Genomic DNA, 55690 nt, shown 5'->3' on the forward strand with positions numbered 1-55690 from the left:
CGCCGCGGTCCGCGCCGCGGTCGAGAACGACCTGGCGGCCCGCGCAGCGGATGCGTCGCTCGCCTCCCGCGGCACCGCCCGCATCGGCGACGACCTCGTCGCCGCGATCACCGGGCGCTGAGAGCCCGCACCTGACACACTGACCCTGCCGAACCCCGCCGAGGAGATCCCCGTGAGCGCACTCGCCTTCCCCCAGACCAGCACCACCCGTCGCGTGGGCGACGACGAGCGCGCCAGCATCCTCGCCGCCCCCGGCTTCGGCCAGCACTACACCGACTTCATGGCCCGCGCCCGCTGGACGGCCGAGGGCGGCTGGGGCCAGGACGAGGTCGTGCCCTACGGCCCGCTCGAGCTCTCGCCCGCCTCCGCCGTCCTGCACTACGGCCAGGAGATCTTCGAGGGTCTCAAGGCGTTCCGCCACGCCGACGGCTCGGTGTGGACCTTCCGCCCCGAGGCGAACGCCGAGCGCATGCAGCGCTCCGCCCGGCGCCTCGCCCTGCCCGAGCTGCCGGTGGAGGACTTCCTGACCTCGCTGAAGGCCGTCGTCGCGGCCGACGAGCCGTGGGTGCCCGAGGCGACCAGCGAGGAGTCCCTCTACCTGCGACCCTTCATGTTCGCCAGCGAGGAGTTCCTCGGGGTGCGGGCCGCGCACGAGGTGGACTACTACGTCATCGCCTCCCCGGCCGGTCCCTACTTCCCCCGCGGCGTCCAGCCGCTGGTCGTGTGGATCACCGACGAGTACGCCCGCGCCGGCGCCGGCGGCACCGGCGCTGCGAAGTGCGGCGGCAACTACGCCTCCTCGCTGCTGGGCAAGCGGGAGGCCGCGGAGAACGGCGCCGACGAGGTGCTCTTTCTCGATTCCGAGACCCACACCTCGATCGACGAGCTCTCCGGCATGAACGTCGTCGCTATCACGAAGGACGGCCGCCTGCTCACCCCGTCGCTGACCGGCTCGATCCTCGAGGGCGTCACCCGGTTGTCGATCCTGCGCCTCGCGGAGGACCGAGGCCTCGAGGTCCACGAGCAGAAGCTCGTGATCGAGCGAGGTCGAGCAGCAGCTCGAGTCCGGCGAGATCACCGAGATGTTCGCCTGCGGCACCGCCGCCGTCATCAACCCCATCGGCGAGTTCCGCTCGAGGAAGGGTTCCTGGACCGTCGGCGACGGCGGCTCGGGCGAGGTCACCCTGGCGCTGCGCAAGGAGCTCACCGACATCCAGTACGGCCGGATCCCGGACCGTCACGGCTGGCTGACCCGGCTGGTGTGAGCGGGACATGACCACTCCCACGATCGAGGCCTTCCACCTCTACGACACCACCCTGCGCGACGGCTCCCAGCAGGAGGGGCTCACCCTCTCGGTGACCGACAAGCTCGCCGTCGCCCGCCATCTCGACGACCTCGGCGTGACCTACATCGAGGGCGGCTGGCCGGGCGCCGTCCCGCGGGACACGGAGTTCTTCGCCCGCGCGGCGACCGAGCTCGAGCTGTCCACGGCGCGTCTGGCCGCCTTCGGCGCGACCCGCAAGGCGGGCGTCGACGTCACCGAGGACCAGCAGGTGCGTGCGCTCGTCGACTCCGGTGCGCCGACGATCACCCTGGTCGCGAAGTCCGATCTCCGCCACGTCACCGGTGCGCTGCGCACCACCGCCGAGGAGAACCTCGCGATGGTCCGCGACACGGTCGCGCACCTCGTCGGCCTCGGCCGCGAGGTGTTCGTCGACGCGGAGCACTTCTTCGACGGCTTCCTCCACGACCCCGACTACACGACCTCCGTGCTGGTGGCCGCGCACGAGGCCGGCGCCGCGGTGCTGGTGCTGTGCGACACCAACGGCGGCATGCTCCCGCACCAGGTCACCGAGATCATCGAGGACCTGCGCTCCCGTCTCGAGTCTGCCGGTGCGGGCGAGGCCCGGCTCGGCGCCCACACCCACAACGACACCGGCTGCGCGGTCGCGAACGCGATCAGCGCCGTCCGGGCTGGGATCACCCACGTCCAGGGCTGCGTGAACGGCTACGGGGAGCGCACCGGCAACGCCGACCTGATCACGCTCCTCGCCGACCTCCAGCTGAAGATGGGCATGGACCTGGTGCCCGAGGAGACCCTCGCCGAGGCCACCCGGATCTCCCACGCGATCGGCGAGATCGTGAACATGCCCGTCAGCCCCCGCGCCCCCTACGTCGGGGCGAGCGCCTTCGCGCACAAGGCCGGGCTGCACGCGAGCGCGATCCGGGTGGACCCGGACCTGTACCAGCACACCGATCCGCGTGCCGTCGGCAATGACATGCGCATGATCATCTCCGACATGGCCGGCCGCGCCTCGATCGAGCTCAAGGGCCGCGAGCTCGGCTTCGAGCTCGCCGGCGAGCCGGAGCTCCTCTCGCGACTCGCCCGGACCGTGAAGCAGCGCGAGGCGGAGGGCTACTCCTACGAGGCGGCCGACGCCTCCTTCGAGCTGCTCCTGCTGGACGAGCTAGGCCGCGTGCCGAGCTACTCCTCGGTCGAGTCCTGGCGGGCCACCTCCCAGCTGGGCCGCGACGGAACCCTCGAGACCGAGGCGACCGTGAAGCTGCGGGCCGACGGCGGGGGAGAGCGGGAGCGGAAGGTCACGATCGCCGAGGGCAACGGCCCCGTCAACGCCCTGGACCTCGCCCTGCGCGAGGCGCTGCGGGAGCGGCACCCGGAGGTCGACGAGTTCGAGCTGCGGGACTTCAAGGTCCGGATCCTCGACTCCCAGCACGGCACCGACGCGACCACGCGGGTGCTCGTGCGCACCTCGGGCCGGGGCCTGGAGTTCCAGACCGTGGGCGTGGGTCCGAACGTCATCGAGGCCTCCTGGGAGGCGGTCTTCGACGCGTACACCTACGGGCTCTACAAGTCCGGTGTTCCGGGGGCCTTCCAGGCCGGGGAGCGCTAGTGTGACCCCATGACGACCTACGTGCTCACCGCCATCGGGGACGACCGACCGGGCCTCGTCGCCGCCCTCGCCGCCGCCGTCGACGAGCACGGCGGCAGCTGGGTGGACAGCCAGCTCGCGCTGCTGGCCGGGAAGTTCGCCGGCATCGTGCAGGTGGATCTTCCCGACGAGGCGGTCCAGGACTTCCTCTCCGCGCTCGAGGGCCTCGAGGCCGAGGTCGGGCTCGAGGTGGAGGCCGCCGTCGCCGAGCAGACCGCTCCGCCCGGTCCCGCCCGCGCCCTCCGCCTGCACCTGCTGGGCCAGGACCGCACCGGCATGGTCCGCGAGGTCACCACGGCGCTGCGCTCGCAGGGCGCGACCATCGACGGACTGCGCTCCTGGACCCGTGAGGCGCCCGAGGGCGGCGGCATGCTCTTCGAGGCCGAGGCCGAGCTGCGCCTCCCGACCGAGTCCGACGAAGCCGACGTGCGCGAGGCGCTCGAGACGATCGCCGCGGAGCTGATGGTGGACCTGGAGCTCGACGCCCCGGAATGAGCCCGTGAGGGCCCGATGCTGGCGAATTCCGTGACCTTCGGGTCGCTACCTGACCCGTCCCTGCATCGTCTACCGGAGCAAGGACCCGCGCCGCGAGTCCGAGCGCCGCGGCTGGGAGAAGGTGGACTTCTGATGGCGGCGAGAGAATCGGTGACGCTGCAGAGCGACTGGGAGACGACGCTGCTGCCGTGGATGCGGGAGATCGCCGCGCACCTCGAGGTGGGCGGCGTGGACCTCGACGTGGACCGGGTCCACGTGATGACGGGAGTGGTCGCCGACGGGGTGCAGCGCTCGATGGCGCCGATCTCCGCGTTCCTCGTCGGCGCCGCGGTCGCGCGCGGCGCCGGGCTCGAGGAGTCCTGCGCGGCGGTCGAGTCGCTCACCCGGGAGAGGGCGCGGCGGCGCCGGCCCGGATGACACGGATGTCACCCCTTGTGATTGCGTTCACAGACGGTAGTCTGGTATCTGCGGTCTCCCCCATCCAGCCGCCCCCGTCGCCACCGAGAGGACCTGTCCGGTGATCAGCTTCCGTCCTTCGTCGTCCAAGAACACCCTTCACGCCGGTCGTGCGGCGAGGTTCGCCGCCGGCCTCATGCTCGCCGGCGCGCTCGGCGTCGCCGGTGCCGGCGCCGCCGGCGCCATTGAGGCCAATCCGCAGAAGATCGAGGCCAACCCCCAGGCCGCGGTCTCCGTGCAGAAGATCGAGACCAACCCGCAGAAGCGGATCGAGACCAACCCGCTCAAGCGGATCGAGACCAATCCGCAGAAGATCGAGACGAACCCTCTGATCGAGACCAACCCGCAGATCGAGACCAACCCGCAGAAGCGGATCGAGACGAACCCGCAGTACTGATCGACCCCGCTGCAGGTCGCTGCTGACGACGACGGCCGATGCCCCGCACGGGGCATCGGCCGTCGTCGTTTCGCGTCGTCGTCCTCGGGCGGCGCGCCCGGGCGGGGGCCCTCATCGGTCCGCGATGTCGCCGACGTGGGTGATCGTGAGCACCGGCTCGCCGGCCTCGTCGGTCGCCTCCAGGTCGAGCTCCGCCTCGATCGCCCAGTCGTGGTTCCCCTCCGGGTCGTCGAGCACCTGCCGGATCCGCCACAGCCGGGACTCCTCGGTGATCTGCAGCAGCTGCGGGGAGCGGGCGGGGCCGTCGATGCCGACCTCGTCATAGGTGTCGTAGTAGGCGTCCATCGCCTCCGCCCAGCGCTTCCGGTCCCAGCCGGAGGCGCCGTCGAGCTCGGCGAGCCGCTCCTCGCGCTCGAAGGCGAAGTGCTCCACGCGCTGCCACATGGCGGCCCGCACCATCGTGCGCAGCACCTTCGTCTGGGCGGAGAGGCCGCGGGGGCTCGTCGGCCGGATCTCCGAGACCCCGTCCTCGAGATCCTCAGGATGGGTCAGCGCCTCCCACTCGTCCAGCAGCGAGGAGTCGATCCCGCGCACCAGCACCCCGAGCCACTCGATCATGTCCTCGAGCTCTTCGGTGCGCAGGTCCTGCGGAACCGTGCGCCGCATCGCCTGGTAGGCGTCGGAGAGATAGCGCAGCACGATCCCCTCGGAGCGCTGCAGTCCGTAGCGCTGGACGAACTCGCTGAAGGTCTGCCCGGTCTCGTAGATCTCGCGCACCACGGACTTGGGGGAGAGGTCCTCGGCCCGCACCCAGGGCCGGCTGCGGGCGTAGATCTCGAGCGCGGCCTCGAGGTCCTCCTCGAGCGGCTTCGGCCAGGTCACCTCGTCCAGGCGGGCCATCCGCTCGGTGTACTCGACCCCGTCGGCCTTGAGCTCGGCGAGCAGCTCGCTCCGGGCGGCGTTCTGCTGGGCGAGCAGGATCTGGCGTGGGTCCTCGAGGATCGCCTCGAGGATCGAGACGGTGTCCAGGGTGAGGGTCTCGGAGTCCTCGTCCAGCGAGTCGATCATCGCGATCGCGAAGGGGGCCAGCGGCTGGTTCATCGTGAAGTCGAGCTGGAGGTCCTCGACCAGGGAGAAGCGACGCCCCAGATGGTCCACCTCCTGGAGCACCTCGATGATCTCCGCGTCCCGCAGGCCGCGGAAGATCTCCACCGCCTCGCGCACCAGCTTCAGCTTCTGGGCGCGGGTCTGATGGCTGGTCATGATCAGGTGGCGCCCGGCGGCGACCGCATCGCCCGGCCGCGCGATCAGCGCGAGCACCATCGAGGCGGTGATCCGCAGGTGCGGGCGCAGCGCCTCGGGCGGGTTCTCGACGAGCTTGGTGAGGTTCTCCTCGGACCAGCTCACCGCACCCTCGGGGATGCGGGGCTTCGGCTCCTTCTTGCGCTTCTTCGCGCTGTTTGGGGCCTTGCCGGCCTCCTCCCGGGCGCGCTGCTTGGCGCGCTCGCGCTCGAATTCGATGGTCCACGTCGGCGCCTGCACCACGACGTGACCGACGGTGTCGTAGCCGGCGCGTCCCGCCCGCCCGGCGATCTGGTGGAACTCGCGGGCGTTCAGCAGTCGCATCCGCTTGCCGTCGAACTTCGCCAGCCCCGTCAGCAGCACGGTGCGGATCGGCACGTTGATGCCCACGCCGAGGGTGTCGGTGCCGCAGATGATCTTCAGCAGACCGGACTGGGCGAGCTTCTCCACCAGGCGCCGGTACTTCGGGAGCATGCCGGCGTGGTGCACGCCGATGCCCTCGCGCACCAGACGGGAGAGGATCTGCCCGAAGCCCTTGGAGAAGCGGAAGTCACCGATCAGCTCGCGGACCCGCTCCTTCTCCTCGGCGCTGAGGATCTTCCCGCCCTGCAGCGCCTGCGCCTGCTCGAGGGCCTCCTTCTGGGTGAAGTGAACGATGTACACCGGGGCGTCGCGGTCCTCGAGGATCGTCGTGATCGTCTCCGGCAGCGGTGTGAGCGACCAGCGGAAGTCCAGCGGCACGGGCCGCGGCGCATCGGCCACCACCGTCACGGCGCGCTCGGTGCGCTCCTCGAGGTCCTCCACGAAGAAGGAGACGTCCCCGAGGGTCGCGCTCATCAGCACGAACTGGCAGCGGGGCAGCTCCACGAGCGGCACCTGCCAGGCCCAACCGCGCTGCGAGTCGCCGTAGAAGTGGAACTCGTCCATCACCGCGAGCCCCACCTCTGAGCCGGGGCCGTCGCGAAGCGCGTGGTTGGCGAAGATCTCGGCGGTGCACACGATGATCGGCGCATCGTGGTTCACCGCGGAGTCGCCGGTCATCATGCCCACGTTCTCGGCGCCGAACTGCGCGACGAGGTCGAAGAACTTCTCGCTCACCAGCGCCTTGATGGGGGCGGTGTAGTACGAGCGCTCACCGCGGGCCATCGCGGCGAAGATCGCGGCGTAGGCGATCGTGGTCTTGCCCGAGCCGGTGGGTGTCGCGGCGATCACGTGGTCCCCGGCCGCGATCGCGAGCAGCGCCTCCTCCTGGTGGGGGTAGAGGGTGCGACCGACCGATTCCTGCGCGGAGACGAACCCGTCGACGATGGCGTCCTGAGCGTTCTCAGCGGTGCGCGGGGAGGAAGGGCGTCAGGCTCGGCATGGCCCCAGTCTGCCAGGGCGCCCCGCAGGCGGACGGCGCTACGCTCGACGCGCCCGCCCCGCCGACGGAAGGACGACGATGCCTGCACGACGCTCCGATGACCCCTCCCTCACCGATGCCGAGAAGCGCGGCGAGGGCGCGCGGGAGCACTGGGACGAGACCGCCCGCGCCGCTGCCCGCCCCACCCCGCTCCAGCGATCGTTACCGGATCGTGACAATGCGGGGGAGGGTGATCCTGACGCCCCGTCGGCCGGCGCCCCTGGATCGGCCGCGGCCTGCGAGGACGGCGACGAGCCTCGGGGAGCTTCCAGTGGTCAGGAAACTACCGATCAGTAGTAAGCGCCTCGGACGTCGAACCGGACAGAAGCGGACGACCGGGAACTCTCGGACGGAGTGACCTCGCTCACGTCACGTAGCGTGCCGTCACGGCCCTGCGGGGTCGTCATCCCACCCCCGTTCCCGCTGTCGAAAGGCACTCCCGTGACGCACTCCACCCTTCGTAGTCGCTGCACCCGACTTCTGGGCGGTGCCGCCCTCGTCGCGGGCCTCGCCGCCGGCGGCGCCGGCGCCGCCACCGCGGACGGCTCCGACGTCGAGCGCACCGAGCTCTCCGGCACCGCGCAGACCGAGGCCCACGGCTACTGGACCTCCGAGCGCATGGAGGCCGCGATCCCGGCCGACGACCTCGCCCCCGAGGACGCGCCCTCCCACGACGCCGTGGAGAAGGGCGAGCCCACCACCGTCCAGGGCCGCAGCGCCGAGGCGCCGGGCACGAGCAAGAAGGCCGCCGAGTCGAAGGACACCGTCGGCAAGGTCTTCTTCACCCAGGGCGGCCAGGACTACGTCTGCTCCGGCAACGCCGTCGCCTCCTCGAACGGCTCCACCGTCTCGACCGCCGGGCACTGCGTCAACGACGCCGGCACCTGGGCCACCAACTGGGTCTTCGTGCCCGGCTACGACCACGGCGACGCCCCCTACGGCACCTGGGCCGCGACCGATCTCGTCTCCACCGACGAGTGGGTCTCCAGCGAGGACATCAGCTACGACGTCGCCTTCGCGACCGTCGAGCCCGAGAGCGGCAGCGGCACCCTCGAGGACGCCGTCGGCTCCACCTCGATCGCGTTCAACCGCGAGCGCGGCGCCGACTACGACGCCTACGGCTACCCGGCCGCCGCGCCCTTCGACGGGGAGTTCCTCGAGAGCTGCTCCGGCTCCGCGAGCGACGACACCATCGGCGGCACCCTCTCCCAGGGCATCTCCTGCGACATGACCGGAGGCTCCTCCGGCGGTCCCTGGTTCCTCGGCGACGGGGCGCAGAACTCCGTGAACAGCTTCGGCTACAACGGCCAGGCGAACGTGATGTACGGCCCGTACTTCGGCGCCGAGGCGCAGGCCGCCTATGACGAGGCGGCCGCCTGAGCGCAGCCCCCACTCCGGAGAAGGGCCGGCACCCCGCGAGGGTGCCGGCCCTTCCGGCGTCACAGCGCGCAGTGCTCAGCGGCCAGCGGGCGTGCTCGCCTCGAGCCCCTCGAGCTCGGCGAGGATCCGTTCACGCAGCGCGTCGGCCCCGGCGGCCAGCTCCCGCTGGCGCCGCACGTACTCCGCCTTGCCGCGCGGGGTCTCGATCGGCACCACCCCGTAGCCCAGCGGCCGCACGTCGTACGGGCTCGCCTCCATGTCCAGCACTCGCGTGGCGCGGGCGTGCTCGAAGCAGTCCAGCACCAGGTCCGAGGGCAGCAGCGGCGTGAGCTTCATGGCCCACTTGTACAGGTCCATCCCCACGTGCAGGCAGGCCGGGTTGTCGTTGTCGACCTGCGTCGCACGGGTCGGCTCCATGGAGTTGCGCGGCGCGGCCGACGGGGTGAAGAAGCGGAACGCGTCCAGGTGCGAGCAGATCAGGTTCTCCCGCTCCACGACAGCATCGGTCTCGGCCGGGGTCAGGCGCAGCGGCAGGTCCTCGTGACGCTGTCCGCCCGCGGGGACCCGGTGCACCATCGCCCACTCGTGCAGGCCGAAGCACCCGAACTCCGGCCGGCGCCGCGTGAGGGTCGAGGCCCGCAGCAGCCGTGTCATGAACGAGAAGGCAGAGGCCCGCTCGGCCAGATAGCGCTCGACATCCGCTCGCCGCACCGCGGGGGTTCCCTCCGGTCCCGCCTCGTCGACGTACCAGGACCGCCGCCCCGCCTCGTCCACATCGGCGATGACCGGGCGCCCGTCCGCATCCATATCGGCCGACGCCTCGTACCCCACCCGCCATCCGGGATGCCAGCGCCGCAGCCGGGCGGGAGAGAAGGGGTAGTAGGTGAACAGGAAGTCCTCCACCGCATGCTTCTCGCCGCGCTGCTTCCGCTCCCGATGCGCGGCGGTCAGCGCATCGGCCCGCTCCTCGTGCGCCGCGCGCGCAGCAGCGGCCTCGATGGCCGTCAGCACCGTCACCGCCCGAACTCCCCGGCCAGATAGCGCCGATGCGCGTCGATGGCTGCATGGACAGGCCGCCCGCCGGACCGCAGATCCTCCCCGTGGTCCCAGTAGCTCTCGCCGCGCCACATCGCATAGTTCGCGGTGGTGACCAGCGCCGTGAGAGAGCGACCATCGCGAGTGTGCACGATCGTCGCCCCTCGGGGAAGAAGTCCGGGGAGGTTCTGATGACCTGCACCTCGTGCCAGGCCAGTCGATGGGTGACGAAGAAGTTAACGATCGTCAGCCCTGAGGTGCTCACGGTGAACCGCAGGCGGGTGACAACCACGGCAGCTGCGATGGCGAGGAGGGACAGTGGGGTTGTGACCAGCAGAAGCGCTGCGTTCCTGGAGTGGCCGACCAGTAGAAGAAGACTGACGCCGAGGACGAGGAGGATGGGAATGCCCAGGAGGACCAGCACCACGATCCGTGCCACGTTCACAGTCGGTGCGTGGTACAGGACGGAGCCGAACGGGGAGGGCATCGATTCTTCCTCGGTGGATTGGGGCGAGTGGGGCCATGGGGAGCGCTCCCCATGGTCGTCTTCGGTTCCCGATATTACGGTGGGCCGGGACGGTTCGGGGGACGGCCCCGTCGGCTGAGCGATGTGATTCCGTAGCTCACGCGGAGGGTGGGAGCTGGGGATGGGGTTCTACGGAGCGGATACCGAGCAGCTGCGCGAACACGCCGAGGCAATGCGCCGGGGGAGCAGAGCCTCGCGGAGCTGTTGGAGTCGCTGGACTCCGTCGTTCACACCGCCTCCTGGAGCGGGCCGGACGCTGAACATTTCCGCTCGCAATGGCGATCACTGATCTCGGGTGAAGCGCGGAGTGTCTGCAACAGCCTCCGTCGTCGGTCCGAAGAGGCTGATCGCGAAGCTGATGAACAGGACGACGCAAGCGAGGGTGAGGGCAGCGGCAGCGGGTTGCCCTGGGGGCCCTTGCCGATGCCGTGGGACGGGGTGCTGAGGAGTTTCAAGGAGGACACATCGCAGGAGAGCGACGGCTTCTTCGGCGACCTTCTCGGGGGTCCGGAGTCCGGTTACTGGGGATCCCTCTTGTGGAACGTCCGGAGCATGCGGGGCGACCTGCTCGGATTTGTACCCGACCCGACGGGGTTGACCAATATCGCGCAGCTCCCCGACGATCTTGCAGACATGGCCATGGGATGCTACGACGCGTCGCAGAGCTTCCAAGACGGTGACTTCTTCGGGACAATGGATGGTGTTATCACAGCCGGAATTAACGGCTTGGATGCCACATTCAACGTCATCGGCGCCCTCCCCACGCCACCCACAAAGGTCGTGGGCGAAATAGGTGGAATGATCACCGGAGGAATGGATATGGCTGGTCGGGACTCACGGCTTGGGCTCAGGGGTCCGCGATCGCGGGAGGTCCGGGCGAAGGGTCCCCAACCAGATTCCTGGTCGAAGCTCCTTTCGCGCTCGTCGATCAGGTGACAGGGACGACGTGGGGAAGTGGCCTCGCGACGACGGTCACCAAGACTGCAGACGCCAATTACGCTCGATTGACCGAATCAGTGCGTGAGAACGTCCCGTTCATCGATCCGGTGCTCGATGCGCAGCAGGAGGCGATTCAGGCCGGAGCCGATCACCTCTGGGGGGATGCTGTCGAAGGAACCGCGAAGCGGGTCAACGACGGGATCCGGGACGTGGTCGACCTCTTCACGTGACGCGGGAGATCCCCGCTCCCACGATCGACGCCAGGACAGAGGAGACCTCTTGGGCCGATAGTGCAATCGCGTCAGCGTGCGGGGGGTCGTCCTCCGACTCCTGGACATGGGCCAGGGCACGGGATCCGGCAAGGATCCATAACGTTCCGACGTTCTCGCCTGTGCTCTCGATGCGCACACATGCCGTGTACTCGCCTACCGATTTCTGCAAGTCCTCATCGCCGAGGAAGTTGCCTGCAGGTCCTTCCCAGAGAACCCGCTCGGCGTCGTCCTCGGGGGCGGTGTACCGCTCGCTCGCGTCCGGCACGGGCACGCAGAAGGCGCCGAGAACTCCGAGTGCGCTCTCCTGCTCGGTCATGACGAAGTGGTGGATGCCCTCAGAGGAGACCTGCTGCTGCAGGATCGATCCGTCACGGTCGATGAAGAGTTGAAGTGCCCCCGAGGGAAGAGCTCGTCCACTGCATCCACGACGACCACCGCATGTCGCCTTCGAACGATGATCCCGGTCACCAAGGCATTCGGAGTCGGCCTCCCCGTGTCCGCGAGAGGGGCGCGACCCTCGATCTGGGCGACCGCGAACTCGGGCGCCAGGACGCCTCGAGCAAAGAGCGAACGGGCAGAAGAGAGCCGTGCCTGCAAGCGGGAGAACCCCTGATCGGAGTCCTCTTGAGTGGAGATCCAGGGCAGATGGACCGCCTCCTGCTCGGGATCGTCCACCAGAGTGAGGACCTCTTCGTCAGTCAGGCTCAGTAGAGAAGTCGGCCCCTCGAGACCGTGTCGTGCGAGCGCACCAGCACTCATCACTTCGCGCTCGCCGGGCGCGGGAGCTGGTTTTGTCACGTGCGCCCTCCTCCGCATCGAGCACCGGGAATTGTCTTCGGTGCCGGGACTTCTCGGGAGGGCCGACATCGTATCGAGGGAGCTCTGTATCGCGTGCCGACAAGTCTCCGTTGATTCACTGCCCCGTCAGCTGCTGCCCGTGCGGCATGGGCCGCTCGCGTGCTTCGGGTCGAAGCGCTCGATGTCGAATGACATGGTCGTCTGCGCGACCATGGCATCATCCCCGCCCGCGTAGTTACCAGGAATCGCAAGGCCGGCGCTTCGGCGGGAAGCCCCTCCGTGACCTGTCCTCCCCACCGCCCCGTGGTCCACAACCGGGGCAGTGCCGTCGAAGGGTGAGCGAGAGGACCCCTAGCGTGCCGGGCATCCCCTCGACCGAACCCACCCAAGGAGCCCCCGATGACCGGCATCGACTTCGACTGCCACGCCTGCGCGGCGACCCACCTCGGCACCGACGGCACGAGGGACCGTCCCTGGCCGGTGCTGTCCTTCGCGGTCCCGGACCCCGTGCTCCGGCTCGCCCCGCACGAGCTCCGTGACGCCGAGATCACCGAGGACCTGTGCTGGATCGAGCGCCCCGAGGGGGCCGAGCAGTACGTGCGGGTGTCGATGCACGTGCCGATCCGCGACGACCCCGAGCGCCGCATGGAGTACGCGCCATGGGTGTCCCTGGCCGAGGACGACGTCCTCGACATCCTCGATCACCTCGGGGACGACGGCTATCGCACGGTCTACCCCGGGCGCCTCGCGAGCGCGCTGCCGGGCTACGAGACGGCGGGCCCCGCGCCGGTCCTCGTGCACTCCCGCGGGGACCTCCGCCCGCTGATCGGCCCGGACCCCACGAACGAGAGCCCGCTCGGACGCGACCTCCTGGGCGGCATCGCCCGGGAGGAGGCCGAGCTGCGCATCCGTGCCTTCCTGCTCCGGTGAGCCGCGGCGAAGGGCAATGGCGCTCAGACCTCGTCGAAGGCCGATCCCTCGGAAGCCTGCGCCTCGGCCAGCAGCTCCCGCACCCGCGGGATCACCTCGGTGCCGTAGAGGCGGATCGACTCCATCAGCTGCTCGTGGGGCATCGGACCGTTCGAGTACTTCAGGTCGAAGCGGTCGATGCCGAGCGAGGTGATCGTCCGCGCGATCTTCTGCGCGACGGTCTCCGGGGAGCCGACGTACAGTGCGCCGTGGTCCGCCTCCGCCTGGAACTCCCCGATCCCCGACGGGCCCCATCCGCGCTCGCGCCCGATCTGGTTGCGGTTGTGGATCCAGTGCGGGGCGAGCTGCTCGCGCGCGGCGGCGTCGGTCGCGGCGATGTGGCCGGGGGAGTGGACGCCGACGGGGCGGGGCTGCCCGCCGAGCTTCGTCGTCGCCTCGTGGAAGAGGTCGACGTAGGGCGCGAAGCGCTGCGCGGGCCCGCCGATGATCGCGAGCATCAGCGGCAGGCCGTGGCGGGCGGTGCGGATCACCGAGTTCGGGCTCCCGCCGACGGCGACCCAAGTGGGCAGCTCCCGCTCGAGCGCGGGGTGCAGCGACTGCTCCTTCAGCGGCGCGCGGGTGGTGCCGGACCAGGTGATCGGCTCGCCGGAAAGCGCCGTCACGAGCAGGTCCAGCTTCTCCTCGAAGAGGGTCTCGTAGTCCTGCATCGCGAAGCCGAACAGCGGGAAGGACTCGGTGAAGGAGCCGCGGCCCACGGTGAGCTCGGCCCGACCCTGAGAGAGGGCGTCGAGCGTGGAGAAGCGCTCGACCACACGCAGCGGGTCGTCGGAGCTGAGCACGATCACGGCGGTCCCCAGCGTGATCCGCTCGGTGCGCTGTGCGAGCGAGGCGAGCACCATGTCCGGCGCGCTGACCGCGTAGTCGGGCCGGTGGTGCTCGCCGATCGAGAAGTGGTCGATGCCGACCTGGTCGGCGAGCTCGCCCTGGGCGACGATGTCGCGGATCACCTGCGCCGGCGCGACGGGATCTCCCGCGCTGTCCACGGTGACGTCCCCGAAGGTGTCCAGGCCGAAGGTGATGGATCCAGGATCGATGCTCATCTGACTGCGCTCCCCGCTTGAATGCTTGAGGATTCAAGCATAGGGGAGTGCGGCGGCGGGGTCCAGCCCGCGATGCAGCGCCCTGCCGTGCAGGGGACTCACCGCCCCTCCCATCGCGGCTCCCGCTTCTCGGTGAAGGCCGCCGCGCCCTCGGCGGCGTCCTCGCTCGAGAACACTCGCTGCTGGGCCTCCCGGATCCGCCGCCAGGCCGGCCGCCCCCAGCTGTCCTCGTGCACCGTCGAGTGCACGAGATCCTTCGTGGCCCGCACCGCGAGCGGCGCGTTCGCGGCGATCCGCTCCGCCAGCGCGAGCGCCTCCTCGTGCACCGCACCGGGCGCGCTCACGGAGTTGACCAGCCCCCACTCCAGGGCCTCCTCCGGCGAGATCCGGTCCCCGGTCAGCAGCTTCTCGAGCGCGAGCTTGGGCGGCACCTGCTGCGGGAGGCGCATCGCCCCGCCCGCCACCGCGATCAGCCCGCGACGCACCTCGGGCAGCGCCAGATGCGCCGCCGGGTCGATCAGCGCCAGGTCGCTCGCGAGCACCAGCTCCGCCCCGAGCCCGACTGCCGGACCGTTCACCGCCGCGATCACGGGCACGGCGACCAGATGCCCCACGATCCCCGCGAAGCCCTGCTCGGGTCGGGTGCGGGAGTGGGCGCTCTCGCCGCGGGCGAACGCCTTGAGGTCCATCCCGGCGCAGAACGCCCGACCCGCCCCGGTCAGCACGATCACCCGCGTCGCCGGATCCGCCTCGGCTTCCGCGACCGCGTCGCCGAGCGCGGTGGCGAGCTCGTCGTCGACTGCGTTCAGCGCCTCCGGCCGGTGCAGCGTCAGCACCCGGACATGCTCGTGCTGTGCGGTCAGCACCAGCTCCCCGCCGCTCATCGCGGACCCATCCTGATCGCCCCGTCGAGACGGATCACCTCGCCGTTGAGCATCGGGTTCTCCACGATGTGCCGCACCAGCGCCGCGTACTCCGCGGGGCGGCCCAGCCGGCTCGGATGCGGGACCTGCGCTGCGAGGGAGTCGCGCACCTCCTCGGACAGCCCCGCCATCATCGGCGTCTCGAAGGTGCCCGGCGCGATCGCCATCACCCGGATCCTCGAGGCGGCGAGCTCCCGGGCGGCGGGCAGCGTGAGCGAGGCGACGGCGCCCTTGGACGCCGCATAGGCCGTCTGCCCGATCTGCCCGTCGAAGGCCGCCACCGACGCCGTGTTCACGAGGACCCCGCGCTCCTCGCCCAGCTGCGGCACCGACTGCATCACCTCGGCCGCGACGCCCATCACCGTCACCGTGCCCAGCAGGTTCACGCGCACCACCTGCTCGAAGCCCGCCAACGGCATCAGCCCGTCGCGACCCACCAGGCGCTTCGCCTGCACGATCCCGGCGCAGCTGACCACCACCCGCAGCGGCCCGAGCGACGAGGCGAGCCCCACGGCCTCGCGCACCTGCGACTCATCGGTGACGTCTGCCGGGGCGAAGCGCGCACCGCCCCCGAGCCCCTCGGCGACGGCCGCGCCGTCCGTGCCCGGCAGATCCACCAGCACGACCTGTGCGCCGGCCGCGGCCAGCGCCTCCCCGGTCGCGCGCCCCAGGCCCGAGGCGCCCCCGGTCACGAGCGCGACATTCCCTGCGACATCCATTGGTCTGCCGCCTTCCCCGCGCTCCGTCGCGCGATCGGTCCGTCTGCGCTCGAGCCTATCCCGCCGCTCCCGATCCGGGCCGGGCGAGGCGAGCGCCTAGACTGGCGCGCATGCGCATCGCCCGATTCACCACCGGCGAAGACCCCATGTTCGGCATCGTCCAGGAGAAGGACGGCCAGGACATGGTCTACGGCATCACCGGTGATCCCCTGTACACAGAGATCCGCCCCACCGGGAAGATCCTCCCGCTCGAGGACGTGCGGCTGCTCGCCCCCGTCATCCCGCGCTCGAAGGTGGTGTGCGTCGGCCGGAACTACGCCGCCCACGCCGCCGAGCTCGGCAACGAGGTGCCCGACCAGGCCCTGTACTTCCTCAAGCCCAACACCGCCGTCGTCGGCCCCGGCGATCCCGTGGTCGTGCCCTCCTACAGCCAGGAGGTGAGCCTCGAGGCGGAGTTGGCCGTGGTCATCAAGCGGATGGCCAAGGACCTCGCCCCCGAGCAGGTCGCCGACCACGTGCTGGGATACACCTGCGCGAACGACCTCACGGCCCGGGACTCCCAGCGCGCCGAGGACCAGTGGTTCCGCGCCAAGGCCTTCGACACCTCCTGCCCGATCGGGCCCTGGATCGAGACCGATCTCGATCCTGCCGCAGGACTGGCGATCTCCTCCCGCGTCGACGACGAGACCGCCCAGTCCGGCTCCACGGCCGACATGGTGCGCGGCGTGCCCGAGCTGATCGCCGAGATCTCCTCCGTCGTGACCCTCCTGCCCGGCGACATCGTGCTCACCGGCACCCCCGCCGGCGTCCGCACCGTCGAGCCCGGCGCCCGGATCGACGTCGAGATCGAGGGGATCGGGACCCTGTCCAACCCCCTCGTGCGCCGCTGAGCCCGCCCCCGAACCTCCAGGGAGAACCCTTCGTGACCACCACCCCCGCAGCTGCCTCGACCCCCGACGAGGTCCGCGTCCGCTTCTGCCCCAGCCCCACCGGCATCCCGCACGTCGGCATGGTGCGCACCGCCCTGTTCAACTGGGCCCACGCCCGCCACCACGGCGGCAAGCTCGTCTTCCGCATCGAGGACACCGACGCCGCCCGCGACAGCGAGGAGTCCTACCACCAGCTGCTCGACGCCATGCGCTGGCTCGGCATCGACTGGGACGAGGGCGTCGAGGTCGGCGGCCCGGACGGCCCCTACCGCCAGTCCCAGCGCGGCGAGATCTACCAGGACGTGATCGCCAGGCTGAAGGAGTCCGGGCACATCTACGAGTCCTTCTCGACCGCGGAGGAGATCGCCGAGCGCCACCGCGCCGCCGGCCGCGACCCGCAGCTCGGCTACGACGGCCACGACCGCGACCTCACCGAGGAGCAGAAGGCCGCCTTCCGCGCCGAGGGCCGCGAGCCCACCTGGCGCCTGCGCATGCCGCAGGAGGACATCACCTTCACCGACATGGTGCGCGGCGAGATCACCTTCAAGGCCGGCTCCACGCCCGACTTCGTCGTCGTGCGCGCGAACGGTCAGCCGCTCTACACCCTGGTCAACCCCGTGGACGACGCACTCATGCGCATCACCCACGTGCTGCGCGGCGAGGACATCCTCTCCTCCACCCCGCGCCAGATCGCGCTCTACCGGGCGCTGATCGAGATCGGCGTCGCCGAGCGCGTGCCGGAGTTCGGCCACCTCCCTTACGTGATGGGGGAGGGGAACAAGAAGCTCTCCAAGCGCGACCCGCAGGCGGACCTCTTCCTCTACCGGGAGCAGGGCTTCATCCCTGAGGGCATGGTCAACTACCTCGCCCTGCTCGGCTGGGGCTTCAGCGCCGACGAGGACATCTTCAGCCGCGAGCAGCTCGTCGAGCGCTTCGACGCCTCCGACGTGAACCCGAACCCGGCGCGCGTGGACCTCAAGAAGGCCACCGCGATCAACGCCGACCACATCCGTCTGCTGCCGGAGGACGTCTTCGTCGAGTGGCTCATCCCGTACCTGCAGTCCGGGGGAGTGCTCGGCGAGACGGTCAGTGAGGAGCAGCGCGCCCTCGTCGTCGCCGCGGCGCCGCTGGTGCAGACCCGCATGAACCTGCTCGGCGAGGCGAGCGACCTGATGGGCTTCCTCTTCGTGGCCGACGAGGACCTCGTGGTCCAGGACGACGCCCTGAAGAAGCTCGGCGACGACCCCGTCGCGGTGCTGGACCGCGCCATCGCCGAGGTCGAGGCCGTGCCGGCGGAGGACTTCACCGCTGCCGCGCTCGAGGCCGCGCTGCGTGCCGCGATCGTCGAGGACATGGGCATCAAGCCCCGCCTCGCCTTCGGCCCGCTGCGCTCCGCGATCTCCGGCCGGCGCATCTCCCCGCCCCTGTTCGAGTCCATGGAGCTGCTGGGCCGCTCCTCGAGCCTCGCGCGCCTGCGCTCCTTCCGCGAGCGCCTCGCCGCGGAGGGCTGAGCGCCAGGGCTGTGGGGCCCGGCCGGACAGCGTGCCGAGCCTCACAGCCCGAAAGGCCCCTCTCGCTTTGTGCTCCGCGGGAGAAGCCGGTAGAGTCTTCACTCGGTACGGCACGCGGAACAGCGCGGGAAGTCCACGGGAACCACCGGGGAACGGAACGTGAAGGACTGCGGAAAGTGCTTCTCACCATGGGGTATGGTGTAATTGGCAACACAACGGTTTCTGGTACCGTCATTCTAGGTTCGAGTCCTGGTACCCCAGCGCTTCGCAGTGATCATTCGCTGCGCGGTCCGCGCCCCGTTCGTCTAGCGGCCTAGGACGTCGCCCTCTCACGGCGGTAACACCGGTTCAAATCCGGTACGGGGTACGAGGCGAGATCCACTGGATCTCGCACCCGCCCCGTTCGTCTAGCGGCCCAGGACGTCGCCCTCTCACGGCGGTAACACCGGTTCAAATCCGGTACGGGGTACGAGCAGGAGCCGGCACCACTGGTGCCGGCTCCTTCTGCATTCCGAGGTCCTGTCCGAGGTCCTGTCGGCGCGCGGCCCCGACAGAGTATCGTCGTGACATGACGCACACAGCAGCTCCGAGGATCACGGTCGGCGTCTACGACGCGGACGAGTCCGATCAGGCGGTCCGCTGGGCCGCCCGCCATGCCGCCACCGTCGGCGGCGCCCTCCATCTCGTCCACGCCTTCGTGTGGACCGAGCTCGATGTCAACGTCGACCCGATCTCCGGGATGCCGGGCTCCGGCTTCCGCAGCGCGGCCGACGTCCTGCTGCGCGAGGCCGCCGAGCTCGCCCGGGAACGCGCCCCCGAGGTCGAGATCACCACCGAGGTGGTCGACGGCAACTCCGTGCCGGTCCTGGTCCACGCCAGCAAGGGCTCCGACCTGCTGGTCCTCGGCGGGCGAGGACTGGGCCGGCTGATGACCCTCATCGTCGGATCGAAGAGCCTCGCCCTCGCCTCCCGCGCCCACTGCCCCGTCGCGGTGGTGCGGGGGAACATCGACGGCGACGGCCCCGTCGGGCTCGTGCACCACGAGACCTCGACCGAGGTGGTCTCCCGCGCGGCCGACCTCGCGGAGGCCTACGGACGGGACATCCACCTCGTGGTGCGGCCGGGCACCTCGCCCGAGCAAGCCCAGGAGATCCTCGCCGCCACCGCGCAGCGGATCTCGCTCAGCCACCCCTCGGTCTTCGTGAAGGGCGTGGCCGTGGCGACCTCCGACAACGCCAAGCAGCTGGTCGAGGCCAGCGAGAACGCGAGCGTCATGGTCGTGGCGGGGGAGCGGGTCGAGGGCGGCTCCGGGAAGATCGCCGCGCCGCGCCAGCTCGTGAACGTGCTGCGCTACGCCAACACGCCCGTGTGGATCGAGCGGGAGTGAGTCGCGGGTGATCAGGCGCCGGCGCGGCGCAGCAGCTCGGTGAGATGGTTCGCCGAGCTGATCACGGACGGGGCATGGAGCCGGCCCGGCTGACGGGTGATCCGCTCGATCGGCCCGGAGATGCTCAGCGCCGCGACGACGCGCCCGTTCGGCCCGCGCACAGGCGCGGAGACGGAGCCGACGCCCGGCTCGCGCTCACCGATCGACTGCGCCCAGCCGCGACGGCGCACCGCCGAGAGCTGGGTCGCGGTGAAGCGCGCCCCGAGCAGACCCCGGTGGAGCCGGTCCGGCTCCTCCCAGGCCAGCAGGATCTGCGCGGCGGAGCCCGCCCGCATCGTCAGCGCCGCCCCGAGCGGGACCGAGTCGCGCAGACCGATCGGCCGCTCGGCGGCGGCGACGCAGATGCGGTGGTCGCCCTGGCGCCGGTACAGCTGCGCGGATTCCCCGGTGTGGTCCCGCAGGGCCGCGAGCACGGGCCCGGCCGAGGCCAGCAGCCGGTCCTCGCCGGCGGCCGCGGCGAGCTCGCCGAGGCGCGGACCGAGGATGAAGCGGCCCTGCATGTCGCGGGCCACCAGATGGTGGTACTCGAGCGCCACCGCGAGGCGGTGCGCGGTGGGACGGGCCAGTCCCGTCGACTGCACGAGCTGGGCGAGCGTGGCAGGGCCGGCCTCGAGGGCGCCGAGAACGACGGCCGCCTTGTCGAGCACGCCGACGCCGCTTCCGTTCTCCTCCGGGGTGTTGTCCATGCTCCGATATTGCCGTCTTATTCAGTGAGACGCAAGTGCATCGGATCGTGGACCCGCCCACGATGAGCGCAGCGCCCGAGACCGGGCGCGACTGCGCATCAGCACGCATCCCCACGAAGGATGCAGGGAAGGATCGACATGGCGGGGACCCTCGCGGAGAAGGTGTGGGCGGATCACGTGGTCCGCCGCGGTGAGAACGGCGAGCCGGATCTGCTCTACATCGACCTCCAGCTCCTGCACGAGGTCACGAGCCCGCAGGCCTTCGACGGCCTGCGCCAGGAGGGGCGCGAGCCCCGCCGCATCGACCAGACCCTCGCGACCGAGGACCACAACACCCCCACGATCGACATCGACAAGCCGATCGCGGACATCACCTCGCGCACCCAGATCGACACGCTGCGCCGCAACGCCGAGGAGTTCGGCGTGCGCATCCACTCCCTCGGTGACAAGGACCAGGGCATCGTCCACGTCGTGGGACCGCAGCTGGGCCTGACCGTGCCCGGCATCACCGTCGTGTGCGGCGACTCGCACACCTCCACCCACGGCGCCTTCGGCGCGCTGGCCTTCGGCATCGGCACCTCCGAGGTCGAGCACGTGCTGGCCACCCAGACCCTGCCGCTGACCCCCTTCAAGACCATGGCCATCAACGTCACCGGCTCCCTGAAGCCCGGCGTCACCGCGAAGGACATCATCCTCGCCGTGATCGCGAAGATCGGCACCGGCGGCGGCGCAGGCTACGTGCTCGAGTACCGCGGCGACGCGATTCGCGAGCTCTCCATGGAGGGCCGCATGACGATCTGCAACATGTCGATCGAGGCAGGCGCCCGAGCCGGCATGATCGCCCCGGACGAGACCACCTTCGAGTACGTCAAGGGCCGTCCCCACGCACCGCAGGGGAAGGACTGGGACGAGGCCGTCGCCTACTGGAAGTCACTGCGCAGCGACGACGACGCGACCTTCGACGCCGAGGTGGAGATCGACGCCGACGAGCTCGAGCCCTTCGTCACCTGGGGCACCAACCCCGGCCAGGGCCTGCCGCTGTCCGCCGCGGTCCCTGCCCCCGAGGACTTCGTCGACGAGACCGACCGCTACGCTGCCGAGCGGGCGCTGGAGTACATGGACCTCGTCCCCGGCACGGCGCTGAAGGACATCAAGGTCGACACCGTCTTCATGGGCTCGTGCACCAACGGCCGCATCGAGGACCTGCGCGCCTTCGCCTCCGTGCTCGAGGGCCGCACCAAGCACCCCGACGTGCGCGTCCTGGTCGTCCCGGGCTCCGCCCGCGTGCGCCTGCAGGCTGAGCAGGAGGGCCTGGACCAGGTGTTCCTCGACTTCGGCGCCGAGTGGCGCCAGGCCGGCTGCTCGATGTGCCTGGGCATGAACCCCGACCAGCTCGCCCCGGGCGAGCGGGCCGCCTCCACCTCCAACCGCAACTTCGAGGGCCGGCAGGGCAAGGGCGGGCGCACCCACCTCGTCTCGCCCGTCGTCGCCGCCGCCACCGCCGTGCGCGGCACCCTGTCCTCCCCGTCCGACCTGCTGACCCACGCCTGAGGAGCCCCGCCATGGAAGCCTTCACCACGCACACCGGCATCGGCGTCCCGCTGCGTCGCAGCAATGTCGACACCGACCAGATCATCCCCGCCGTCTACCTCAAGCGCGTCACCAAGACCGGCTTCGACGACGGCCTGTTCCACGCCTGGCGCACCAACGATCCCGAGTTCGTGCTGAACAAGCCCGCCTACGCCAAGGGTTCCGTGCTCGTGGCCGGCCCCGACTTCGGCACCGGCTCCTCCCGCGAGCATGCCGTGTGGGCCCTGCGCGACTACGGCTTCAAGGCGGTGCTCTCGACCCGCTTCGCGGAGATCTTCCGCGGCAACTCCGGCAAGCAGGGCCTGGTCGCCGGGATCCTCGCCCAGGACGACATCGAGCAGCTGTGGAAGATCCTCGAGGAGACCCCGGGCACCGAGGTGACCGTGGACCTCGAGAACCGTCAGGTCAGCGCGGGCGACTCGACCTTCCGGTTCGAGATCGACGATTACACCCGCTGGCGCCTGATGGAGGGCCTGGACGACATCGGCCTCACCCTCCGCCACGAGGAGGACATCACCGCCTTCGAGCAGAAGCGCCCCTCCTGGATGCCGAAGACGCTGCCCGCCCGCACCGCCGACACGCACTGAGGTCCCGCCTTCACCCTCGCGGCCTGCCCGCCCCTCCCACGGGGCGGGCAGGCCGCTCCGGTATGGTGAGCCGGTCAGATATGGGCGTGCTGACGTCCGTCCCTCCAGGCAAGGACACCATGAGCTCCACATTCCACGTGCGCGGCGGGCGCCCGCTCGACGGCGAGATCACCGTCCGCGGCGCCAAGAACCTGGTCTCCAAGGCGATGGTCGCCGCGCTGCTGGGCACCTCGCCGAGCGTGCTCCGCTCCGTCCCCGACATCTCCGACGTCCGTATCGTCTCGAACCTGCTGTCGATCCACGGCGTGAAGATCGAGCACGACGTCGCCGGCGGCGAGCTGCGGCTGGATCCCTCGAACGTCGAGCGGGCCCACGTCGCCGACATCGACGCCCACGCCGGCAGCTCCCGCATCCCGATCCTGTTCTGCGGCCCGCTGCTGCACCGTCTGGGCGAGGCGATCATCCCCGACCTCGGCGGCTGCCGCATCGGCGACCGGCCGATCAACTACCACCTCGACGTGCTGCGCAGCTTCGGCGCCCACGTCGACAAGCGCGAGATGGGCATCCACATCACCGCGCCGAACGGCCTGAAGGGCACGAAGATCCACCTCGAGTACCCGAGCGTCGGCGCGACCGAGCAGGTGCTGCTCACCGCGGTGCGCGCCCAGGGCGTCACCGAGCTGGTCAACGCCGCGGTCGAGCCGGAGATCGAGGACCTCATCGCAGTGCTGCAGAAGATGGGCGCGATCATCTCCCTGCAGACCGACCGCACCATCACCATCGAGGGCGTCGACGAGCTCGGCGGCTACGAGCACGTCGCGATCGCCGACCGCATCGAGGCGGGCTCCTGGGCCTGCGCGGCGCTGGTCACCAAGGGTTCCGTCTTCGTGCGCGGCGCGCAGCAGAAGCCGATGTCCACCTTCCTGAACATCTTCCGCAAGGTCGGCGGCGGGATGGAGATCCGTGAGGACGGCATCCGCTTCTACCATCCCGGCACCCCGCTGAAGGCGATCGCGCTGGAGACCGACGTGCACCCCGGCTTCATGACCGACTGGCAGCAGCCGCTCGTGGTCGCCCTCACCCAGGCCGACGGCATCTCGATCCTCCACGAGACGGTCTATGAGAACCGCCTGGGCTTCACCGGCGCGCTGAACGACATGGGCGCGCGGATCCAGGTCTACCGCGAGTGCCTCGGCGGCTCCTCCTGCCGCTTCGGCCGCTCCAACTACAACCACTCCGCGGTCGTCTCGGGCCCGATGGCCCTGCACGCCGCGGACATCACCGTCCCGGACCTGCGCGGCGGTTTCTCCTACCTCATCGCGGCGCTCGGCGCCGAGGGGGTCTCCACCATCCGCGGCATCGGCCTGATCGACCGCGGCTACGAGTCCTTCCGCGACAAGCTCACCGCCCTCGGGGCCGAGTACTGGGAGGGAGAGGAGTGAGCGAGGAGCACGCGGAGCTCGGGACCGGGAGCACCCCGATCGCCGGCGCGGCCGGCTCCCTCGCCCTGCGGGACATCCCGATCCCGGACTACTGCGACGTCGTGATCGTCCCGACCGGCGGGGTCGAGGAGTCGGATCCGCGGGTGTGGGCCGAGGCGATCTTCGCCCACGAGAACACCCCGCTCGGCTCCCGCGGCCTGCGCGCCCTGCGCGACGAGGCCGTGCGGCTGTTCGACATGGTCCCGCCGCCGCAGAAGGAGTTCGTGGCCGACGAGGTGGTGGGCTCGGAGGCCCTCATCGTGGACGACGACGACAAGCTCGCCGTCCGCATCGGCGTGGCGCTGCTGCCGGGCGGGGAGCTGCTGCAGGTGACCACGGCGGTGAAGTACAAGACCGTGCGGGGCCGGCTCGCCTTCGCACCGCGCCGTCTGATGCACGCCGCGGCCGTGAACACCCTCGCCCGTCGGGCGCCGACGACGCTCCGCCGCCGGGCTCTGACCGGCGACCGGCGCGCGGCCTCCCTCACCTCGCAGGTCTCCCGCCGCGCCCTGGGCCGCGGCCCGTCCTCGAACCGCTGATGTCGCTCCTGCGCAGCTGGGACGTGGGCACCGCCCGCGAGCCAGCCCGTCGTGCCGGGCTCGTGATCGGGCTCGCGCAGCTCCCGCTGCGCCCCCTGGTCACGCTGCTCTCCCGCCCGCAGTGGCAGGGCACCGAGAACTTCCCGGCCAGCGGCGCCGTGATCGCCTGCGGCAACCACCTCAGCGCCTTCGACCCCTTCGGCTACGGGCACCTCCTGCAGGCCTCCGGGATCGCGCCGCGCTTCCTGGCCAAGGAGTCGCTGTTCCGCGTGCCGGTGCTCGGCGCCCTGCTGCGCTCGGCCCGGCAGATCCCGGTGCTGCGCGGCACGAGCCGCTCCGGTGACGCCCTGGACGCCGCCCGGGAGGCGCTGGGCCGGGGCGAGCTGCTGATGGTCTTCCCCGAGGGCACCTACACCCGCGATCCGGAGCTCTGGCCGATGCAGGCCCGGCTCGGCGCGGCCCGCCTCGCCCTGTCCACCGGTGCGCCGCTGCTGCCGATCGCGACCTGGGGCGGTCGCGGGCTGTGGCCCGTCGGCTCCCCGCTCCCGCGCCCGGCGCGCGGCCGCCGCGTGCGCATGCGCGTCGGCGAGCCCTTCACCGCCGCCGCCGGCGCGGGCGAGACCGAGCACGAGGCCGCCCTGCGCGTCACCGAGGAGCTGATGGCGCGCATCGCGGCCCTCCTCGGCGAGCTGCGGGGCCTCACCCCGCCCGATCACCTCCACGACCCGCGCACGGACGCCCACCGTCCCGAGATCGGCCGCACCGATCCCGGCTTCCGCGCGCCGACGGAGCCGCGACGATGAGCGCGCCGCGCAGGGCCCCGCGTCTCACGGTCCTCGGCGCCGGCAGCTGGGGGACCACCTTCGCGCAGGTCCTCGCCGACGGCGGCGCCGAGGTGACCCTCTGGGCGCGCCGCGAGGAGGTCGCCAGCGAGATCAGGACGCAGCACCGCAACAGCGCCTATCTCGGCGACCGCGAGCTCCCCGTGAGCCTCCGCGCCACCGCCGATGTCGCCGCCGCGCTCGAGGGCGCCGACGGCGTGGTCGTCGCGATCCCCGCCCAGTCGATGCGCGCGACCCTCGCGCCCTGGCCCGCCCTGCCCGCCGTCCCGGTGCTCTCCCTCACCAAGGGCATCGAGCGCGGCACCGACGCCCGGATCAGCGAGATCCTCGCCCGGGCCGGGGGAGCGGACCCCTCCCTCGTGGGCGTGCTCTCCGGCCCGAACCTCTCCGGTGAGATCGCCGAGCGCCGCCCCTGCGCGAGCGTCGTCGCCGCCCCGGACGAGGAGCTCGCCGAGACCTTCGCCTCCTGGTGCTCCGCGCCCTACCTGCGCGCCTACACCTCGACCGACGTGGTCGGGGTCGAGGTCGCCGGGGCCGTCAAGAACGTCATCGCGATCGCCGTCGGCGCCGCGACGGGGCTCGGCCACGGCCACAACACCACCGCCTCCCTGATCACGCGGGGACTGGCGGAGATCACCCGTCTGGGCGTCGCGCTCGGCGGGCGCCGCGAGACCTTCCCGGGCCTCGCCGGCATGGGCGACCTCGTCGCGACGTGCTCCTCGCCGCTCAGCCGCAACCACCGCCTCGGCCTCGCGCTCGGTCGCGGGCTCGACGTCGCCGCGGCTGCGGCGGAGGTGGGACAGACCGCCGAGGGCGTCGCCACCGCCCGCGCCGTCGCCGACATCGCCGCACGCCACGGCGTCGACATGCCGATCACCCGCTCGGTGGTCGCGGTCGTGGACCACGGCGCGAGGATCGACGAGGTCACCACGGCCCTGCTGTCACGCTCGGTCCGCCCGGAGTGACTACCCTCGACCCCATGAGCACCACCGTCGCCCTCCTGTTCGGCGGCCGCAGCGGCGAGCACGGCATCTCGTGCATCACCGCCGGCGGCATCCTCGCCGCGATCGACCGCACCCGCTTCGATGTCCTCGCGATCGGCATCACCCCCGAGGGCCGCTGGGTCCACGTCTCCGACGACCCCTCGGACTGGACGATGGTCGACGGCCGCGCCCCCGAGGTCGCCGCTGACGGCGACGAGGTGCTGCTGCCCTCCTCCCGCCACCGCGCGGGAGAGCGGACCGCGCTGCGCGTGGTGCGCGAGGGGCGCGTCGAGCCGCTCGCCGAGGTCGACGTCGTCTGGCCGCTGCTGCACGGCCCCTACGGCGAGGACGGCACCGTCCAGGGCATGCTCGAGATGCTCGACATCCCCTACGTCGGCTCCGGCGTCCTCGCCTCGGCCACCGCGATGGACAAGGCCGCGACGAAGGTCGCGCTGCGTGCGGCCGGCATCGAGTGCGCCCCCGGCATCGTCGTGCACGAGGACCGCTGGGCCGACGGCGCGGGGCGCGTGCTCGCCCACCTCGAGCAGCATCATCCGCGTCCCTGGTTCGTCAAGCCGGCCCGTGCCGGCTCCAGCCTCGGCGTCAGCCGCGTCCAGGAGGTCTCGCAGCTCGAGCACGCGATGAAGGCCGCCTTCCGCGAGGACCCCAAGGTCCTCATCGAGGAGGGGGTCGTCGCCCGCGAGATCGAGTGCGGCGTGCTCCAGGCCCGGGACGGCGGCGAGCCCCACACCACTCTGCCCGGCGAGGTGAAGGTGGGCGCCGACCTCGACTTCTACGACTACGAGGCGAAGTACTTCGGCAAGGGCACCGTGAGCATCGACGTACCCGCGGGTCTGCCCGACGGGGTGCTCGAGGAGGCCCGCGAGATCGCCCGGCGCGCCTTCGGGGCGCTCGGCCTCGAGGGCCTTGCCCGGGTCGACATGTTCGTCACCGCCGATCACCGCGTGATCGTCAACGAGGTCAACACCATGCCGGGCTTCACCCCGTACTCGATGTTCCCGGTGCTGTGGGAGTCGATGGGGCTGAGCTACGCCGAGCTGATCGCGGACCTCGTGGACCAGGCCGCCTCGCGCCGCCTCGGCCAGCGCTGAGCCTCGGGCGGCGCTGAGCCGTCTCAGCCCTCGTAGCCCTCGTCCCCGGGGCCGATGCAGCGGGCGGTCGCCTCGATGTTCCGGGTGATCACCTGGGTGAGGTCGAGCGCGGCGGCGGAGGGCTGGTCCGGTGCGGCCGAGCGCGGCACGGACACGTCGATCGCCGGTTCGCGGCCATAGGTCGTGTACAGGAACGTGTCGCCCTCGATCTCCTTGACGACCCAGTCGACCTCGATCTCGTTCTCGTCGGCGAGGGTGGTGCACTGGTCGGTGGTCGGGCCGGGCGGGGTCACGCCGCAGCGCATCACGACCGTGTCCTCCCCGCTGCCCCAGGCGGCGGTGCCCTGGCTCGAGGTCTCCACCCGGTCCATGCCGAGCACCTGCGGCGGGGCGGCGAGCACGATGTCGGCGCACACCGGGTCCGCGGCGGCCTCCCCGGCGGGCACCTGCACGGTGCCGCAGGCGGCGAGGCCGAGGGCGAGCAGCCCGGTGAGGGAGAGGGCGGCGGCACGTCGAGGAAGCACGTACCGAGGGTACCGGTGGGATCGGGGAGCCGGGGATCGGGCAGACTGGTGCGATGACCGCACAGCCCCGCCCCGGCCTCTCCGAGGCCTCGATCCTCGCCGCCGTGCTCCCGCAGCTCCCCACGGGCGAGCAGGTCGAGGTCGGTCCGGGCGATGACGCCGCGGTGGTGCGCCTGCCCTCGGACCGTCTCGTGGTCACCACCGATGCGCTGGTCGAGGGGCACGACTTCCTGCCGGGCGCGACGCTCCCGCGCTGGATCGGCCGGAAGGCCGCGGTGCAGAACCTCGCCGACGTCGCCGCGATGGGCGCCCGTCCGCTCGCCCTCGTCGTCGCGCTCTCGGCCCCGGCCGGGACGGACCCGTCCGTCTTCGAGGAGCTCAGCGCCGGTCTCGCGGAGCGCGCTGCGGCCGACGGCGCGGTGATCGTCGGCGGCGACCTGGGCCGCGCCGACCGCCTCACCCTCGCCGTCACCGCGATGGGCGCGATGGCGCCCGGCGACGCGCCCGTGCTGCGCTCCGGCGCCCGCCCCGGCGACGTGCTCGCGATCGGCACGGAGCGCCTGGGCCGCTCCGCCGCCGGCCTCGCCCTGGTCCTCGGCGGGAAGATCCACGTCGACGCCGCCGGCTCGATCTCGCTGGAGGACATCACCACCCCCGACGCCGCCGATCTCGTCCGCCACCACGACGCCCCCGAGGTCGACCTGTCCCTCGGCTGGGGTGCCGGCCGCACCGCGCACGCCATGATGGATCTCTCCGACGGGCTGGTCCGCGACGGCGGCCGCCTCGCCGCCGCCTCGCGGGTGCGGATCGACCTCGACCGCGCCGCCCTCGCCCCGGATACCGAGGCCCTCGCCGCCCTCGCCGACGATCTCGGCAAGGACCCCTGGGCCTGGGTCCTCCACGGCGCCGAGGAGCACGCGATGTTCGCCGCCTTCGCCCCGGGCGAGGTGCCGACCGGCTTCCGCTCCATCGGCCGGCTCCACGAGGCGGGGGACGGCCCGGCCGTGACCCTCGACGGCACCCCGATCCCCGGCGAGGGCTTCGACCACTTCGCCTGAGCACGCCGCGCCCCTCCGGGATTAGGCTGGCCGGCGGCGCGACCGCGCCCGACCCGCACGCCACGGAGGAGCACCACCACCATGCCGATCACCGTCAAGGCCCTGCAGAAGACCGGCCCGGACCAGCCGTTCCGCGTCACCACGATCGAGCGCCGCGACCCCCGTCCGGACGACGTGGTCATCGACATCGAGGCCGCCGGCATCTGCCACAGCGACATCCACACCATCCGCAACGAGTGGGGCGAGGCGCACTTCCCGCTCACCGTCGGCCACGAGATCGCCGGCACCGTCTCCGCCGTCGGCAGCGACGTCACCGACTGGAAGGTCGGCGACCGCGTGGGCGTCGGCTGCCTCGTGAACTCCTGCGGGACGTGCGAGGAGTGCCTCGCCGACCAGGAGCAGAACTGCCTGAACGGCAACGTCGGCACCTACAACGCGGAGGACGTCGACGGCACCATCACCCAGGGCGGCTACGCCGAGAAGGTCGTCGTCAACGAGCGCTTCGTGCTGAGGATCCCGGACGAGATCCCCTTCGACCAGGCCGCACCGCTGCTGTGCGCCGGCATCACCACCTACTCCCCGCTGCGCCGCTGGGGCGCCGGTGAGCAGGTCTCCGGCCGCGCCAAGCGCGTCGCCGTGCTGGGCCTGGGCGGGCTCGGCCACATGGGCGTGCAGATCGCCGCCGCCATGGGCGCCGAGGTCACCGTCCTCACCCGCACCCTGCGCAAGGAGGAGGACGCCCTCGCCCTCGGCGCGAAGCGCGTGCTTGCCACCTCCGACGAGGACTTCTTCAGCGCTCACCGCGGCGAGTTCGACCTGATCCTCAACACGATCAGCGCCGACATCCCCGTGGACCGCTACCTGCGACTGCTCGCCCCGCGCGGCGTCATGGCCGTCGTCGGCCTCCCGCCGGAGAAGCAGGCGCTGAGCTTCGGCTCGCTGATCGGCGGCGGCAAGGTGCTCGCCGGCTCCAACATCGGCGGCATCGCCGAGACCCAGGAGATGCTCGACTTCTGCGCCGAGCACGGCATCGCCGCGAAGATCGAGACGATCTCGGTCGACGAGGCCGACGCGACCTACGAGCGCGTGGTCGCCGGCGACGTCCGCTTCCGCGCCGTCATCGATACCGCCACCTTCGCGGGCGCCGCGGCGGAGTGACGGTCAGGGCGGCGGTCCGCCTCTCCGTGAGGCGGACCGCCGCGCCGACGGCCGCACAGCGTCAACGGGTTGTCTCGCGCAATACAGCGATAAGCAGCTGAGATGCGAGATGGGTTCACGACTCGCGCAGCATCCTCCGAAGGATTCCCCATGGACCCCTCCGCCGCCTCCCTCCGCACCCTCGCCCACGACCACCCCGAATGGTGGGCCGGCGCATCGGGCGAGATCACCGCCCGGCCCCTCGGTCGCGGCGAGTCCTTCACCGCCCACCTGCTGCGCCGCGGGGAGCGGGAGCTCGTCGTCCGCATCCCGCACAAGCCCCTCGACGAGCTGCCGCAGTCCCTCGCCTCCGAGCACGACCTGCTGCGCCGGGTCCCTGTCGGGCTCGCCGCCGAACCGGTCGCGGTCCACGAGCCGAGCTCCGAGGACCCGCAAGCCTGGACGGTCACCACCCGCGTCCCCGGCCGCGTGCTGCCCGCCGCGGACTGGGCGGACCGTTACCTGCTGCGCGCCCTCGCGACGAGCCTCGCCCATCTCCACCACGCCGGCGACCAGGCCGGACTGTCCGACCCCGGCCGCCCCGACCCCGTCGGCGCCGCGGATCTCGCCCACGACTGGTGGCGCGAGAACGAACCGGGATCGGCACGCGTCCTCGCCGATCTCTGGCCGGCGGTGCGCCGCCATCAGGAAGGCACGAGCGCGGCCTTCCGGGCCGTCACCCCCGTCCTCCTCCACGGCGACCCCGTAGCCGCGAACCTGCTCGTGGACGACGACGGCACGGTGCGCTTCGTCGACTGGGAATGGGCGCAGCGGGGCGATCCCGCCCGGGACCTCGCCTTCATCGGCGGCCCGATCACCGCTGAGCCCTGGTATGCCGCCCTGGACGACGATCTGCTGCGGGACCAGACCGCCCACTACCTCGCCGAGCGCTCACGCCGCTCGGGGGAGCCGTCCGAGCCCGTCGGCCCCGTCCTCGAGCGCCGCCGCGCGCACCTCGTCCACGAGGTCTTCTTCACCGCCGCGCACCTGCACCGCACTGGCGAGGAGGAGCGCTGCGCCGCCCTGCTCGCCCAGGTCGCCGACGTCGTGCGCTGAGCGGGCCGGACGCACGAGAGCCCCCACCCGGTCGGGTGGGGCTCTCGTGGAATTGAGTCCTTGCGGTCTCGCTCAGGCACCGAGCGTGCTGACCTTGCCTGCCTTGAGGCAGGAGGTGCACACGTTCACGCGCTTGCTGGTGCCGTTGATCACAGTGCGGACCGACTGGATGTTCGGGTTCCAGCGACGCGAGGTGCGGCGGTGCGAGTGGGACACGGCCTTGCCGAAGCGCGGGCTCTTGGCGCAGATGTCACACGTGGAAGCAGCCACTGTCGTCTCCTGGTACGTCGATGTTCTGATCGCGGTGCCCGCTCCAGCCCCCGCGCCGGAACGGCGGGGTCGGTGACCTGGGTGAGCACGGAGGTGCGAGCCCCCGGCGGTCAGGGCAACCACGGAATCATAGCCCAGATGCCCCGACGCCTGAAGAGGAGGAACGGTCCACAGTCCTGTGGAGTCCCTCACGATGTCGCAGGGCAATGGCACGATGGGCACCGCACCAGCACTCTACCGGGATGGAAGGGGTCGCCACGATGGCCAGGAGGACCTCCGCCACGCGCGGCTCCATGCCGCTGACGGAGCTGCTGGCCTCCAAGGAGTCCAAGGCGATGGCCTCCTTCGGCGTGCGCGATCTCGACGCCATGCTCCGCTTCGTCCCGCGCCGCTACGTCGAGCCCGCCCCGCTGCGCTCCCTGCGTGAGATCTCCGAGGGGCAGGAGGTCAGCGCCATTGTGCAGGTCGAGTCGTTCCGCTCGCGGCAGATGAGGTCCCGCTACGGCTTCATCGTCGAGGCCACCGTCTCCGACGGCTCGGACGAGCTGCCGCTGACCTTCTTCCTTCCCAAGCAGCACCACGTCGAGTGGTACGCGAAGCGCCTCCCCGTCGGCGCCACCATCGGCGTGCACGGCGCGGTGGGCCGGGACGACTACCGCGGCGGCCTCCAGCTCACCCATCCCGACTTCGAGGCCGTCGAGGACACCGAGGAGGGCCGCGCCTGGGCGCAGCGTCCCCGCCCCGTCTACCCCCTGAAGCAGAACATCTCGCTCGCGACGATGCGCTCCGCGATGAAGAAGGGCCTCGAGTTCGCCGGCTCCGCCACCAGCGCCGTCCCCGCGGAGATCCTGCGCCGCCGGAGCCTGCCCGACCTCGCCGAGGCCGCCCGTCTCGTCCACACCCCGCTGACCATGGACGACACCCGCCGTGGCATGGCCCATCTCCGCTTCGAGGAGGCCTTCGTCCTCCAGGCGATCTTCGCCCAGCGCCGCGCCCAGGACGAGCGCACCCCCGCCCCGCAGCTGCGCGCCGAGGGACCGCTCCAGCAGCTCTTCGACGAGCGCCTGCCCTTCTCCCTCACCGACGGCCAGCGCGAGATCGGCGACCTGCTCGCCGAGCGCATCGGCAACGGCCACCCCACCAGCGCCCTCCTCCAGGGCGACGTCGGCTCCGGCAAGACCGTCATCGCCCTGCGCGCCATGCTCCGCGCCGTCGACTCCGGCCACCAGGCGGTGATGCTCGCCCCCACCGAGGTCCTCGCCGAGCAGCACCACCGCACCGTGCTCGAGCTCCTCGGCGAGCTCAGCCGGGCCGGCCAGCTCGACGGTGCGCCTGAGGCGACCAGGGTGCGCCTGCTCACCGGCTCCCAGCGCACCTCCGCGCGCCGCGAGACCCTGCTCGACGTGACCTCCGGCCAGGCCGGGATCGTGGTCGGCACCCACGCCCTGCTCACCGAGGGCGTCGAGTTCGCCTCCCTCGGCCTCGTCGTGATCGACGAGCAGCACCGCTTCGGCGTCGACCACCGTCGGCGGCTGCGCGCCAAGGGCCCGCAGGGTCAGAGTCCGCACGTCGTGGTCATGACCGCGACCCCGATCCCGCGCACCGCGGCGCTCGCGACCGTCGGCGACCTCGACGTGCTCACGCTCGCCGAGAGTCCCGGCCGCCGCGCCGGCGTCGAGAGCTTCGTGGTCCACGAGAAGCTCCCCGCCTGGGAGCAGCGCATGTGGCAGCGCGCCGGCGAGGAGATCCGCGCGGGCCGACAGGTCTTCGTCGTCTGCGCCCGGATCGACGAGGACGAGGCCGACGACACCCCCGCGCAGCCCGTCCTCGACGAGAACGGCAAGGAGAAGACCCCCGCCCTCGACCCCGCCCGCGGCGTCGTCCAGACCGCCGAGCGTCTCGCCTCCCGCCCCGAGCTCGCGGACGCCCGCATCGGCGTGCTCCACGGCCGGCTCAGCGGCGAGGAGAAGCAGCAGGTCATGGAGCAGATGGTGCGCGGCGAGCTCGACCTGCTCGTCTCCACCACGGTGATCGAGGTCGGGGTCGACATCCCCAACGCCTCGGTGATGATCGTGCTGGACGCGGAGCGCTTCGGCGTCTCCCAGCTGCACCAGCTGCGCGGCCGCGTGGGCCGCGGCGAGCATCCCGGCATCGCCTTCTTCGACACCAGCGCGGTCGTGGACGAGGTGCACTCGCGGCACCTGCGCGCGATCGCCGATGCGCCCGACGGCTTCGCCCTGGCCGAGCTCGACCTGCGCCGCCGCGGCGCCGGCGACCTGGTGGGGGAGGAGCAGTCCGGCCTGCAGCGCACGCTGAAGCACCTCGACGTGCTGCGCGACGCCCGCTGGATCGAGGCCGCCCGCGAGGACGCCTTCGCGCTCGTCGCCGAGGACCCCGAGCTGGACGGCCATCCCGAGCTGGCCGCCGCCGTCGCCGCGCGGCTGCGCGATGCCGACCCTGACGTGGAGAGGAGCTGACATGCCGCGGATCATCTCCGGGACTCTCGGAGGGCGCACCATCCCCGGCCCGCCCGGGAAGGGCACCCGGCCCACCTCGGACCGCGTGCGCGAGGCCCTGTTCAGCCGCCTCGACGGCTGGGACGCGCTCGTGGGTGCCCGGGTGCTCGACCTGTATGCGGGCACCGGCGCGCTCGCCCTCGAGTCCCTCTCCCGCGGCGCCGCCCATGCGGTCCTCGTCGAGGTCCACGGGCCGACGGCCCGCCAGCTGCGCCGCACCGCCGCGGACCTCGGACTCTCCGACCGGGTCGACGTGCGCGCCGGGAAGGCCCGCGCCGTCGCCGCGGGCCTCGGCGGACACGGCGCGACCCTCGTCTTCCTCGACCCGCCCTACGACGTCTCCACCGACGAGCTCGAGCAGCTCCTCGTGACGCTCCGCCCCGCGCTCACCGATGACGCCCTGGTCGTCCTCGAGCGCTCCTCCCGCAGCCGCCCCGTCGAGTGGCCCGACGGCTGGGCCGATGACGGCACGAAGACCTACGGCGAGACCGTGCTGCAGTTCGGAGGGCCGCTGGTCGAGGACGAGGCCGCGGCGGACGGTGCTCCCGCCGAGGACTGACCGCCGCCCCGTCGGGATCGCGACGCTCGCGTCTCCCGCGACCCGGCATCACGCCCGCAGTCGCCTCGGCTCTCGTCGGCCGCGCCTCGAGGCGCACCTGCACTCCGTCCACATCGATCTGCCCGCACTTCTCGGTCCGGCAGAGCTCCATCCACAATTCAGGGCCACCCCTTGCGTCCGTCGCGCATTTGTGTATTCCGGCAGGAGGCAAGAATTCGTCCTGGTGGGACGCGAGAGGCGAGGTGAGGCATTCGCGGGGTGGAGAGCCCGACGCTCGTGCTTCACACACGCCGACCCTGATCTGCGCAGGTGACCCTCGAGTATCCACACGATGTGGAATGACTGTGCATTTGGTGCGAAGTTTCCTCCCCGCATCCCGGTTATCCACAAATTAGGGCAAGATGACGGCAGCTCTGGAGAATGTCGGATATTGGTCGTAGAATGAGAAGCACGGAGCGGTCGACGAAGAACGCTCATCACGACGCGGGGGAGGAGGAGCAATGGGAGACGACCCACGCCTCGACGTCCCGCCGCGCGCCGCATCTGCCCGCCCCAACGTCCCTGTTGCCTCCATCCCTGCCGCCACTGTCCGCCCGGGCGAGCCTCCGCGCCGCCCCGTGCGGGCCCGCCGGCCCCTGACCCCGCAGTCCCTCGTCGAGCGCGCCGACGTCGCACCCCGCACCGCCGAGGCGGAGACGGTGCTGCGCATCTACCGCCGGCGCCGCGAGCAGCAGGCCGCCTTCTACGTCGCCGAGATGCAGGACCTCGCCTCCCTCTGGACCGAGGAGGACGAGGACGACGAGAAGGCCCTGCACGCACTCGCCGCCGCAGCGGGCCTGCGCACGAAGCTCGGCCGGGGCGAGGTGCGGCTGCGCGACGCGCACGTCGCCGTCACCGACCTGCCCGCCTGCTTCGCCCGTGTCGGCGCCGGGGAGCTGCCGGTGGACTGGTTCGAGTGGCTGCTTCGCAGCGTGCTGCGCCTGACCTCCCACCAGCGCTGCCAGGTCGACGAACGGGTCGCAGCCTGGCAGCTCGACGCGATCGACGTCGAGCGCTTCTACCGCGAGCTGCGTCTGCTGATCGACTGGTTCGGCCGCGCCGCCGTGCAGGAGACGCCCGGTGAGCAGCGCGCCGTCCACCTCACCCCGTCCCCGGACGGCGATGGCACCGGCTGCCTCGCCGTCGTCGGCCCGATCCCCGAGCTCCTCGCGCTCGGCCGCCGTCTCGACGGCGCCGCCCGCGCCGTCCAGGACGCTCAGCGCCAGGCGCTCGAGACCGGAGCGCCGATCCCCTTCGACCTCGACGGCGACGTCGCCCGCGAGGGCCGGCCCATGCCGCTTCCCGCGCTGCGCTACGCGGTGATGACACGCTCCCCGCTCGCGACCGGCGGCGTCGAGGTGCCCGAGCCCGCCTTCCGGATCTCCGTCGTCGTGCCGATCCTGACCCTGCTGGGCCGCTCGCATGCGCCCGCGACGCTCGACGGCACCATCCCGATCCCCGCGCGCATGGCCCGCGAGCTCGCCGCGAAGGCGCCGGCCTTCGAACGCGTCCTCGCCGACCCGGCCAGGGGCGGCTACGCCCCCGCCGCCTCGAGGACCTACCGGGTCAGCCGCGCGATGGCCGAGAACCTGCGCCTCATCGACCCCGTCTGCGCCGTCCCCGGCTGCGACTGCAACGTCATGACCGTCGGCGAGAGCGACCACATCGAGGAGTTCGACCTCGAGCACCCCGCCCGCGGCGGACCCACCACGATCGAGAACCTGCACCGCCTCTGCCGCCGCCACCACCGCATGAAGACCGCAGGCCTCCTCGACCCGGTCCGGGACGAGACCACCGGCGTGACCCGGTGGAGGATCGGCGAGCTCGCCGTCTGTGACTCCAGGCCCGACGGCGACCTCGTCACCCGTGAGCTCGGCCAGCAGCTCCGCCGCGCCTGGGAGCAGTACGAGGCCGATCTCGAGTTCGAGGCGATCCTGCACAGCGGCGCGCTCGACGAATCGCCGCAGGAGCGACTCGACGCGATCGAGGAGCAGCGCTGGGGCGAGCATCTCCTGGAGTACTGGTCCCGCCCCGACACCGGCGGCGCCGACCCCGGCCCGCCCGGCCTCGATCCCCGCGACGGCTGCGGCCCACCGCCCTTTTGAGCCCGCGTACCCTGGTGCGATGACGCGCACCCTCGACGAGCTCGACTGGCCGCTGCACACCGACCTGCTCACCCTCCGCCGCGGCCGGAGCGAGGACGCCGAGGCGGTGTGGCCCTGGTACGGCCTGCCCGAGGTGCAGGAATGGACCGCCACCCTCAGCCCCACCCTCGCCGACCATCAGGAGTGGTGGGACCGCACCCTCGACACCTGCGTCGTCGGCCTCCGGGACGGCCGGATCGTCGCCGCCGGGAAGATCGAGCGGCAGGACGCCTGGTCCCAGGCCGACATGCGCGAGCAGGCCGCCGGCAAGCAGGCCGAGATCGGCTGGGTGCTCGATCCGGCCGTGCAGGGCCGCGGACTCGGCACCGCCTTCGCCGCCGCGCTGCGCGACATCGCCGTGGACGGGCTCGGCGTGCGCCGCGTCGAGGCGTGCTGCTTCGCTGAGAACCTCGCCTCCCGCCGCGTCATGGAGAAGATCGGCATGCGCCTCGAGGGCACCTTCCGCGAGGAGTCCCTCCACCGCAGCGGACGCTGGCTCGACGGGATGAGCTACGCCCAGCTCGCGAGCGAGGTGCGCTGACCGCTCAGCCCCTGCCGAGCACGTGCGAGGGGCCGACGGCGGCGGTGCGGGATCGGTCGCTCCCGGCCGCGGAGTGGTTCGGAGCGGAGATGCCGGGGAGCGTCGGCGCCGGCGAAACGGCGACCGCGACCGAGGCGGCGCCGCTGCTCGACGACTGGCTGTGCGCGCTGGGGCCGGCCGACGCCCCGGGCTTCGAGGATCTCCGCGAGGTGCTGGACGTCCTCTCCGACCCCGCCGTCACCTCCGTCGCCTCGCTCGAGCGGCGCACCGCCCGCTCCGCCCGCTCGCTCCAGCGCCTCTTCCGCCACCACCTCGGCGTCGGCCCCAAGCGGATCCTGCTGCGTGCCCGGGTGCAGGACGCGATCGCCGCGATCGACCGCGGCGACCCCCGCCCCCTCCCGGACCTCGCCCACGACCTCGGCTGGTTCGACCAGTCCCACTTCATCCGCGACGTCCGCGCCGTCACCGGCATGACGCCTTCGTCCTACGCCCAGCGCACCGGCGACGACATACTGGAGCCATGACCAGCCACACCGCCTCCTTCACCGTGCAGATGGCCCCCGGCGCCCCGATCGACGGCGCCGCCGACCGCTTCTCCCTGACCAAGACCTGGACCGGCGAGGCCGAGGGCATCTCGCGCGGCACCATGCTCACTGCCGGCGACCCCGAGACCGGCAGCGCCGGCTACATCGCCAGCGAGCTCTTCGAGGGCAGCCTCGGCGGACGCACCGGAACCCTCGCCCTCCAGCAGCTCGGCACCATGACCGGCGGCGCGCCCGCCCTGCAGTACGTGATCGTCCCCGGCTCCGGCACCGGCGACCTTGCCGGCACCACCGGCACCCTCGAGATCGGCGAGATCCACGACGACGGCCGCCACGAGGTGCGCTTCACGCTGGGCTGAGCCGCTCCCTGCCCGCACTAGAGTGACCGCCATGACCACCGTCGTCCTGCCCGGCTCCTTCGACCCCTTCACCCTGGGCCACCTCGACCTCACACGGCGCGCGACGGCCCTCGGCCACCACGTGATCGTCGCCGTCTCCCACAACCCCTCCAAGAAGGGGCTGCTGGACCTCGAGCAGCGCACCGCAGCGATCCGCGCCGCGCTCGCCGACGAGGGCCTCTCCCAGCAGACCGAGGTGCGGACCCTGCCCCGCGGCCTGCTCGTCGACTTCTGCCGCGAGGTCGGAGCAGGCGCGGTCGTGCGCGGGCTGCGCTCCCAGCTCGACCTCTCCTACGAGGAGCCGATGGCGCGGATGAATCACCACCTCGCCGGGACCGACACCGTCTTCCTCCTCACCGACCAGTCCCTCGCCCACATCTCCTCCTCCCTCGTCCGCGAGGTGCACGCCCTCGGCGGTGACGTCTCCGACATGCTCCCCGCCGCCTCGCTGGAGGCGCTCCGGACCGCCTCTGACCTACGCTGAGCAGATGACCACCGACGCCATTCCCACCTCGCCGCTCGACGACGCCCTGCGCTTCGACGCCGTCGACCTCGTCGGCCGCACCGGCACGCACCGCCGCGTCGAGCACACCGTCCCCGCCCCGGCCCGCGAGGCCGGCGGCCTCGCCATGCAGGTCTCCGAGGGCGAGCCCATCGCGATCGAGCTCGAGCTCGAATCCGTGGTCGAGGGCATCTACGCCCACGGCACCGTCACCGCCCACCTCGAGGGCGAGTGCTCGCGCTGCCTCGACCCCGTCGACCAGGACATCGCCACCCGCTTCGACGAGCTGTTCCTCTACCCCGAGAAAATCAAGGCCGAGGAGCGCGAGGACTCCGTCCTGCTCGTCGACGACGAAGTGCGCCTGGGCCCCGTGGTGCGCGACGCCCTCGCGATGGAGGCCGACGAACGCCCCCTGTGCCGCGAGGACTGCCCGGGCCTGTGCGCCCAGTGCGGCTTCCGCATGGAGGACGACCCCGACCACCACCACGAGGTCATCGACGAGCGCTTCGCCGCGCTGAAGGGCCTGTTCGACGAGGACCCGCAGGACGACGACGCGCAGGACGGGAAGGCCTGATGGCGCGCAGGCGCCGGGCCGCCGAGGCCGCCGCCCCGCAGGGCCTGCTGGACACGCTGCCGCTGGACGCCGGGCAGGCCGCGGACCTCACGGACTCCGGGCTGCTCGATCTCGCGCTCACGCACCGCTCCTACTCCTACGAGCACGACGGCCTCCCGCACAACGAGCGGCTCGAGTTCCTGGGCGATGCCGTGCTGCAGCTCGCCGTCACCGAGCACCTCTACGCCGCCCACCCCACGCTGCCCGAGGGCGATCTGGCCCGGCGCCGCGCCGCGACCGTCTCGACCCGGGCGCTCGCCGTGATCGCCTCCCGCCTCGACCTCGGCGCCTACGTGCGCCTGGGCCGCGGGGAGGACCTCACCGGCGGCCGCGCCAAGGCCTCGATCCTCGCCGACACCACCGAGGCCGTGATCGGCGCGGTCCACCTCGCGCTCGGCCAGGACGTCTCGCGCCGCTTCGTGCTGGACCTGCTCAGCCCCATGCTCGACTCCGACGAGTTCCTCGAAGCGGGATACGACTTCAAGTCCCGCCTGCAGGAGATCGCCGCCGCGGAGGGCAAGGACGTGGTCTACGCGCTCACGGAATCGGGCCTCGAGCACCAGAAGACTTTCACCGCGACCGTCACCGTCGAGGGGGTCGTCACCGCCCGCGGCGACGGCGCCTCGAAGAAGGACGCCGAGCTCGCCGCCGCCCAGAACGCGGTGCGGGGCGTCCTCGCCGAGCGCGGCGAGTCCCTCATCCCCAGGGGCTGACCCAGTGCCCGAGCTGCCCGAGGTCGAAGTGGTGCGGCGCGGCCTCGAGCCCCGCACCGTCGGCCGCACCATCACCGCGCTCGAGGTGCTCGAGCCCCGCTCCCTGCGCCGACAGGCCGGGGGAGAGGATCGCCTGCGCGCGGCCCTCGTCGGCTCCCGGCTCACCGCCGTGGTGCGGCGCGGGAAGTTCCTGTGGTGGCGCCTCGCGGAGGCGGACGGGTCCGAGGCCGGGGAGGCGCTGATGGCGCACCTCGGCATGAGCGGACAGCTGCGGATGAGCACGCCCGGCGTGACGGCCGCGCCGGCGGTGGAGGTGTCCGAGGGGCCGGCGTCCGACCCGCTGCGGCACCGCCGCGTGAGCCTGCACCTGGACGGCGGGGCGCGGCTCGACTTCGTCGACCAGCGGATCTTCGGCGGGCTGTGGACGAGTCCGCTCCTCGAGGCGGAGGGCGGGGCCCTCGCCGGCGTGGGCAGCCCCGACGCCCTGCTGCCGGAAGGCGCCTCGCACATCGCGCGCGACCTGCTGGACCCGGCCGCGGACCTCTCCGGTATCGCCCGGGCGCTGCGCACCCGGCGAAGCGCCGTCAAGACGCTGCTGCTGAACCAGGAGATCGTCTCCGGGATCGGGAACATCTACGCCGACGAGGCGCTGTGGGCGGCGCGGATCCGGTACGACACCCCGGGCGCGGCGCTCGGCCCCCGGCAGGCGCCGGCGCTGCTGCGCGCCGCCCGCGACGTGATGGAGCGGGCGCTCGAGGTGGGCGGGACGAGCTTCGACGCGCTGTACGTGAACGTCGACGGGCGCAGCGGGTACTTCGCCCGCAGCCTCAACGCCTACGGCAAGGAGGGCGAGCCCTGCCCGCGCTGCGGCACCGTGATGCGGCGCGTGATGCACGCGAACCGCTCCTCGCACTTCTGCCCGCGATGCCAGCGGGGACGCTGAGGCCCGCGTCGTGCCCGGTGCGATAGATTTCGACGTGCCCGCCGAGATGAGGAAGGACGCCACGTGACAGCGACCCAGCAGGACGGCCCGATCCGCGTGATGCTCGTCGACGACCACGAGGTGGTCCGCCGCGGCATCGTCACCGCGATCGACGCGAGCCCCGCCCTCACCGTGATCGGCGAGGCGTCCTCCGTCGCCGAGGCGACCCGGCGCCTCCCCGCCATCCGGCCCCAGGTGCTGCTGGTCGACCTCCAGCTGCCCGACGGCACCGGCATCGACGTCATGAAGGTCGCCCGCGAGCTCGACCCCGAGCAGAGGATGCTGGTGCTGACCAGCTTCGACGACGACGCGGCGCTGCGCGAGTCGCGCGCCGCGGGCGCCGCCGGCCTGATGCTGAAGTCCGCCCGCTCCCAGGAGATCGTGGAGGCGATCCAGGCCGTGCACGCCGGCCGCCCCGTCTGGCCCGCCGATCACGTCGAGGACGGCCCGGACCTGTCCGAGTCCGATCAGCGGATCGTCGAGCTGATCGGCGACGGGCACTCCAACCGCGAGATCGCGGGCGCCCTCGGCATCGCGGAGAAGACCGTGAAGAACCGCGTCACCGTCATCCTGCAGACCCTCGGCATGCAGCGCCGCACCCAGGTCGCGGCGATGGTCGCGGCCCGCCGACGGGCGGGCTGGAAGCCGCAGTAGGCGTCACGCCACCGGCAGCGTCACCCGCCAGGAGATCATCGTGCCCGGCTCGAGGGTGATCGCGTCCACCCATCCCGAATGGCGCCGGGCCCGCGAGGACATGTTCGCGAGCCCCGAGCGGCGCCGCACCGTCGGGTCGATGCCTCGGCCGTTGTCCGAGACGTTCACCTGCACCACCCGGTCCACGCCCTCGGAGAACACGCTCACGGAGACCGCGACCGCGCTGGCATGCGCGTGACGGGCGGCGTTGGCGAGGCACTCGCGCACCACCGCGACCACGTCGTCGGCGATCTCCGGCGGCAGCTCCGCGTCCATCTCCGCGGGATGCGGGGGCAGGCGCAGCGAGGGCACGAAGCCGAGGCCGGCGGTCGCGAGCCCCACCTCGCGGCGCAGCTGCTCGGTGAGCGTCGCCTCCGCCCGCTCCCGGCGCAGTGACTGCACGATCAGCCGGATCTGCGCGACCGCGTTCTCGACCCCCTGCACGGAGGCCGCGACCGAGGAGCGGATCCGCGCCTTCGACGGGGTCACGTCCGGGGAGCCGAGGGAGTCCACCAGCCCCTCGAGCTCCATCCCCACCGCGAACAGCTCCTGGATCGCGAGGTCGTGCAGATCGCGCGCGATCCGTCCGCGCTCGTCGTCGATCTCGGAGTCGGCCTGCAGGGTCGGGACGCGCAGGGTGAGGCCGACGAGCCCCGCGAGCGCGTCGAGCCGCTCCCGGTCCGCGGCGGTGAACTCCTCGGAGCCCTCCGGGCGCAGCACCCCGAGCAGCCCGGTGCCGTGCTCGGCCGCATCGATCACGGCGAGCATCACGCGCCAGCTCTCCTCGCCGAGGGCGAAGGTCTCGATCCGCTCGAGAGCATCGGCGTCGGCCTGCTCGAGCGCCACGCCGATCGGATGCGCTGCGGGCACCTGCTCGCCGAGCAGGGCGGGGGCGTCGGGCCCGTCGACCATCTCGATCGTCCACGCCTCGCGGTCCAGGGGCATCACCAGCACGGCGCTGCGGGCGCCGAGATCGGTGCGGGCCGAGCGGAGCATCAGGTCCAGCAGGTCCTCGGTCTCCCCGCCGGCGAGCACGGCGCCGGCGAGGTCCTGGATGCGGGGGCGGTCTCTCATCGGGGCTCTCCGATCCTGAGGACGGGCGTGTCGGCGGGGACCGCCTCGGGGCGATGGGTGACGACGACGACCGTGGACGAGGCCGGGACGAGGGACTCGTCGCCCGGGGTGAGCAGCGCCGCGAGCAGCGCGTCGCCGCGGGCGGTGTCCAGGTGCTCGGTCGGCTCGTCCAGCAGCAGCACCGGTCCGCGTCGCACCACGGCGCGGGCCAGCAGCAGGCGGCGCCGCTCGCCGCCGGAGACCGTGGTCCCGTCCGGGCCGAGCATCGTGTCGAGCCCATGGGGGAGGGTCGCGAGCCAGTCGTCGAGGCCGACGGCGGCGAGCGCCGCGAGGGCCTCCTCATCCGTCAGGTCGCCGCGGACGACGCGGAGGTTCTCCCGCAGCGTGGTCGCGAAGACATGCCCGTCCTCGGCGAACATCGTCACCGCTTCGCGCAGGGAGGCGGCGTCGGTCGAGACCTCGCCGCCCAGCGGGGCGAGGAGCCCGGCGAGCGTCGCCAGCAGGGTCGACTTCCCGCTGCCGGAGGGGCCGACGACCGCGAGGCGGGAGCCGGGGGCGAGGTCGAGGTCGAGGCCGCGCACGCACGGAGCGTCGGGGGACCAGCCGGCGGTGAGGTCGCGGGCGGTCAGGCTCGCCGTGGCGGGACGCTCGGCGGGGACCGGGGCGGGGCCGTCGCCCTCGCCGCCCTCGCCGATCAGGGCGTCGAGGCGCTCCGCGGCGGCGCGGGAGCGGGCGTGCTGGGTCGCCGCGGCGGGCAGGGCGGTCGCCGCCTCGAAGGAGGACAGCGGCAGCAGGAGCAGGACCCCGATCTGCCCGGCGGAGAGGTCCCCGGCGGTCCAGGCGGCGCCCGCGGCCAGCAGCGATCCGGTCACCGCGAGGACCATGCTCGCGGGCACCGCGGCGGCCGCGAGCGCGGCGGGGCGGGCGGCCCGGTCGATCGCGGCGTCGTGCGCGGACTGCGCGGCGGCGAGGCGGGCGAGGGCCGTCTCGAGCCGCCCGTCCACCCGCAGCGAGGTCGCGTCGTCGAGGATCTCCAGGGAGTGGGAGGTGACGTCGCCGCGGGTGGTGAGCACGGCCTGCTCGGTGAGCGCGGCGGCGCGGTGCGCGAAGTACGGCGCGGCCACGGCCGCCAGCAGCAGCGAGGCCGCCATCGCGGCCGTCGCGGACACGGACAGCGGTGCGAAGGTCGCCAGCACCACGACGAGCATCACGGCCGCGACCAGGGCGGGCACGATCGCCTTGATGACGTGGTCGCCGAGCTCCTGCGCGTCATCGCCCAGTCGGGCCAGCAGCTCGCCGCGCCGCAGCCGCGTCAGGGCGTCGTCGGTGCGGGAGGCGAGCGCCGTGAACAGCGAGGTGCGCAGCGCGACCACGCCCCGCAGCGCCACGTCGTGGGTGAGCATCCGCTCCAGCCAGCGGAACACGCCGCGGGAGACGCCGAGGGCGCGGACCGCGACCACGGCGACGGTCAGGTCGAGCACCGGCGGCATGGTCCAGGCGCGGGTGACCAGATAGGCGGAGACCGCGGCGAGCGCGAAGGCCGAGCCGAGGGTCGCGACCGCGGCGAGGACCGCGGCGAGGAGCCGCGCGGGCGGGATCGCGAGGGCGCGCTCGGCGCGGCGCAGCGGGGCGGCCTGGTCGGTCATGCGGCGACCTCCGCTCGCGCGTCGACGGAGACGATGTCGTCGGCCGCCTCGACGAGGCGGGAGCGGTGGGCGACGACGAGCACGGTGCGGCCCTGGGCGCGCAGCTCGCCCAGCAGGTCCAGCACGATCTGCTCGGCGGCGCCGTCGAGATGGGCGGTCGGCTCGTCGAGCACGACCAGCGGGGCGGGGGAGAGCAGGGCACGGGCCAGCGCCAGGCGCTGCCGCTCGCCGAGGGAGAGGCCCTGCCCGCGGCGGCCCAGGTCCGCGTCCAGTCCGCGGTGCGCGATGACGGCGTCGAGGCCGACGGCGGCCGCGGCGGCCCCGAGCTCGTCGTCGTCCGCGTCCGGGCGGGCGGCGGCGAGGACCTCGCGCAGGGTGCCGGGCGGGAGCACGGGCCGCTGGGGGAGCAGTGCGATCTGGTCCCAGAGGCTGCGGCGCTCCAGCTCGCGCACGTCGGTCGCGGTGCCGTCGGCGGCGATCACCTCGGCGCGGCCCTGCTCGGGCTCCAGCAGGCCCAGCAGCACCTGCACGGCGGTGGTCTTCCCGGCGCCGGAGGGGCCTGTCAGCGCGGTGATGCGGCCGGGGAGGACCTCGATCTCCGCCGCGTGCGGGGCGAGCCCTTCGCGGGAGGCGACGCTCACGCCGCGCAGGGCGAGGGTCGCGCCTGCGAGGTCGGGGGCGGGACGGGTCCCATCGGCCGGGGCGTGCTCGTCGAGCACCTCGAAGGCCGCGCCGACCGCGGCGAGGCCGTCGGTGGAGGAGTGGTACTGGGAGCCGACGTTGCGCAGCGGCTGGTACACCTCGGGGGCGAGGACCAGCACCGCGAGCGCCGGGGCGAGGTCCATCTCCCCGTAGACGAGCCGCATGCCGATCGAGACGGCGACCAGCGCCACGCACAGGGTCGCGAGCAGCTCGAGCACCATCGAGGAGAGGAAGGCGAACTTCAGCGAGCCCATGGCGGAGGAGCGGTGGCGGTCGCCTAGGGTCTCCACCACCCGCTCCGGGCCGCGCTCGCGGCCGAGGGCGCGCAGGGTGGGCAGGCCCTCGACGAGGTCCAGCAGCTGGGACCACAGGGAGCGCATGTCCGCCAGCAGCCTCTCGGAGCGGCCCACGGTCATCTTCCCCACCAGGATCATGAACAGCGGCACGAGCGGCAGGGTGACCAGGGCGATCACGGCGCTGAGCGGATCGAGCAGCCCGATCGTCAGCAGGCACAGCGGGGTGACCGTCGCCGAGAGCATCAGCTGGGGGACGTAGCCCACCAGATAGGGGCGCAGCTTCTCCAGCCCCGTCGTCGCCAGCGCCGTCACGTCCGCGCCCCGGCCGGCCCCGGCCCGCGGGCCGAGCCGGGCGGCGTGGGCGAGGACGCGGGCGCGCAGGTCGCTGATCGCGGCGGTGGCGGCGCGGTGCGCGGTCGCCTCCTCGACCAGCACCGCCCCTGCCCGCACGGCGAGCGCGAGGACCAGCAGGGCGAGCATCCCCGGGGCGTCCGCGGGGACGTCCCGCTCGACGAGCAGCCGCGCGCCGAGGTGCGCGATCACCAGCGCCGTGACGATCACGGAGGCGGCCTGGACGAGCCCGAGGACCACGGTGCGTGCGACATGGGCGCGCGCGGCGCGCACCTCCCGGACCAGTCGGGGGTCCAGGGGTGCTCGCCGCGCGCGCGTGGGGGTGCTCACTCCTGGCCGAACGCTTCCCGGTAGCCCGCCCTGGCCCTCCGGGCGAGGCCCTCGCCGGGGGCGGGGGAGTCCTCGTCGGTGATCCGGTGGCGGAAGACCCGGTAGGTCCAGATCGTGTACGCGATGACGACCGGCAGCAGGATCGCGAGGGCGATCAGCATCACCGTCAGCGTGTGCTCGGTCGAGGAGGCGTTCGCGACGGTGAGCGAGTTCGCCGGGTCGTTCGAGGCCGGCATGACGTACGGGAACAGGCCGCCGAACAGGGTGATCGTCGCCGCGGCGATCGCGGTGGTGGTCGCGCCGAAGGCGAGGCCCTCACGACGGGCACGGCCCAGCGGCACCACCGCGATCAGCGCCGCCGCCGCGATCGCGAGCGGGATCAGGGTCCACGGCGTGTTCGAGTGCGCGAGCTGGAACCACAGCAGGTACGCGGCGCCGGCCACGATCGTCGGCCACACGAGCCGGCTCGCGAGGCGGTGGGCGTCCTGGCGCAGCGGGCCCTCGATCTTCAGGGTCAGGTACAGGGTGCCGTGCAGCCAGAACAGCAGCACGAACACGAGCCCGCCCAGCAGCGCGAAGGGGTTCAGCAGTCCCAGCAGCGAGGTGGTCACCCAGTGGTTCTGGTCGATCGCGACGCCGGCGACGATGTTCGAGAAGGCCACGCCCCACAGCAGGGCCGGGGCGAAGCCGCCGATCACGTGCACCACGTCCCAGGAGGTGCGCCAGCGGTCGTCCTCGTGCTTCTCGCGCCACTTGAAGGCGCACACCCGCACGATCAGCACCAGCAGCAGGAGCAGCAGGGCGAGGTAGAAGCCGGAGAACAGGGTGGCGTACCACTCGGGGAAGGCCGCGAAGAGCAGCGCGCCGCCGGTGATCACCCACACCTCGTTGCCGTCCCAGACGGGGCCGATGGTGCGCAGGATCGTGCCGCGGGTGCCGGCGCCGCGGCGCCAGAAGGCGGCCACGTTCATCTGCACGCCGAAGTCGAAGCCCTCGAGCACGAAGTAGCCCAGGAAGAAGAAGCCGATCAGCGCGAACCAGAGGGTCTGCAGGACCGTGGGGTCGAGCATGGTGTCCATGAGCAGGTGGGTCCCTTCTCAGTAGTCGAAGGAGAGGGTGGGCGTGTCGAGCTCCTCGGTCTCCGGGTCCCGCTGCGGCAGCGGCGCGCCCTTCAGCGCGGCCTTCTGCATCATCCGGAACCAGATCACGGCGAGCACGCCGTAGACGAGGGTGAAGGCGACCAGCGAGGCGAGCACCATCCACGAGGGGTGGGCGGAGACGCCCTGCAGCGTCATCAGCCGCACCGTCGGGTCGTCGGGATTGGGGTGGACGACCCAGGGCTGACGGCCGATCTCGGTGAACACCCAGCCGGCGGAGTTGGCGAGGAACGGCATCGGGATCGCGAGCACGGCGAACCACTGGAAGGCCTTCGACCCGGTGGTGCGGGCGTTCTCTCCCTTGCCGCGGGTGACCCACAGCGCCCAGAAGGCGAGGATCCCGCTGAACGCGGCCAGGCCCATCATCAGGCGGAAGGACCAGTAGGTGACGAAGAGGTTCGGGCGGTAGTCGGCCTCGACCTTCTCGCCGTGGATGTTCGTCGCGGTCTCGCCGAACTCCTCCTTGTACTGGGCGTTGAGGTCGTCGACGCCCTGCAGCGTCGCATCGAAGCTGTGGGTGGCCAGGAACGAGGTCACGTACGGCACCTCGATGAGGTGGGTGACGTCCCCGCACTGCTCGGCGAAGGCGTCGGGGCCGCCGATGGTGAGGATCGAGAAGCTCGCACCGGTCTCCGTCTCGCACAGCGCCTCGGCCGAGGCCATCTTCATCGGCTGCTGCTTGAACATGATCTGGGCCTGGAAGTCGCCGGAGATCACCAGCACGATCGCGGAGACGAACATCGCCACCACGCCGAAGCGGACGGTGGGTCGGTAGAGGTCGCGGGCGGCGCGGTGCTGCTCCTGGCCCTCCTCGGTCTCCAGCCCCGCCTCGCGGGCGGCCCGGTGGTGCCTGACCATGTGCCAGGAGGCGACGCCGGTGAGGAACGCGCCGGCGACGAGCCAGGCGCCGGAGACGACGTGGGGGAAGGCCGCCATCGCCGTGACGTTCGTGAGCACGGCGAGGATCGAGCCCTGCGAGGGATCGAGCTCGGCCCGCCCCGTCTCGGGGTTCAGCAGCGCGCCGACCGGATGCTGCATGAACGAGTTCGCGGCGATGATGAAGTAGGCCGAGAGCGTGGTGCCCAGCGCCACCGCCCAGATCGTCAGCAGGTGGATCTTCTCGGGCATCTTCCCCCAGCCGAAGATCCACAGCCCCAGGAAGACGGACTCGAGGAAGAAGGCGGCGAGGCCCTCCAGCGCCAGCGGCGCCCCGAAGACGTCGCCGACGAAGCGGGCGTACTCGGACCAGTTCATCCCGAACTGGAACTCCTGAACGATGCCGGTGGCGATGCCGATGCCGAAGTTCACGATCAGCATCGAGCCGAAGAACTTCGTCATCCGGGTCCAGGCGTCCTTGCGCACGGGATCCTTCGCGAACACGGCACGGGTGTTCATGATCGCGACGAGCAGGGACAGCCCGATCGTCAGCGGCACGAAGATGAAGTGGTACACGGTGGTGATGCCGAACTGCCACCGTGCCAGGTCGAGGGCTTCCATGGATCCTCCCGAGTGGACGACACGCTGTCATGAAAACTAGAGCGGCCGCGTGCACCGCCCCGGGGACCATGGTCCCCCTTCCACGGCGGCAGATGCACGCTGTGCCATACTGGCCGAGGCACTCTCCTGCTCCGTACCGGGCGGGGGAACCTCCCGGCGTCGTGACGTCGAGCACCGGCCACGCGGACTCACCGCGACCGCAGTGCTCCCCGCGATCGGCATCGCAGCGCTCCCGCGTGGAGCTGCGCGACGGCGAGGGCCAGAGACTTCCGTCCCCAGGGACGATGACCAGAAGGGGCCAGGGTGCGCTGGCCCTCCAGAAGGAGACGGCCGCATGGCTGACAGCACCCAGAATCCCGAGAACGACGCGTCGAACGACGGAGCACCCCCGGCACGGCGACGCCGCCGCGCGGGAGCCCCGGCCGGCGCCCCCGCCGTGACCCCGGAGCCCGCTGCGGCGCCCGAGGACGCCGCGCCGCGCACCGTCGTCGCCCCCCAGTCCGAGGGGCCCCTCGAGCCTGCGCCCGCCGCGCCGACGCGCCGTCGCCGCCGGGCCGGGGCGCCGGCGGGAGCGCCGACCTTCCAGGCGCCGACGGCCCAGCCGACGGAGGAGCCGGAGCCCGAGGCCGACGAGCAGCAGGAGCCGGGGACCGCCGCGAACCCCGTCCTGGACGATCTGAAGGCCCTCGCCTCCGCGACCGGGACCGCGCCCGAGACCACTACCGCCGCCGAGCCCGAGGTCGACGAGGACCGGGCGCGCCGGCGCGAGCAGGTCCAGATGGACTTCGCCTCCCTCCTCTTCCAGGCGCCGACCCCGCAGCCCCGCACCACCGTCGCCCCGCAGGACGAGGACCACGAGGACTCCCGCGACGAGGAGGAGGCCGAGGAGACCCGCGACGAGGACGCCCAGCCCTCGCGCCGCAGCCGGTCCCGCAGCCGCTCCCGCCGCTCCTCCTCCCGCGAGCAGGACGCGCCTCAGGACGATGACACGGACCAGGACGACTCCGAGGACACCGACTCCGAGGGCGAGAAAGACGACGACAGCGACAACGACTCCTCCGGGAGCGGCTCGGGCTCCTCGCGCCGCCGCCGGCGTCGCGGGGGCCGTGGCCGTCGCGGCCGCGGGCGCGGGGAGGACGATTCCCAGAGCGGCGACCGCGGCGCCGAGGACAGCGCGCAGGAGGACTCCTCCGAGGACGAGGAGACCGAGGACGGCTCGGGCGAGGACGGCTCCGGCTCCTCCTCGAGCGGCTCGAGCTCCAGCTCCCGCCGTCGCCGCCGTCGCCGCCGCTCGGGAAGCAGCGGGGACGACGGCTCTTCCCCGGACGATCCGCCGAACACCGTGGTCAAGGTGCGCGAGGCGCGCGACGAGGTCAAGGCCGTCAAGGGCTCGACCCGGCTCGAGGCCAAGCGCCAGCGCCGCCGCGAGGGCCGTGACGCCGGCCGTCGCCGCAGCGTGATCACCGAGGCGGAGTTCCTCGCCCGCCGCGAGTCCGTCAAGCGCTCGATGGTGGTGCGCGAGCGCCAGGGCTGCACCCAGATCGCGGTGCTCGAGGACGACGTGCTCGTCGAGCACTACGTCGCCCAGAAGTCGCAGACCTCGATGGTCGGCAACGTGTACGTCGGCAAGGTCCAGAACGTGCTGCCCTCCATGGAGGCCGCCTTCGTGGACATCGGCAAGGGCCGCAACGCCGTGCTCTACGCCGGCGAGGTCAACTGGGACGCGGTGGGCCTCGAGGGCCAGCCGCGCCGCATCGAGCTCGCGCTGAAGAGCGGCGACCCCGTGCTGGTCCAGGTCACCAAGGACCCGATCGGCCACAAGGGCGCGCGCCTGACCAGCCAGATCTCCCTGCCCGGCCGCTATGTCGTGTTCGTGCCCGGCGGGTCCATGACCGGCATCTCCCGGAAGCTGCCCGACACCGAGCGCAACCGGCTGAAGAAGATCATGCGGCAGATCATCCCCGAGGACGCGGGCGTGATCGTGCGCACCGCTGCCGAGGGCGCGAGCGAGGAGGAGCTCACGCGCGACGTGGAGCGCCTCACCGCCCAGTGGGAGAAGATCCAGAAGTCCCAGAAGTCGCGGTCCGCGCCCGTGGCCCTCTCGCAGGAGCCCGACATCGCCATCAAGGTGGTGCGCGACGTCTTCAACGAGGACTTCACCTCCCTGGTCGTCGAGGGCGGCAAGGTCTACGACGACGTCCACTCCTACGTCTCCGAGGTCGCGCCCGACCTGCTCGAGCGCGTCACCCGACATGTCGGCGAGAAGGACGTCTTCGCCAAGCACCGCATCGACGAGCAGCTGCTGAAGGCGATGGACCGCAAGGTCTACCTGCCCTCCGGCGGCTCCCTCGTCATCGACCGCACCGAGGCGATGACCGTCGTCGACGTGAACACCGGCAAGTTCACCGGCTCCGGCGGCTCCCTCGAGGAGACCGTCACCAAGAACAACCTCGAGGCGGCCGAAGAGATCGTGCGCCAGCTGCGGCTGCGCGACATCGGCGGCATCATCGTCATCGACTTCATCGACATGGTCCTCGAGGCGAACCGCGACCTCGTGCTGCGGCGCCTCGTGGAGTGCCTGGGCCGGGACCGCACCAAGCACCAGGTCGCCGAGGTGACCTCGCTGGGCCTGGTGCAGATGACCCGCAAGCGCGTGGGCCAGGGCCTGGTGGAGACCTTCTCCAGCACCTGCGAGCACTGCCACGGCCGCGGCATGACGGTCGACATGGACGCCGAGGGCGGCCACAGCCACCCCCAGGGCGGCGGCAGCGGCGGAGGCGGCGAGGACGGCGCCAAGGGCTCCTCGCGGCGGCGCGGCCGGCGCGGACGCGGCGGGGCGAAGGACGAGGACGAGCACGGCGGCGACGCCGGCGGCTCCGAGGAGTCCGGCGACGTCCACCGCCTCGCCGACGACGAGGACAGCCGTGCGCTGACCCGCGCGACGATCGCCTCGATCGCCGCCGCCTCGGGCAGCCACAGCCAGCCCGAGGTCGTCGTCGACGGCCAGGTGGTCGATCCCGACGGGGACCAGTGACCTGTTCCACACGGTGTGACGGCGTTCTCGCTGGTCGGGGCGTGTCCCATGGTTGACCGGCTGTTCACGGGATCGTAAGCTGTCCCCTGGCGCAAACGCGTCGCAGTCGTCGTCCGGTGGACATCGCGCGACCGCATCTCCCGCCCGGCTCCCCGGCCGGGAACGGTTGACGGTCGCAGGTCCGCGGTGGTCACCCGAGTGGGCGCACGACTCGAAGACTGGATCCGAATCACAAGATGGAGACGTGACGTGGTGTACGCAATCGTCCGCGCAGGCGGTCGTCAGGAGAAGGTGTCGGTCGGTGACACCATCGTGATCAACCGCGTGGCAGGCGAGGCGGGCGACAGCATCGATCTCGCTCCCGTGCTGCTGGTCGACGGTGACAAGGTCACCTCCGCCCAGGCCGAGCTCGCGAAGGTCAAGGTCAGCGCCGAGAAGGTCGAGGACCTCCGCGGCGAGAAGATCCGCATCCTCCGCTACAAGAACAAGACCGGTTATAAGAAGCGCCAGGGCCACCGCCAGGAGCTCACCCGGCTGAAGATCACGGGCATCGCCTGAGCGATCCCTCGACCAGACAAAGGATTGATCCCAGATGGCATCTAAGAAGGGCGTCAGCTCCTCCAAGAACGGCCGTGACTCCAACGCCCAGCGCCTCGGCGTGAAGCGCTTCGGCGGCCAGGTCGTCGGCGCCGGCGAGATCCTCGTCCGCCAGCGCGGCACCAAGATCCACCCCGGCGACGGCGTGGGCCGCGGCAACGACGACACCCTGTTCGCGCTCACCGCGGGCACCGTCGAGTTCGGCCGCAAGCGCGACCGTCGCGTGGTCAGCGTCGTCGAGACCGTCTGACACGCCGCCCCGGACCCGGGGCACCCAGCGTCCTTCGAGGGGCGGAGCCGATCGCTCCGCCCCTCGTCGCTTACCCACCCCCTTCCACCCCACGGCACCCTCGACCCTCGGAGAGCACCCATGGCCACATTCGTCGACCGCGTCCGACTGCAGGTCGTCGGAGGATCCGGCGGGCACGGCGCCGCCTCCATCCGGCGTGAGAAGTTCAAGCCCCTCGCGGGCCCCGACGGCGCCGACGGCGGCCGCGGCGGCGACGTGATCCTCGAGGTCGACGCCTCGACCACGACGCTGCTGGAGTACCACCACAAGCCGCACCAGCGCGCGACCGGCGGCGGCTTCGGCAAGGGCGACCTGCGCCACGGCGCGAACGGCGAGGACCTCGTCCTGCCCGTGCCTGACGGCACCGTGGTCACCGAGGAGGACGGCACCGTGATCGCCGACCTCGTGGGCATCGGCACCCGCTACGTCGCCGCGCGCGGCGGCAACGGCGGCCTCGGCAACGCGGCCCTCGCCTCGAAGCAGCGCAAGGCCCCCGGCTTCGCGCTGCTCGGCGAGCCGGGCCAGGAGCGCACCCTCGTGCTGGAGCTGAAGACCGTCGCCGACGTGGCGCTGGTGGGCTACCCCAGCGCCGGCAAGTCCTCGCTCATCGCGGCGATGAGCGCCGCCCGCCCGAAGATCGCCGACTACCCGTTCACGACCCTGGTGCCGAACCTCGGCGTGGTCGAGGCGGGCGAGCACCGGTACACGATCGCCGACGTGCCGGGGCTGATCCCCGGCGCCAGCCAGGGCAAGGGCCTGGGCCTGGACTTCCTGCGCCACATCGAGCGCTGCCACGTGCTGGTGCACGTGCTGGACGCCGCCGCGCTCGAGTCCGACCGCGACCCCGTCAGCGACCTCGAGATCATCGAGTCAGAGCTCGCCGCCTATGCCGCGAGCCTGGACGAGGAGGCGGAGACCCGCGTGCCGCTCATGGAGCGGCCCGCGGTGGTCGTGCTGAACAAGACGGACCTGCCCGACGGCGCCGACATGGCCGACCTCGTCCGCGAGCGGCTGGGGGAGCGGGAGATGCCGATCCTCGACGTCTCCGCCGTCTCCCGCAAGGGGCTGCGGGAGCTGTCCTTCCTGCTCGGCGAGCTCGTCGAGCAGGCGCGGGCCGCCCTGCCCGCCCCGGAGCCGGCGCCCGTCGTCCTCACCCCGCGCGGCGCGGACCGGGCCTCCTTCGAGGTCGTCACCGAGCAGTACGACGGCGGCACCGCCTTCCGCGTCCGGGGCGACAAGCCCGAGCGCTGGGTGCGCCAGACCGACTTCACCAACGACGAGGCCGTCGGCTTCCTCGCCGACCGCCTCGCGAAGCTCGGCGTCGAGGACGGGCTGTTCTCCGCCGGGGCCGTCGCCGGCTCCACCGTGCTGATCGGCCCCGGGGACGACGCGGTCGTCTTCGACTGGGAGCCGACGATGGTCGGCGGCGCCGAGATGCTCGGCCGCCGCGGCACCGACGACCGTCTCGAGGACCACCACCGCCCCACCCGCGAGCAGAAGCGCGAGGAGCAGAAGGCCCGCACCGCCGCCCGCATGGACCGCCTCGCCGCGATGGAGGCGGAGCGGAGGTCCGGCCACTGGGCCGATCCCTCGAGCGACGGGGACGGTCAGCGGTGAGCGTGGCGGAGCTGCGTCAGCCCGCCCGTCTCACCGCCCGCGAGGAGCTCGTCGGCACCCGCCGCATCGTCGTGAAGATCGGCTCCTCGAGCTTGACCGACGCACGGGGGAGGCTGGACCAGTCCCGCCTCGACGGCGTCGCGGAGGTCGCCGCGATGCTCGCGGCGCGCGGCACGGAGCTCGTGCTCGTCTCCTCCGGGGCGATCGCGGCCGCGCTCGGCCCGCTGGGACTGCCGGAGCGGCCCGCCTCGGTGCCGCTGCAGCAGGCCGCCGCGAGCGTGGGCCAGGCCCTGCTCGCCACCGCCTGGTCCCGCGCCTTCGCCGCGCACGAGCGGACCACCGGCCAGGTCCTGCTCACCGAGTCCGACGTGATCCGCCCCCAGACCTATCGCAACGTGCGCAGCGCCCTAGAGGCCCTGCTCGAGCTCGGCACCGTGCCGGTGGTCAACGAGAACGACACCACCGCCACCCACGAGATCCGCTTCGGGGACAACGACCGCCTCGCGGCGCTCGTCGCGCAGCTGCTCGGCGCCGATGCGCTGATCCTGCTCACCGACGTCGACGCCCTCTACACCGCCCCGCCCCGCGAACCCGGTGCGGAGCGGATCGGCGTGGTCGAGGACGTGGCGCGCCTGGCCGGGGTGAGCATCGGCTCGGTCGGCTCGAAGGTCGGCACCGGCGGCATGGTCACGAAGCTGTCGGCCGCCCAGCTCGCCTCCACCACCGGCACCGCGGCACTGATGACCTCCGCCGAGCGCTTCGCCGAGGCGGTGGAGGGCCGGGACGTCGGCACCTTCTTCCCCGCCCATCACGGCCGTCGCCGCTCGCGCCTGGTGTGGCTGCGCTTCGCGACCCGCGGCGCAGGCACGCTGCACCTGGACGAGGGTGCGGCCGGCGCCGTGCGCTCGCGCCGTCGCTCGCTGCTCGCCGTCGGCGTCACCCGGGTCGAGGGGACCTTCCCCGCGGGGGTGCCCGTGGACGTCGCCGCCCCGGACGGCACGGTGATCGGCCGTGGCCTGACCTCCTTCAGCTCCGACGAGCTGCGGGCCATGGCGGGGCGCGGCACCGACGAGGCGCGGGAGCTGCTGGGGGAGCGGTATCGCCGCCCCGCGATCCACCGCGATCAGCTGGTGGTGCTCTGAAGGACGCGGGACCGCGTCTCCCGGCCGGAGCGGATCCGCTCGATCAGCCAGCTCAGCACGAGCGCGAGCGCGATGCCGAGCACCACGCCCAGCAGCGGCCGCTCGCGGAACAGCAGCCCGCCCGCCATCCCGATCCCGACGTTGTACAGCGCCCACGCGGTCGCGGCCAGCAGGGCGAAGCCCGCGAAGAGCGGCCGCGGGTAGCGGATCATCCCCGAGGCGATCGACGTGGCGGTGCGCCCGCCCGGGATGAAGCGGGCGGTGACGATGATCGAGCC

The 55690-nt window shown here is 72.2% G+C and carries 54 protein-coding genes, 3 tRNA genes and 1 pseudogene (2 of these 58 only partly in view); 42 read left to right on the top strand and 16 right to left on the bottom strand.

Annotated features, from left to right (window positions below; genetic code table 11):
- The 6 genes and pseudogenes from RBL05_RS00250 to RBL05_RS00275 form a co-directional block, all read left to right on the top strand.
- Nucleotides 1–121, top strand: the 3' end of a protein-coding gene (locus RBL05_RS00250; RefSeq protein ID WP_308741041.1) for a 3-isopropylmalate dehydrogenase. 950 nt of this gene lie to the left of the window's left edge; only the last 121 of its 1071 coding nucleotides appear in the window; the start codon falls outside the window, past its left edge; it ends in the stop codon at nt 119–121.
- A 51-nt stretch (nt 122–172) separates the two neighbouring features.
- Nucleotides 173–1265, top strand: a pseudogene (locus tag RBL05_RS00255) (branched-chain amino acid aminotransferase).
- A 7-nt stretch (nt 1266–1272) separates the two neighbouring features.
- Nucleotides 1273–2913, top strand: a complete 1641-nt coding sequence (gene cimA, locus RBL05_RS00260) for a citramalate synthase (RefSeq protein ID WP_318603933.1) — start codon at nt 1273–1275, stop codon at nt 2911–2913.
- Between the two features lie 9 nt (nt 2914–2922).
- Nucleotides 2923–3447 carry a glycine cleavage system protein R gene (locus RBL05_RS00265; protein ID WP_308741039.1) on the top strand — a complete coding sequence of 175 codons (525 nt, stop codon included), beginning with the start codon at nt 2923–2925 and terminating at the stop codon, nt 3445–3447.
- A 132-nt stretch (nt 3448–3579) separates the two neighbouring features.
- On the top strand, nt 3580–3864 hold the full coding sequence (locus RBL05_RS00270) for a DUF6457 domain-containing protein (RefSeq protein WP_308741038.1): 285 nt from the start codon (nt 3580–3582) through the stop codon (nt 3862–3864).
- A gap of 100 nt (nt 3865–3964) precedes the next feature.
- The gene (locus RBL05_RS00275) at nt 3965–4300 is read left to right on the top strand and encodes a hypothetical protein (RefSeq protein ID WP_308741037.1); all 336 of its coding nucleotides are present in this window, start codon (nt 3965–3967) and stop codon (nt 4298–4300) included.
- Nucleotides 4301–4411: 111 nt separating this feature from the next.
- Here RBL05_RS00275 and RBL05_RS00280 read toward each other — a convergent pair whose 3' ends face one another.
- Entirely contained in the window at nt 4412–6814 is a 2403-nt protein-coding gene (locus tag RBL05_RS00280) for a DEAD/DEAH box helicase (protein WP_318603934.1), read from the bottom strand.
- Between the two features lie 631 nt (nt 6815–7445).
- Here RBL05_RS00280 and RBL05_RS00285 point away from each other — a divergent pair.
- Nucleotides 7446–8384 (top strand): trypsin-like serine peptidase, encoded by a 939-nt coding sequence (locus tag RBL05_RS00285; protein WP_308741035.1) that lies wholly within the window; start codon nt 7446–7448, stop codon nt 8382–8384.
- Nucleotides 8385–8459: 75 nt separating this feature from the next.
- Here RBL05_RS00285 and RBL05_RS00290 read toward each other — a convergent pair whose 3' ends face one another.
- Nucleotides 8460–9401, bottom strand: a complete 942-nt coding sequence (locus RBL05_RS00290) for a 3-methyladenine DNA glycosylase (protein WP_308741034.1) — start codon at nt 9399–9401, stop codon at nt 8460–8462.
- Nucleotides 9398–9571: a hypothetical protein gene (locus RBL05_RS00295; RefSeq protein WP_318603935.1), complete on the bottom strand. Its 174-nt coding sequence runs from the start codon at nt 9569–9571 to the stop codon at nt 9398–9400. Before RBL05_RS00295 ends, RBL05_RS00290 begins: the two co-directional genes overlap by 4 nt.
- Nucleotides 9572–10149: 578 nt before the next feature.
- Here RBL05_RS00295 and RBL05_RS00300 point away from each other — a divergent pair.
- Together RBL05_RS00300 and RBL05_RS00305 are read left to right on the top strand one after the other, a co-directional pair.
- Nucleotides 10150–10881 carry a hypothetical protein gene (locus RBL05_RS00300; protein WP_308741032.1) on the top strand — a complete coding sequence of 244 codons (732 nt, stop codon included), beginning with the start codon at nt 10150–10152 and terminating at the stop codon, nt 10879–10881.
- Complete coding sequence (locus tag RBL05_RS00305) at nt 10878–11114, top strand: hypothetical protein (RefSeq protein ID WP_308741031.1); 237 nt, start codon at nt 10878–10880, stop codon at nt 11112–11114. Before RBL05_RS00300 ends, RBL05_RS00305 begins: the two co-directional genes overlap by 4 nt.
- On the opposite strand, the gene RBL05_RS00310 is transcribed toward RBL05_RS00305, so the two are convergent.
- Complete coding sequence (locus tag RBL05_RS00310) at nt 11107–11472, bottom strand: hypothetical protein (RefSeq protein ID WP_308741030.1); 366 nt, start codon at nt 11470–11472, stop codon at nt 11107–11109. The genes RBL05_RS00305 and RBL05_RS00310 overlap by 8 nt on opposite strands.
- Nucleotides 11473–12353: 881 nt before the next feature.
- Between RBL05_RS00310 and RBL05_RS00315 the strand changes: the two genes are divergently transcribed.
- On the top strand, nt 12354–12884 hold the full coding sequence (locus RBL05_RS00315; protein ID WP_308741029.1) for a DUF2199 domain-containing protein: 531 nt from the start codon (nt 12354–12356) through the stop codon (nt 12882–12884).
- A 23-nt stretch (nt 12885–12907) separates the two neighbouring features.
- On the opposite strand, the gene RBL05_RS00320 is transcribed toward RBL05_RS00315, so the two are convergent.
- From RBL05_RS00320 to RBL05_RS00330, 3 genes are all read right to left on the bottom strand, one after another.
- The gene (locus tag RBL05_RS00320) at nt 12908–13984 is read right to left on the bottom strand and encodes an LLM class flavin-dependent oxidoreductase (RefSeq protein ID WP_308741028.1); all 1077 of its coding nucleotides are present in this window, start codon (nt 13982–13984) and stop codon (nt 12908–12910) included.
- Between the two features lie 98 nt (nt 13985–14082).
- Nucleotides 14083–14868 carry an enoyl-CoA hydratase-related protein gene (locus tag RBL05_RS00325; RefSeq protein WP_308741027.1) on the bottom strand — a complete coding sequence of 262 codons (786 nt, stop codon included), beginning with the start codon at nt 14866–14868 and terminating at the stop codon, nt 14083–14085.
- The gene (locus tag RBL05_RS00330; protein WP_308741026.1) at nt 14865–15626 is read right to left on the bottom strand and encodes an SDR family NAD(P)-dependent oxidoreductase; all 762 of its coding nucleotides are present in this window, start codon (nt 15624–15626) and stop codon (nt 14865–14867) included. Before RBL05_RS00330 ends, RBL05_RS00325 begins: the two co-directional genes overlap by 4 nt.
- A gap of 110 nt (nt 15627–15736) precedes the next feature.
- Between RBL05_RS00330 and RBL05_RS00335 the strand changes: the two genes are divergently transcribed.
- From RBL05_RS00335 to RBL05_RS00360, 6 genes are all read left to right on the top strand, one after another.
- Entirely contained in the window at nt 15737–16516 is a 780-nt protein-coding gene (locus tag RBL05_RS00335; RefSeq protein ID WP_053916783.1) for a fumarylacetoacetate hydrolase family protein, read from the top strand.
- A gap of 32 nt (nt 16517–16548) precedes the next feature.
- Nucleotides 16549–18066 (top strand): glutamate--tRNA ligase, encoded by a 1518-nt coding sequence (gltX, locus tag RBL05_RS00340; protein WP_308741025.1) that lies wholly within the window; start codon nt 16549–16551, stop codon nt 18064–18066.
- Between the two features lie 189 nt (nt 18067–18255).
- Nucleotides 18256–18327 (top strand) — tRNA-Gln (locus RBL05_RS00345).
- Nucleotides 18328–18360: 33 nt separating this feature from the next.
- A tRNA-Glu gene (locus RBL05_RS00350) sits at nt 18361–18433 on the top strand.
- Nucleotides 18434–18462: 29 nt separating this feature from the next.
- Nucleotides 18463–18535 (top strand) — tRNA-Glu (locus RBL05_RS00355).
- A 99-nt stretch (nt 18536–18634) separates the two neighbouring features.
- Nucleotides 18635–19453: a universal stress protein gene (locus tag RBL05_RS00360; RefSeq protein ID WP_318603936.1), complete on the top strand. Its 819-nt coding sequence runs from the start codon at nt 18635–18637 to the stop codon at nt 19451–19453.
- 11 nt (nt 19454–19464) lie between these two features.
- Here RBL05_RS00360 and RBL05_RS00365 read toward each other — a convergent pair whose 3' ends face one another.
- On the bottom strand, nt 19465–20199 hold the full coding sequence (locus RBL05_RS00365) for an IclR family transcriptional regulator (RefSeq protein ID WP_318603937.1): 735 nt from the start codon (nt 20197–20199) through the stop codon (nt 19465–19467).
- Nucleotides 20200–20337: 138 nt separating this feature from the next.
- On the opposite strand from RBL05_RS00365, the gene leuC reads away from it, so the two are divergent.
- The 7 genes from leuC to RBL05_RS00400 all read left to right on the top strand — a co-directional run bounded on the left by leuC (nt 20338) and on the right by RBL05_RS00400 (nt 27333).
- Nucleotides 20338–21750 (top strand): 3-isopropylmalate dehydratase large subunit, encoded by a 1413-nt coding sequence (gene leuC, locus RBL05_RS00370; RefSeq protein WP_308741024.1) that lies wholly within the window; start codon nt 20338–20340, stop codon nt 21748–21750.
- A gap of 11 nt (nt 21751–21761) precedes the next feature.
- The gene (gene leuD / locus RBL05_RS00375) at nt 21762–22376 is read left to right on the top strand and encodes a 3-isopropylmalate dehydratase small subunit (protein WP_263310442.1); all 615 of its coding nucleotides are present in this window, start codon (nt 21762–21764) and stop codon (nt 22374–22376) included.
- Between the two features lie 119 nt (nt 22377–22495).
- Nucleotides 22496–23818 carry a UDP-N-acetylglucosamine 1-carboxyvinyltransferase gene (murA, locus tag RBL05_RS00380; RefSeq protein WP_263310441.1) on the top strand — a complete coding sequence of 441 codons (1323 nt, stop codon included), beginning with the start codon at nt 22496–22498 and terminating at the stop codon, nt 23816–23818.
- Nucleotides 23815–24396 carry a hypothetical protein gene (locus RBL05_RS00385; protein ID WP_308741023.1) on the top strand — a complete coding sequence of 194 codons (582 nt, stop codon included), beginning with the start codon at nt 23815–23817 and terminating at the stop codon, nt 24394–24396. Before murA ends, RBL05_RS00385 begins: the two co-directional genes overlap by 4 nt.
- Nucleotides 24396–25199, top strand: a complete 804-nt coding sequence (locus RBL05_RS00390) for a lysophospholipid acyltransferase family protein (protein ID WP_318603938.1) — start codon at nt 24396–24398, stop codon at nt 25197–25199. The genes RBL05_RS00385 and RBL05_RS00390 overlap by 1 nt, the downstream gene beginning before the upstream one ends.
- Nucleotides 25196–26203: an NAD(P)H-dependent glycerol-3-phosphate dehydrogenase gene (locus RBL05_RS00395; RefSeq protein ID WP_308741152.1), complete on the top strand. Its 1008-nt coding sequence runs from the start codon at nt 25196–25198 to the stop codon at nt 26201–26203. Before RBL05_RS00390 ends, RBL05_RS00395 begins: the two co-directional genes overlap by 4 nt.
- 14 nt (nt 26204–26217) lie before the next feature.
- The gene (locus tag RBL05_RS00400; protein WP_308741021.1) at nt 26218–27333 is read left to right on the top strand and encodes a D-alanine--D-alanine ligase family protein; all 1116 of its coding nucleotides are present in this window, start codon (nt 26218–26220) and stop codon (nt 27331–27333) included.
- 23 nt (nt 27334–27356) lie between these two features.
- Here the strand turns inward: RBL05_RS00400 and RBL05_RS00405 are convergent, their stop codons facing one another.
- Nucleotides 27357–27857 (bottom strand): DUF3515 family protein, encoded by a 501-nt coding sequence (locus tag RBL05_RS00405; protein WP_010552245.1) that lies wholly within the window; start codon nt 27855–27857, stop codon nt 27357–27359.
- Between the two features lie 53 nt (nt 27858–27910).
- Between RBL05_RS00405 and thiL the strand changes: the two genes are divergently transcribed.
- The 3 genes from thiL (at nt 27911) to RBL05_RS00420 (ending at nt 31168) form a co-directional block, all read left to right on the top strand.
- Nucleotides 27911–28915, top strand: coding sequence for a thiamine-phosphate kinase (gene thiL, locus RBL05_RS00410; RefSeq protein ID WP_308741020.1), 1005 nt, complete (start codon nt 27911–27913; stop codon nt 28913–28915).
- 81 nt (nt 28916–28996) lie between these two features.
- Nucleotides 28997–30073 carry an NAD(P)-dependent alcohol dehydrogenase gene (locus RBL05_RS00415; RefSeq protein WP_308741019.1) on the top strand — a complete coding sequence of 359 codons (1077 nt, stop codon included), beginning with the start codon at nt 28997–28999 and terminating at the stop codon, nt 30071–30073.
- A gap of 150 nt (nt 30074–30223) precedes the next feature.
- Nucleotides 30224–31168 carry a phosphotransferase family protein gene (locus RBL05_RS00420; RefSeq protein WP_308741018.1) on the top strand — a complete coding sequence of 315 codons (945 nt, stop codon included), beginning with the start codon at nt 30224–30226 and terminating at the stop codon, nt 31166–31168.
- 72 nt (nt 31169–31240) lie between these two features.
- Here RBL05_RS00420 and rpmB read toward each other — a convergent pair whose 3' ends face one another.
- The gene (rpmB, locus tag RBL05_RS00425; protein WP_082358657.1) at nt 31241–31438 is read right to left on the bottom strand and encodes a 50S ribosomal protein L28; all 198 of its coding nucleotides are present in this window, start codon (nt 31436–31438) and stop codon (nt 31241–31243) included.
- Nucleotides 31439–31698: 260 nt separating this feature from the next.
- On the opposite strand from rpmB, the gene RBL05_RS00430 reads away from it, so the two are divergent.
- The 11 genes from RBL05_RS00430 to RBL05_RS00480 all read left to right on the top strand — a co-directional run bounded on the left by RBL05_RS00430 (nt 31699) and on the right by RBL05_RS00480 (nt 41641).
- Entirely contained in the window at nt 31699–33915 is a 2217-nt protein-coding gene (locus RBL05_RS00430; protein WP_412523797.1) for an ATP-dependent DNA helicase RecG, read from the top strand.
- 1 nt (nt 33916) lies between these two features.
- Complete coding sequence (gene rsmD, locus RBL05_RS00435; RefSeq protein WP_308741016.1) at nt 33917–34513, top strand: 16S rRNA (guanine(966)-N(2))-methyltransferase RsmD; 597 nt, start codon at nt 33917–33919, stop codon at nt 34511–34513.
- Nucleotides 34514–35013: 500 nt separating this feature from the next.
- On the top strand, nt 35014–36657 hold the full coding sequence (locus RBL05_RS00440; RefSeq protein ID WP_308741015.1) for an HNH endonuclease signature motif containing protein: 1644 nt from the start codon (nt 35014–35016) through the stop codon (nt 36655–36657).
- Between the two features lie 19 nt (nt 36658–36676).
- Nucleotides 36677–37237 (top strand): GNAT family N-acetyltransferase, encoded by a 561-nt coding sequence (locus RBL05_RS00445; RefSeq protein ID WP_308741014.1) that lies wholly within the window; start codon nt 36677–36679, stop codon nt 37235–37237.
- Between the two features lie 89 nt (nt 37238–37326).
- On the top strand, nt 37327–37761 hold the full coding sequence (locus RBL05_RS00450; RefSeq protein WP_308741013.1) for a helix-turn-helix domain-containing protein: 435 nt from the start codon (nt 37327–37329) through the stop codon (nt 37759–37761).
- Nucleotides 37758–38138, top strand: a complete 381-nt coding sequence (locus RBL05_RS00455) for a DUF3224 domain-containing protein (RefSeq protein WP_308741012.1) — start codon at nt 37758–37760, stop codon at nt 38136–38138. The genes RBL05_RS00450 and RBL05_RS00455 overlap by 4 nt, the downstream gene beginning before the upstream one ends.
- Nucleotides 38139–38169: 31 nt before the next feature.
- On the top strand, nt 38170–38661 hold the full coding sequence (gene coaD / locus RBL05_RS00460) for a pantetheine-phosphate adenylyltransferase (RefSeq protein ID WP_308741011.1): 492 nt from the start codon (nt 38170–38172) through the stop codon (nt 38659–38661).
- A 4-nt stretch (nt 38662–38665) separates the two neighbouring features.
- Complete coding sequence (locus RBL05_RS00465) at nt 38666–39253, top strand: YceD family protein (RefSeq protein WP_308741010.1); 588 nt, start codon at nt 38666–38668, stop codon at nt 39251–39253.
- Nucleotides 39253–40005, top strand: coding sequence for a ribonuclease III (gene rnc / locus RBL05_RS00470; protein WP_010552233.1), 753 nt, complete (start codon nt 39253–39255; stop codon nt 40003–40005). Before RBL05_RS00465 ends, rnc begins: the two co-directional genes overlap by 1 nt.
- A gap of 4 nt (nt 40006–40009) precedes the next feature.
- Nucleotides 40010–40948 carry a bifunctional DNA-formamidopyrimidine glycosylase/DNA-(apurinic or apyrimidinic site) lyase gene (gene mutM / locus RBL05_RS00475; RefSeq protein WP_308741009.1) on the top strand — a complete coding sequence of 313 codons (939 nt, stop codon included), beginning with the start codon at nt 40010–40012 and terminating at the stop codon, nt 40946–40948.
- 63 nt (nt 40949–41011) lie between these two features.
- Nucleotides 41012–41641, top strand: a complete 630-nt coding sequence (locus RBL05_RS00480; protein ID WP_053916733.1) for a response regulator transcription factor — start codon at nt 41012–41014, stop codon at nt 41639–41641.
- 3 nt (nt 41642–41644) lie between these two features.
- Here the strand turns inward: RBL05_RS00480 and RBL05_RS00485 are convergent, their stop codons facing one another.
- From RBL05_RS00485 to RBL05_RS00505, 5 genes are read right to left on the bottom strand one after another with little or no spacing between them, the layout of a single operon-like run.
- Entirely contained in the window at nt 41645–42754 is a 1110-nt protein-coding gene (locus RBL05_RS00485) for a sensor histidine kinase (RefSeq protein WP_308741008.1), read from the bottom strand.
- Nucleotides 42751–44400 carry a thiol reductant ABC exporter subunit CydC gene (cydC, locus tag RBL05_RS00490; RefSeq protein WP_308741007.1) on the bottom strand — a complete coding sequence of 550 codons (1650 nt, stop codon included), beginning with the start codon at nt 44398–44400 and terminating at the stop codon, nt 42751–42753. The genes RBL05_RS00485 and cydC overlap by 4 nt, the downstream gene beginning before the upstream one ends.
- The gene (gene cydD / locus RBL05_RS00495) at nt 44397–46079 is read right to left on the bottom strand and encodes a thiol reductant ABC exporter subunit CydD (protein WP_308741006.1); all 1683 of its coding nucleotides are present in this window, start codon (nt 46077–46079) and stop codon (nt 44397–44399) included. The genes cydC and cydD overlap by 4 nt, the downstream gene beginning before the upstream one ends.
- Nucleotides 46076–47158, bottom strand: coding sequence for a cytochrome d ubiquinol oxidase subunit II (gene cydB, locus RBL05_RS00500; protein WP_308741005.1), 1083 nt, complete (start codon nt 47156–47158; stop codon nt 46076–46078). Before cydB ends, cydD begins: the two co-directional genes overlap by 4 nt.
- Nucleotides 47159–47176: 18 nt before the next feature.
- Nucleotides 47177–48733 carry a cytochrome ubiquinol oxidase subunit I gene (locus tag RBL05_RS00505; protein ID WP_308741004.1) on the bottom strand — a complete coding sequence of 519 codons (1557 nt, stop codon included), beginning with the start codon at nt 48731–48733 and terminating at the stop codon, nt 47177–47179.
- A gap of 334 nt (nt 48734–49067) precedes the next feature.
- On the opposite strand from RBL05_RS00505, the gene RBL05_RS00510 reads away from it, so the two are divergent.
- The 5 genes from RBL05_RS00510 (at nt 49068) to proB (ending at nt 55412) form a co-directional block, all read left to right on the top strand.
- Nucleotides 49068–51767, top strand: coding sequence for an Rne/Rng family ribonuclease (locus RBL05_RS00510; RefSeq protein WP_308741003.1), 2700 nt, complete (start codon nt 49068–49070; stop codon nt 51765–51767).
- 249 nt (nt 51768–52016) lie between these two features.
- Entirely contained in the window at nt 52017–52325 is a 309-nt protein-coding gene (gene rplU / locus RBL05_RS00515) for a 50S ribosomal protein L21 (protein WP_263312332.1), read from the top strand.
- A 34-nt stretch (nt 52326–52359) separates the two neighbouring features.
- Nucleotides 52360–52614 (top strand): 50S ribosomal protein L27, encoded by a 255-nt coding sequence (rpmA, locus tag RBL05_RS00520; protein ID WP_010551799.1) that lies wholly within the window; start codon nt 52360–52362, stop codon nt 52612–52614.
- 120 nt (nt 52615–52734) lie between these two features.
- The gene (gene obgE, locus RBL05_RS00525; protein WP_318603939.1) at nt 52735–54270 is read left to right on the top strand and encodes a GTPase ObgE; all 1536 of its coding nucleotides are present in this window, start codon (nt 52735–52737) and stop codon (nt 54268–54270) included.
- On the top strand, nt 54267–55412 hold the full coding sequence (gene proB / locus RBL05_RS00530) for a glutamate 5-kinase (protein ID WP_308741001.1): 1146 nt from the start codon (nt 54267–54269) through the stop codon (nt 55410–55412). The genes obgE and proB overlap by 4 nt, the downstream gene beginning before the upstream one ends.
- Here the strand turns inward: proB and RBL05_RS00535 are convergent.
- Nucleotides 55394–55690 carry the 3' end of a DedA family protein gene (locus RBL05_RS00535; protein ID WP_308741000.1) on the bottom strand. It continues 324 nt past the right edge of the window, so the window shows 297 of its 621 coding nt (coding positions 325–621); its start codon lies beyond the right edge, outside the window; it ends in the stop codon at nt 55394–55396. The genes proB and RBL05_RS00535 overlap by 19 nt on opposite strands.

Source organism: Brachybacterium sp. GU-2 (assembly GCF_030866705.2).
GTDB lineage: Bacteria > Actinomycetota > Actinomycetes > Actinomycetales > Dermabacteraceae > Brachybacterium > Brachybacterium conglomeratum.

What these genes read in the sequence shown, in the direction of transcription:
- cimA (WP_318603933.1), top strand. Translation starts at nt 1,273, where the DNA reads ATGACCACTCCCACGATCGAGGCCTTCCACCTCTACGACACCACCCTG.
- RBL05_RS00265 (WP_308741039.1), top strand. Translation starts at nt 2,923, where the DNA reads ATGACGACCTACGTGCTCACCGCCATCGGGGACGACCGACCGGGCCTC.
- RBL05_RS00270 (WP_308741038.1), top strand. Translation starts at nt 3,580, where the DNA reads ATGGCGGCGAGAGAATCGGTGACGCTGCAGAGCGACTGGGAGACGACG.
- RBL05_RS00310 (WP_308741030.1), bottom strand. Translation starts at nt 11,472, where the DNA reads ATGACCGAGCAGGAGAGCGCACTCGGAGTTCTCGGCGCCTTCTGCGTG.
- RBL05_RS00315 (WP_308741029.1), top strand. Translation starts at nt 12,354, where the DNA reads ATGACCGGCATCGACTTCGACTGCCACGCCTGCGCGGCGACCCACCTC.
- RBL05_RS00320 (WP_308741028.1), bottom strand. Translation starts at nt 13,984, where the DNA reads ATGAGCATCGATCCTGGATCCATCACCTTCGGCCTGGACACCTTCGGG.
- RBL05_RS00325 (WP_308741027.1), bottom strand. Translation starts at nt 14,868, where the DNA reads ATGAGCGGCGGGGAGCTGGTGCTGACCGCACAGCACGAGCATGTCCGG.
- RBL05_RS00330 (WP_308741026.1), bottom strand. Translation starts at nt 15,626, where the DNA reads ATGGATGTCGCAGGGAATGTCGCGCTCGTGACCGGGGGCGCCTCGGGC.
- RBL05_RS00335 (WP_053916783.1), top strand. Translation starts at nt 15,737, where the DNA reads ATGCGCATCGCCCGATTCACCACCGGCGAAGACCCCATGTTCGGCATC.
- RBL05_RS00360 (WP_318603936.1), top strand. Translation starts at nt 18,635, where the DNA reads ATGACGCACACAGCAGCTCCGAGGATCACGGTCGGCGTCTACGACGCG.
- RBL05_RS00365 (WP_318603937.1), bottom strand. Translation starts at nt 20,199, where the DNA reads ATGGACAACACCCCGGAGGAGAACGGAAGCGGCGTCGGCGTGCTCGAC.
- leuC (WP_308741024.1), top strand. Translation starts at nt 20,338, where the DNA reads ATGGCGGGGACCCTCGCGGAGAAGGTGTGGGCGGATCACGTGGTCCGC.
- leuD (WP_263310442.1), top strand. Translation starts at nt 21,762, where the DNA reads ATGGAAGCCTTCACCACGCACACCGGCATCGGCGTCCCGCTGCGTCGC.
- murA (WP_263310441.1), top strand. Translation starts at nt 22,496, where the DNA reads ATGAGCTCCACATTCCACGTGCGCGGCGGGCGCCCGCTCGACGGCGAG.
- RBL05_RS00390 (WP_318603938.1), top strand. Translation starts at nt 24,396, where the DNA reads ATGTCGCTCCTGCGCAGCTGGGACGTGGGCACCGCCCGCGAGCCAGCC.
- RBL05_RS00395 (WP_308741152.1), top strand. Translation starts at nt 25,196, where the DNA reads ATGAGCGCGCCGCGCAGGGCCCCGCGTCTCACGGTCCTCGGCGCCGGC.
- RBL05_RS00400 (WP_308741021.1), top strand. Translation starts at nt 26,218, where the DNA reads ATGAGCACCACCGTCGCCCTCCTGTTCGGCGGCCGCAGCGGCGAGCAC.
- thiL (WP_308741020.1), top strand. Translation starts at nt 27,911, where the DNA reads ATGACCGCACAGCCCCGCCCCGGCCTCTCCGAGGCCTCGATCCTCGCC.
- RBL05_RS00415 (WP_308741019.1), top strand. Translation starts at nt 28,997, where the DNA reads ATGCCGATCACCGTCAAGGCCCTGCAGAAGACCGGCCCGGACCAGCCG.
- RBL05_RS00420 (WP_308741018.1), top strand. Translation starts at nt 30,224, where the DNA reads ATGGACCCCTCCGCCGCCTCCCTCCGCACCCTCGCCCACGACCACCCC.
- RBL05_RS00430 (WP_412523797.1), top strand. Translation starts at nt 31,699, where the DNA reads ATGGCCAGGAGGACCTCCGCCACGCGCGGCTCCATGCCGCTGACGGAG.
- rsmD (WP_308741016.1), top strand. Translation starts at nt 33,917, where the DNA reads ATGCCGCGGATCATCTCCGGGACTCTCGGAGGGCGCACCATCCCCGGC.
- RBL05_RS00440 (WP_308741015.1), top strand. Translation starts at nt 35,014, where the DNA reads ATGGGAGACGACCCACGCCTCGACGTCCCGCCGCGCGCCGCATCTGCC.
- RBL05_RS00445 (WP_308741014.1), top strand. Translation starts at nt 36,677, where the DNA reads ATGACGCGCACCCTCGACGAGCTCGACTGGCCGCTGCACACCGACCTG.
- RBL05_RS00450 (WP_308741013.1), top strand. Translation starts at nt 37,327, where the DNA reads ATGCCGGGGAGCGTCGGCGCCGGCGAAACGGCGACCGCGACCGAGGCG.
- RBL05_RS00455 (WP_308741012.1), top strand. Translation starts at nt 37,758, where the DNA reads ATGACCAGCCACACCGCCTCCTTCACCGTGCAGATGGCCCCCGGCGCC.
- coaD (WP_308741011.1), top strand. Translation starts at nt 38,170, where the DNA reads ATGACCACCGTCGTCCTGCCCGGCTCCTTCGACCCCTTCACCCTGGGC.
- RBL05_RS00465 (WP_308741010.1), top strand. Translation starts at nt 38,666, where the DNA reads ATGACCACCGACGCCATTCCCACCTCGCCGCTCGACGACGCCCTGCGC.
- rnc (WP_010552233.1), top strand. Translation starts at nt 39,253, where the DNA reads ATGGCGCGCAGGCGCCGGGCCGCCGAGGCCGCCGCCCCGCAGGGCCTG.
- RBL05_RS00485 (WP_308741008.1), bottom strand. Translation starts at nt 42,754, where the DNA reads ATGAGAGACCGCCCCCGCATCCAGGACCTCGCCGGCGCCGTGCTCGCC.
- cydC (WP_308741007.1), bottom strand. Translation starts at nt 44,400, where the DNA reads ATGACCGACCAGGCCGCCCCGCTGCGCCGCGCCGAGCGCGCCCTCGCG.
- cydB (WP_308741005.1), bottom strand. Translation starts at nt 47,158, where the DNA reads ATGGACACCATGCTCGACCCCACGGTCCTGCAGACCCTCTGGTTCGCG.
- RBL05_RS00505 (WP_308741004.1), bottom strand. Translation starts at nt 48,733, where the DNA reads ATGGAAGCCCTCGACCTGGCACGGTGGCAGTTCGGCATCACCACCGTG.
- RBL05_RS00510 (WP_308741003.1), top strand. Translation starts at nt 49,068, where the DNA reads ATGGCTGACAGCACCCAGAATCCCGAGAACGACGCGTCGAACGACGGA.
- rpmA (WP_010551799.1), top strand. Translation starts at nt 52,360, where the DNA reads ATGGCATCTAAGAAGGGCGTCAGCTCCTCCAAGAACGGCCGTGACTCC.
- obgE (WP_318603939.1), top strand. Translation starts at nt 52,735, where the DNA reads ATGGCCACATTCGTCGACCGCGTCCGACTGCAGGTCGTCGGAGGATCC.